Source organism: Neisseria sp. P0014.S002 (assembly GCF_051958295.1).
In the GTDB taxonomy this organism is placed as follows: domain Bacteria; phylum Pseudomonadota; class Gammaproteobacteria; order Burkholderiales; family Neisseriaceae; genus Neisseria; species Neisseria flavescens_B.
This window is the reverse complement of record NZ_JBQCVO010000002.1, coordinates 345,369-403,039: the sequence shown is the minus strand read 5'-3', so window position 1 is coordinate 403,039 and position 57,671 is coordinate 345,369. Positions and strand designations below refer to the sequence as shown.

Genomic DNA, 57,671 nt, shown 5'->3' with positions numbered 1-57,671 from the left:
CCCCTATGCCGGCATCACTTACGACATCACGCCTAAACAAAGCGTTTACGCCGCCTACACGTCCATCTTCAAACAAACGATGAACCGCGACTACAACGACAACCTGCTGCCTCCGATTATGGGACGCAACTACGAACTCGGCTGGAAAGGCGAATGGAACGAAGGTCGTCTGAATACTTCCGTCGCCCTCTACCGCACCGATAAAGACAACAACAACCAACGCGTCAATGCCAAACCGCACGCCTACTGGGAACCGCTCAACCAAAGCAGCCGCGGCTTGGACGCCGAAATCTCCGGCAGCCTGACCGACCGTTGGCAGGTTTACGCAGGCTACACCTTCAACCGCAGCACCAACCGCAACAGCGTCGGCAACAATGTTGAATCGCGCCGAAAAGGCTACAACTTCAGCAGCCATACGCCGAAACATATGTTCCGCCTCTACACCAGCTATATCCTGCCGATTGATGACGGCAAATGGACGGTCGGGTTGGGGGGAAAGAGCAGCAGCAAAACCGCCAATTCCTACGGTTCCATCAAGCAAGGCGGCTACACCATTTGGAACACCAACGTCCAATACCGCCCGAGCAAAAACCTGCAACTGGGGCTGGCAGTCAACAACCTGACCGACAAACGCTACTACGAAAACCAATACAGCCGTGCCGCCAACAGCGGCAACTTCTACGGCGAACCGCGCAATGCCGTGTTCAGCCTGAAGTGGAAAATGTAAATAGTGGCAAACTGGGAGTGGATTGCCCTCCACTCTTCAAAAGCATATAAAAACCAATCATTGCTTATAAACAAGGCCGTCTGAAAACAAAATTCTGTTTTCAGACGGCCTATCACGCACATTTACAAGCATTCATCATGAATACGCTCAAAAAATTCTTTTACCTTGCCCGCCCTTTTTGGTCGGGGGCACACGGCCGCCTCCAATGGCTGATGCTCGCCGTTTTGATAGGGTTTACCCTATTCTCCATCACCATCAGCGTTTGGATAGCCGCGTGGGACAAACGTTTCTACGACGCACTGGCCGCGTTTGACGGCGCATCTATGCCTTCGCTCATCGTTGAATACCTCGGCTACATGGCGATGATTATCGGCTGCATCGTCTGCGGCAACTGGCTGCAAAAACGCCTCATCTTCCGCTGGCGCACCCACCTGACCGAACAATTCCAGCAAAACTGGCTCGAAGGCCACAAACACTACCGCCTGCGCCTGATCGGCGAACCCGACAACCCCGACCAGCGCATCGCCGAAGACATCTACCTCCTCGCCGACAAAAGCATCGGACTGTTCCTCTCCTTCATCAATAATATTGCCAAATTTAGCGCGTTCGTCGCCGTATTGTGGACGCTGTCCGGCGTACAGACTTTCAACATCGGCGGATACAGCATTACCGTTTACGGCTACCTTGTTTGGGTTGCACTGATTTATTCTATCTTCAGCACCATTATCGCCCATCTTGTCGGCCGCAAACTTAAAAACCTCAACATCGACCGCCAGCATCGCGAAGCCGACTACCGTGCAGCTCTTTTACGCGTACGCGACCATGCCGAACAAATCGCCTTCTACAACGGCGGCGAAGCCGAAACAGGCCGTCTGAAACAACGCTACCTCCGCATCCGCGACAACTGGCGTCGTCTCACCAACTGCGAATTCCGCCAAGAAACCTTTTGGGCGACCTATGTGCGCATCAGCATCTTCATCCCCATCCTTGCCACCCTGCCCATGTACCTCGCCAAAACCATGACTTTCGGCGACATGATGCAGACCCGCACATCGTTTGCCCGCGTCCAAGACAGCTTCGGCTGGTTTACTGACGCATACCGCCGCCTGATTGAATGGGCGGCAGTCATCGAACGGCTTTCCGGTTTTCAAACGGCCTTGGAACACGTAGAACAGGAAGGCAGAAGCCCAGTCTCCGGACCCGCCCCGACTTTAAACAACCGCCGCCACAGCGGAATCCTTGCTCTGCAAAACCTCACCGTTCACACCCAAACCGGCAGCCCCCTGCTCAGCCACATCAACCTCGAAGCTCACGCTCCCGAATGGGTATTACTCGAAGGCAGAAGCGGCATCGGCAAATCTAACCTGCTGCGCACCCTCGCAGGCTTGTGGCCGTATTACCAAGGCAACTTCGCCCTCGAAGGTAGCCGCCTGTTCTTCCCGCAACGCCCTTACCTACCTGCGGACACATTACGCCAAACTGTCAGCTACCCTTATACTGCCTGCCAAGACGACCATTTGATTCAAACCGTTTTGGAACAAGTCGGCTTAAGCAGCCCCACGGGGCGGTTGCACACATTGATGAACGATTTGGACACTTCACACGAATGGCACGGCATCCTTTCCGGCGGAGAACAACAACGCCTCAGCCTCGCCCGCGCACTGCTGCACAAACCACAAATCCTATTCCTAGATGAAGCTACCAACCAGCTCGATGACGAATCCGCCCTGATGTTGATGCAGACCCTCAAGCAACATTTGCCCGATACTTTGGTCATCGGTATTAGCCACCAATCCAAGATTCAAACCCTGTTTGATAGCTCTCTGAATTTGAATGAAAAATTATTTAAATGTTAAAATGTGCAAAACGCTTGCTTTCGATCCGAACAAGAGATATAGTACTAAGTAACTAGTTCTTATTGATGAGAGCTACTCCTTGGATACTTGCCTCCGGTTCTCCAACCCGGGGGCATTTTTTTTACGTTTTTATTTTGTGTTTGTATGAGTAGGATAAAGATAAAATATAAAAGGTTTTAAAAACACGAGACCTATAATCTTTATAAAAGATTGACTATAAATAAAAAATACCAATCTCAAATCGATAGTTAAATAAAACCGCAAACCGCGTTTTCCCAAACTTTCAGGCCGTCTGAAATCCTCTCTCCAACATCGTTAATCCCATATTTCAGACGGCCTGTTTAACCCTCTATTGCAAAGCTTGGCACAAGCACCGCTGACCGGCGGCAATTAATTACTATATAATCAAACGCATTGTTACCCTACAAAGGAGCCACACCATGACCACAAAAATTAAAATTGGTATCGTCGGTGCAACCGGTTACACAGGCGTTGAATTGTTGCGTCTGCTCAGCAGCCACCCCAACGCAGAGGTTACTGCCGTCACCAGCCGAAGCGAAGCCGGTATTGCAGTAGCGGACTACTTCTCCAGCCTGCGCGGAATTTACGACCTTGCATTCCAAACGCCCGAAGATGCCGAGCTTGACCGTTGCGACCTCGTGTTCTTCGCCACACCCAACGGCGTAGCCATGAAAGAAGCACCGGTCCTTATCGAAAAAGGCGTACGTGTGATTGACCTGTCTGCCGACTTTCGCATCCGCGACATCCCCACATGGGAACAATGGTACAAAATGACCCATGCCGCGCCGCAACTCGTTTCTCAAGCAGTGTACGGCTTGTGCGAACTTTACAAAGACGACATCGCCAAAGCCATGCTGGTGGCCAATCCGGGCTGCTACCCTACCTGCGTTTCCCTGCCCTTATTGCCGCTGCTTCAGGCTGGCCGTCTGAAGGCCAACGCGCCTCTGATTGCCGACTGTAAATCCGGTGTTTCCGGTGCAGGCCGCAAGGCCAGCACCCACGCCCTGTTGTGCGAAGCTGGCGACAACTTCAAAGCCTACGGCGTCGGCGGCCACCGCCATTTGCCTGAAATCCGACAAACCCTGTTCGGACTGCAAGACCATGTTTCAGACGGCCTGATTTTCGTGCCACACCTTGTTCCGATGATACGCGGCATGCACGCCACCCTTTATCTGCACCTGCAAGAACATACCGATCCTGAAGCCTTGCTGCGCGAATACTACCGCGACAGTCCTTTTGTCGATATTTTGCCTTCAGGTTTGACACCTGAAACCCGCAGCGTGCGCGGTACCAACCTTTGCCGTATCAGCGTTCAAAAAGCGCCCGATCAAGACGATGTGTGGATTGTTCTTTCCGTCATCGACAACTTGGTTAAAGGCGCAGCCGGTCAAGCCGTGCAGAATATGAATATTATGTTCGGCCTGCCCGAAACCACCGGCCTGACTAATGCACCATTGATGCCTTAAGCCATCCTTATTAAAAATACAAGGCCGTCTGAAACTTTGATCATTCAGACGGCCTTTATCGATTCATTCACAAACATTACTCATACACCACACCGGCAAGCATTTCTTCTTCATTCAAGTTGCCGTACTGTTGCTCCCAATCGTGGGTAGCCTCTACCATATCGCATTCTTTGGCAAAAGCCAGCAGCCTGCCGTCCATCTGATCCAGACTCAAGCTGCCCAAGCGTTCGCATTCCGAAGCCGTCAGATTACCGTCCGCCTCATGCGCCTCCGAAGATCCGAAAGGCAGAGCAAAAAAACCCAGTACCAACGCCAGCAGCACCCAAAAAGTATTTTTACGCGAACGAGTCATTTCACACCTCTCATCATAATCATATAGCAGGTTTAAATCAGAAAAACTAAACCAAATAAAATTAAACTAAGAAAAATCGAACAGAAAATTAGAAATATCGATTTATCTAAGACAAAACGAATAATACTAAGAAAAAATAGAATATGCAATACTTTTTCTTAGATGAAGTAATTTTTTTCTTACAATTTTATAAAAACTAAGGTAAAATACACTCAAATCGTCCAAACCATATAAAAAACATACCTCCATAAAGGCATAAACATGGATACCTTTAAAGACCGCCTGGCTTTCCTATGGAAAGATGAAGCCCGCCAAGCCAAAATTGCCGCCGACATCGATATGACCATCGCCGGATTCAGCCGTATCTGGAACGAAGGCGGCCTGCCGAAATCGGAAACGCTAAAAAAAATCAAACAACTTAAAGGCTGTAGCATAGACTGGCTTTTGACAGGCGAAGGTTCTCCCTTCCCCGATTCCGAAGCCCCAAAGGCCACAGCAACCGACACACTAGGCAACCCTGTCGATATAGACGAATTTGTCTTCGTACCGCGTTACGACATCCAGGCCGCGGCCGGACACGGCCAGCTCGTCGGCAATGAGCAACCCATATTCGCCATGGCGTTCCGACGCTATTGGATTGAAAATTATGTAACGCGAGACATCAAAAACCTTTCCGTTATCTCAGTCAAAGGCGACTCGATGGAAGGTGTGCTGAATGATGGCGACACCATCCTCATCAACCACGGCCAAACCACGCCGCGCGACGGCCTCTATGTTTTGCGCCTCAACGAAAACCTTTTGGTCAAACGCCTGCAACTGATACCCGGCGGCATCGTCAACGTCATTTCGGCCAACGAGGCCTACCCTACTTTTGAAATCGACTTGAAAAACCCGACCGACGACGTTGCCATCATCGGCCGTGTCGAATGGTTTGGCAGAAGCATCTAAATCTGACATACTGGTGCTTGAAATTTCTGCCATGCCCTCCATGTAAGCTGGCAGACCCTGTCTGCACAAACTTGCCTTGACTAACGGTTTGCGCGACAATAGTAAAAATATTCATATAAAAGGAATCACATCATGTCAGACGAAAGCCCTATTATCTTTACTGACAGCTGCTGCACCAAAGTTGCCGACCTGATCGCCGAAGAGAACAATCCCGATTTGAAATTGCGCGTATTCGTCAACGGTGGCGGTTGCTCTGGCTTCCAATATGGTTTTACCTTTGATGAAATCAAAAACGACGACGATTTTGAAATCCAGAAAAACGGCCTGACGTTCTTGGTTGACCCGATGAGCTACCAATATCTGGTTGGTGCGGAAATCGACTACACCGAAAGCCTACAAGGTTCTCAATTCGTCATCCGCAATCCGAATGCAGAGACAACTTGCGGTTGCGGCTCATCCTTCTCCGTATAAACAATCTGTTTTTGCCATAAAAAACAGGCCGTCTGTATCTTCAGACGGCCTTTTGTGTGAATTTATTTTAAACAACATCAGATTTACCTTATAATAATAATATCGGGCGTGAATATTTACTCTACAATAGACATAACATTGGACATGCATATTGCCATATAAATAAAAATTTATTGTCCAGCCGATTAACGACACAAAGGCAAACCGTACTTGGTCTGCCTGAGACTGCAACCTCTGTTCCGGCTCGTATCACAAGCCAAAACAGCTCAAACACAATAACAAAACCTTAGGCTAAACCCATTTGGTTGACGCAGTCGAAATACTCATGGGATATCAATGAGCAAACAAGAAAAATTTTTCGACGTATACGTTTCCTATCCGCCGAACACGGATAGGAAACGCATCCATGCCTGCCTGTATGAAAACCTGCCCGAAAACGAAGTCGAGAGCCTGATTCAAGCCTTGGCCGAGCGTCCGCAAGCCATTGTGGCCGAGAAATGTACCCAAGACGAGCGCGAAAATGCGCAGCATTACTTCAGCTATTTGGGTTTGGACGTAATCGTCCGTCAGGCTATGGAGTTGGAAGCAATCGAAGAAGAACCCGTGTTGGCAGTCAACACTCCCGACCCTATCCAGTGCCCCGTCTGCATGACGATTATTGACGAATTAGACGCACAGGAATGTAAAACCTGCCACTTTGATTTGACAGAGAAAAATGAGTTGGCCATCCAGCGCAAGCGCATTGAATGGCAGGAAAAAATCTCTTTCGAGCATAAAAAACAAACCGAAATTGCCCACAAGCTCAAATACGAACGTGAGCAGGAAGAGAAAAAGCTGCGCAAAAAAATCCGTGCCGAATTGGAATCCCAATTACGCGAAGAGTTAGGCCAAAATCCTGAGCTGGCCGCACTTGCAGCGAGGAAGAAAACACAGTTTCTGCTTACAATGGCTATCGTATTCGCCGTTTTAAGCCTGCTTGCACTCGGCTATATCGCTGCAAAATTCTTCTAAACTGATTCAAAAACTTAAGGCCGTCTGAAAACAGATTTTCAGACGGCCTTTTATTTCCTTATTGATTGAATCATTCCAATCAAGCCTCTTGCACATCCACATCCACCGACCATCTGATTTTGCCGTCGCGGTTTTGCTGCAACACCTGCACCCACAAACTCACGGCACGGTGCAAATCTTGTCGGGATGTCGATTCGAGAAAGATTTGCGCGCGTTCGCGTTCGGCGAGGCGCACCATCAGCATAGGGGCGGCGCCGAACTGGGAAACGCTTTCGGGCAAAAGCGGGGTGAGGTTTTCTTTGGCGGCGTTGAGAAATTCCATCGCATCGGCAACGCGCGGCGCGTCAGCGCGGACGGCCGTCTGAAAACCGAAGGGTGGCATGGAAAACATTTGCCGCTCGTTCAATTCGTTTTCGGCAAACACGGCGTAGTCCTGCGCTTTGACGGCGGCAAAGACGGGATGTTCGGGCAGTTGGGTCTGTATCAACACCTTGCCGGGTTTGTCGGCGCGCCCCGCCCTGCCGGACACTTGCATCAGCTCGGCGAACAGCCTTTCCGGCGCGCGAAAGTCCGCGCTGTACAGGCTGCCGTCGGCGTTCAATACGATAACAAGGTTGAGCCGCGCGAAATCATGACCTTTGGCGAGCATCTGCGTGCCGACCAAAATGTCGATTTCGTTGTCGGCGATGCGGCGGTACAAATCCGCCCAGTCGTTTTTGTGCGCGGTGCTGTCCCTGTCGACGCGGACGACGGCGGCCTTGGGCAGGAAGGCGCGCAGGGTTTCTTCGACGCGTTGCGTGCCGTGGCCGACGGCGGTCAGGTCTTGGTTGCCGCAGTCGGGGCATTTGAACGGGATGGGTTCGCGGTGGTCGCAGTGGTGGCAGCGCAGTTGGCGGGCGCGTTGGTGCAATACCATTTTGGCGGAGCAGTTCTGGCAGCCGAAGGTATGGCCGCAGTCGCCGCAAAACAGCGCGGGCGCGAAGCCGCGCCGGTTGAGGTACACCAGCGACATGCCGCCCGCTTCAAAGTTCTGTTTCAAAAGCTGCAAGGCTTGCGGCGAGAAGCCGTTGTCGAGTTTCAGACGGCCTACGTTGAGGATATCCACTTGCGGCAGTTGCGCGGCGGCATGGGCACGCTCGGTCAGTTGCAAGAGGCGGTACGCGCCGCTTTGCGCCTTGTGCCAACTCTCCAAGCTGGGCGTGGCGCTGCCCAACACGATAGGACAGCCGCTCTGCTTCGCACGCCACACCGCCAAATCTCGGGCGTGGTAGCGCAATTCGTTGTCTTGTTTGAACGAGCCGTCGTGTTCCTCATCGACCACAATCAGCCCGACATCAGGCAAAGGCGTGAACACCGCCAGCCGCGTGCCGATCACCAGCTTCGCCTGCCCCAACATCGCGCGCAAATAATCCTGCGTGCGCTTGCCTGCCGCCATCTGGCTGTGCAACACGGCGGTCGGCACGTCGGCAAAACGGTTTTCCACCCGCTTTAAAAGCTGCGGCGTAAGGTTGATTTCGGGCAACAGAAACAATACCTGCCGCCCCTGCGCCAACACTTTCGCCATCGCATCAAAATAAACTTCAGTCTTGCCACTGCCGGTGATGCCGTACAGCAAAAACGGCTGAAATTTACCAAAGGCCGTCTGAATTTCATCGGAAGCCTTCTGCTGGTTGGCGTTGAGCTGAAATTCAGACGACCTTAATACAGGCTTCGCCGCTTCCGCAGTTTCAATCCAACCCTGTTCCGCCCAATCTTCGATTAATTTCGTCGCCTGTGCATTCACCTGCTTCAACGCCGCCATTGTCATTCCGCCCGACAGCAGTGCGTCCCACAAAGCCGCTTTTTTATTGAACCGAGCCGGCGGCGGCGTTTGCGCCCTGCCCGCTTCGTTCAGCGCGTAAAACAACGGCGGCTGCGGCATTTCCACTGCGCGCGTTTCCTTCAAACCTTGTGGCAATGCGGCAAATACCGCCTGTCCGGTCGGATAGTGGTAATAACGCGACGTAAACGCCAACAAATCACGCCAGCTTTGAGGCAACGGCTTTTCTTCCACAAAGGCCGTCTGAATGCTCAAAATCCGCGCCGTATCCATATCGGGTGCAATATCCGCTTCCCACACAATCCCGACAACGGTTTTATTGCGGAAAGGCACAAGCACCCGAGTTCCCGGAGGAAGCTGATCGGAATAGGAATACGTCAAAAGGCCGTCTGAAAGCGGCACGTTTACGGCAATACGGTGGTAGAACATACAAACAATCAAATTATTTTTTCGTATTTTAACAGCCGAAAGCTATTTTCAGACGATAATTTGAGCCTGAGTACAATGCAGACATGACGGAGGTTTGATACAATGCCTTACTTTCAACACACGCAAGTCTCTCGCATGAAAACCAAGTTAATCAAAATCTTAACACCGTTTGCCGTCCTTCCTTTGTTGGCATGCGGTCAACCTGCCGTATCCAACGCCAACGCGGCGCCTGCTCCGGCTGCCAAAGCGGAAGCGCCTGCCGACAAATCCGTTGCCGCTTCTTTAAAAGCGCGTCTGGAAAAAGTCTATGCCGCCCAAGATTTGAAAGTCTTGAGCGTTAGTGAAACACCGATTAAAGGCATTTATGAAGTTGTCGTCAGCGGCAAACAAATCATCTATACCGATGCCAAAGGCGACTATATGCTCGTTGGCGACCTTATCAACGTCAACACGCGCCAAAGCATGACTGAAGAACGCGCCGCCGATTTGAACAAAATCGACTTCGCTTCCCTGCCTTTGGACAAAGCCATCAAAGAAGTGCGCGGCAACGGCAAACTGAAAGTTGCTGTTTTCTCCGATCCGGACTGCCCATACTGCAAACGCTTGGAGCATGAATTTGAAAAAATGACCGACATCACGATTTATACCTTCATGATGCCGATTCCAAGCCTGCACCCTGATGCCGCGCGCAAAGCCGAGCTGTTGTGGTGCCAACCTAATCCGACCCAGGCATGGATCGACTGGATGCGCAAAGGCAAGCTCCCAAGCGGTAAAGCAAACTGCGAAAACCCTGTTGCTGAAACCACTTCATTGGGCGAACAATTCGGCTTCAACGGCACGCCGACCGTGGTCTTCCCTAACGGCCGCAGCCAAAGCGGTTACAGCCCTATGCCCCACCTCAAAGAAATCATCGAGAAAAACCAGTAATACAGGGTTTAATCTCCATAAAGGACGCTTTACGCGTCCTTTTTTCATGCGGCCCGCCATCAACTGCCTTCAGACGGCCTCGGATACAGACAAATATAAAAAAGGACGTGTCCAACACGTCCTTTTTTCCCTTTACCTTACAGGTAGAATTTTTCAATTACTTTCAGATTTTCATCCAATTTATACACCAGTGGCTGACCGGTTGGGATTTCCAAGCCCATGATGTCTTCGTCGGAAATGCCTTCGATGTGTTTGGCCAACGCACGCAGAGAGTTGCCGTGTGCCGCAACCAATACACGTTTGCCGCTCAAGATGGCCGGAGCGATTTGGTCTTCCCAGAAAGGCAGGACGCGCTCGAGGGTAACTTTGAGGTTTTCGCCATCAGGTACGACATCGCTAGGCAGGTTGGCATAGCGGCGGTCGTTGTGGGCGGAGTGAGGGTCTTTAGGATCGAGCAGCGGAGGCAGGGTATCGTAGCTGCGGCGCCAAATGTGGACTTGCTCGTCGCCGTATTTTTCTGCGGTTTGTTTTTTATCCATACCTTGCAGCTGGCCGTAGTGGCGCTCGTTCAGGCGCCATGATTTGATTTGTGGAACAAACAGTTGGTCGGATTCTTCCAAAACGATGTTACAGGTTTTGATGGCACGGGTCAGAACGGAGGTAAAGGCGATGTCGAACTCATAGCCCTTCTCTTTCAGCTTTTTACCTGCTGCTGCGGCTTCTGCCAAACCTTGCTCGCTCAGCTTGACATCGCGCCAGCCGGTGAAAAGGTTTTTCGCGTTCCATTCGCTTTGTCCGTGACGGATGAATACTAATTCCATGATAGTTTGCTCCAATAAAGTTTGGGAAAGGGTATTTATATCACACTTTGCCGCCGCGCTGATAACACCGGCGGTTTCTTTTGATATGTTGCAAGTTTGCCTCTAGTCTTCAGACGGCCTTGTCGGAAGGTAAACGTCAAAACGCGTGCTTTTGCCTGTGTATTGATAAGCAGGCTTGCGCCCGTCGAGAAACTCGCCCAAGCGCGGGCGTTTGACGACAATGCGCTTTTTGGCGGTATTCAATGCAGCATCCAGAAGCCCGGCTTCATCTTGTGCCGCGCCGACCAAGTCGTGAAAGTAAGCCATTTCTTTTTTCACGGCGGCGGTTTTGCGGCGTTCCGGATACATCGGGTCGAGATACACTACATCGGGTCTGCCTTTTCGCGCGGCCAATTCCTGCATTAAATCAACGGCATTACCGAAGTGCAAAGTAATGCGTTGGGCAATCTCCCGTGTCTCTTCACTTTGCCTTGCCCTGTTGAGGCCGTCTGAAAGTAGACAGGCAACGGCGGGATTTTGTTCAAAAGTGTGTACATTCAAACCCAACGAGGCAAGCACAAAACTGTCACGCCCCAGTCCGCCGGTAGCGTCCCAGACAGTCGATTGCGCAGTGTGGTTAACGGCTTTGGCAATCAACTCGCCTCCGCCTTTAGTGCGCCGATAATGGGCGGCACCGCCATCAAAATCAACGCGAACACGGCCTTTTTCACCGACGCGGCACAAACTGATGCCGCTTTCGTCAGCGATAAGGAAACTGCCTTCTTCAGGCTGCCGATCGATAACGGTCAACCCGAACGGCGCGGCAAGGCTGCGAAGTTCGGCAGATGCGGTTTCGTCAAAATAAATCTTGTACATAAGGCTTATGTTTCAGACGGCCTTGAAAACTCAGGCCGTCTGAACGTTTTAATTGATGTCCAAGCGTTCCATGCGGTAGCGCATAGAGCGGAAACTGATGCCCAAAAGCTTGGCGGCTTGGGTACGGTTGTAACGGGTTTGCTGCAAGGCCTGCTCGATGATGCTGCGTTCCACTTGGTCGAGGTAATCCTGTATCTGCATGGTACGCGGATCAAACGGCGGAATGGGGCTGTGATTGAGCGTAGTTTCGCGCGCGTCAGGTTCGGCAATATCGTCAAAGGAGAAGCCGCTGCGTTCTGCCTTAATCTGTGGGGCATTTTGAATCTGCAAGTCGTCCACTTGTATCACTTGGCCGACCGTCAGTGCAACAGCACGCTCGAGGATGTTTTCCAACTCGCGGAAGTTGCCGGGATAGCTGTAATGCAACAGGGCTTCTTGGGCTTTCGGGCTGAGTTTGTAGGTTTGATTGCCGTGACGGTGTTTATACAGCAGATACAGAATCAGCGCGCCCAAGTCTTCGCGCATTTCACGTAAAGGCGGCATGTGCAGGGAGACAACGTTGAGGCGGTAATACAAGTCCTGGCGGAATGCGCCGCTTTCAACCAAGGCTTCGAGGTTTTTATGGGTTGCACAAATAATGCGTACGTCCACAAAGGTTTCCCGCGCATCGCCGATACGGCGCACGGCTTTTTCTTGGATGGCGCGCAGAAGTTTGACCTGCATGGCAAGCGGCAAATCGGCAACTTCGTCGAGAAACAATGTGCCGCCGTCGGCGTGTTGGAAAAAGCCGAGACGGTCTTGATCCGCGCCGGTAAAGCTGCCTTTTTTGTAGCCGAAGAATTCGCTTTCCATCAGGTTTTCAGGAATCGCGCCGCAGTTGACGGCAATAAACGGTTTGTCGGCGCGGTCGGACAGCTCGTGAATCGTGCGCGCCGCCTGCTCTTTACCGGTACCGGATTCGCCGGAAATATAAACGGGAACCAGGCTGCGTGCCAATCTGCGAATCAGGTGGCGCACTTCGACCATTTGCGGCGAAGTACCCAACAGGCGCGGCATATCGTCGTCGCCTTTCAGGATAGGCTCTTCTTGCAAAGCAGGATTGATGTTGCCGGTTGAAAACCGCTCTTTTAAGGAATTGAGCCCTTCCGGAACGGTCAAAGGCCGGTTAAATTCGCTCTGTACGCTCTTAGGAGGCGTAACAACAGGCTTGACCGGCTGGGGTTCGGGTTTATACAGGGCGGCAGAAACAGGCGCAGGCTGAGATTTGACTTTTTCAGACGGCGTGGGTTCGTTGGTATTGTCTGAAACCGATACGGCCGATTTCACCAACGAACGCAGTTGCGACAGCGTAATCGGTTTTTGCAGATAATCAAACGCCCCTGCTTTCAAGGCTTCAACGGCTTGGTCGGCATTGCCGAAAGCCGTAATCACGGCGACGGGCGTATCGAGCATCAACTCGTCGATGTATTGGACAACCTCGAGACCTGAACCGTCGGGCATACGCATATCGGTCAACACCAGCGAATAATCGTTGTTGTCCAGCTTGTCTTTGGCTTCTTCAACACCCGCCGCCGTATCGACGCGCAAACCCATTTTCATCAGGGTCATTTCCATCAGGTCGCGGATGTCTGCCTCGTCATCAACAACCAAAACCGGCTCTTGCAATTTATTCATCCTGTGCTTGCTCCTTCGGTAAAATCAGTTCGAACCCGTTCATTTCAGGGTGATAATGCAGCTGTCCCATATTGGCGTGTGCCAACTCGCGTGCGACGTAAAGCCCCAAACCAGTGCCTTGTTTTTCGGTGGTGTAAAACGGCTCGAACAGATGGTTTCGCACATCTGGCGGCACGCCTTTGCCGTTGTCCGCCACGACGATGGAAATATGCATCCTGCCGCTTGGGCGGATCAGGACGGTAATGGCGTTTTCGTCCTGACGGCTGTGTCGCCAAGCATTGTTGCACAAGTTCCACATCACTTGCTGCAAGTGCATGGGGTCGACCAATACGGTCAGGTTGTTGCCGTCCATATTCATGCGCAGACAGCCGATGGCATCGGGATTATTCAAGGTAAACTCCTGCTTGAACTCCAACCAGAATTTCATCAGATTGACTGGCTGGCGGCTGATGTTGTCGCGTTTGTTAATCAGGGATACGTCTTCCAACATCTTGTCGATACGTTGGATATTGCTGTCGATGATGTTGTACAGCTTGGCTTTGAGCGGATCTGCCTCGTCGCCTTCCTGCAACAAATCGCTGGCATGGCGGATGGCGGACATCGGGTTGCGGATTTCGTGGGCGAGGTTGGCAGTCAATTGACCGAGCGAAGTCAGCTTGGTGGACATGGCTTCCGCAGCCACTTCACGCAATGAGCGGACATACAGCATCAGCAGCTCGGTTTGCTCCTGAATCAATGGAACGGCTCGGACGTGCATGGCGTGTTGGAAAATATGGATATCGGTTTCAAAAGGTTTGTCGGGTTGGCGCTGCCAGCGGGCCACCAGTTCGCCGAACACGATTTCCTGCTGATCGATAATCAGGCTGGGAAAATAGATTTTTGCCTGTTTGTTAAACAGCCACACGCGCTGGGTCGCATCAATCACCACCACCGCTTCCTGTACGCGGTTTAAAACCAAATGGTTCAGGCCGCTGATACGGCGGTAGGCCAATTGATGGCGGCTGGCGGACTCTGTGGCCTGTTCGAGATAACGGGCGGCAAACGAGGTCAGCATCGCCACCAGATAGCTGGCGCCGATCAGCATTAAAGAATTTGCCACTGATTTTGCGTCCCAATTAAACGAATCGAAACGCATACTGCCGTCTAAAAACAGGTTCAAAATAAACAGCATTGCCGTATAGCCTGCGTACAGCATGGGATAATGGCCATAACTGAGCAGGCACGACGTGGCGACAAACGGCAAAACCAAAATCCCGAAACCTGAAGCCGTACCGCCGGAGATATACACCAAAACCATGATCATGGTAATGTCGACCACGGCGCTGGCGTTGGGCAAATCCAAGGATTGCCACTGCCAGCCCGGGCGGAGCACGGAGAGCATAATCAGGAAGAAATACAGCGTTATCCAGATATAAAACTCAACCGCCGGCAACGAAACGCCAATCAGATTGCCGCCCGTATAGCTGCCGAAAGCGTGCAAAACCAAAAGCGGCAAGACGATGGCTATTCGGGCGATGTTGATGACGCCGGGAATCCGCTCCCTCAGATTACCCAGTTCTTGAAGATTGGCTCTGTTCATAAGTGAACCTTTTTTATTTTCATGCAATGTCGTAGTAAATTTAATTTATTTGAATATATTGGTTTTTGCCTTAAGACAAACTTTTCAGACGGCCTGATATTTCCAATACCTTGCCTTTTTTACCGCGCTTGCCGTCAATATCGGCAATCCGCAGTTTTTCCTGATGCTCGGCGCCGCGGCGGCCGACCGATACAACGGTAAACTCAGGAGAGGTCGTTACCATAACGTGTTCCAAAAATGCGCCGTCGGTCAGCGACATCAACTGCAAACCGCGCCCTTTGGGCATGACTTTGAGTTCGCCGATGGAAAACGCCAAGAGACGGTGGTCGCTGCTGGCCAGTACGATTTTGCAGTCGGGATTGATGAGCGAAGAAGCATAGACGGCAACCGGAGGCAAGACGGTTTCACTGCTGTCCACGGTCATCACTACTTTGCCCGCTTTCACGCGTCCGACCATATCGGCCAACTTGGTAATAAAGCCGTAGCCGCCGCTGCCTGAAAGCAAGTAATGCTGTTCGGGCTGACCGGTGAGCATGGCGACGGGTTTGGCGCCATTTTGCAACTCGATTAAGGATGAAACCGGCACGCCGTCGCCGCGTCCGCCGGGAATTTCGGCGGCATCGAGCGTGTAGGTTCTGCCCAATGAATCTAGGATAACAACGGGTAAGACGGTGCGGCCTTCAAGGGTTTGTTTGAGGCGGTCGCCTTCTTTGAACGCGGTTTGGCTTAAATCGAGGTTATGTCCGGCACGGCTGCGTATCCAGCCTTTTTCCGACAAAATCAGCGTAATGGGTTCGTCGGCGGTGGTTTGCGTCAACACGGCGCGTCCGGCTTCTTCCACCAGCGTGCGGCGCGCGTCGCCGAACTGCTTCATGTCCGCCTGCATCTCTTTGATAATCAGCTTGCGTTTTTCGTTTTCGTCGCCCAAAAGGATATTCAGACGGCCTTGTTCCTCGCGCAATTCGTTCAATTCTTTTTCGAGTTTGAAACCTTCCAAACGCGCCAACTGGCGCAGGCGGATTTCCAAAATGTCTTCGGCTTGGATTTCGGTCAGCCCGAACGCCGCCATCAAATCGGCTTTCGGGTCGTCTGATTCGCGGATGACTTTAATCACTTCGTCAATGTGCAGAAAGACTTTCAGACGGCCTTCAAGGATGTGCAGCCGTTTTTCCACTTGGTTCAAACGGAATTTCAGACGGCGTGTTACGGTCACGACGCGGAAATCCAGCCATTCCTGCAAAATCGTTTTCAGGTTTTTCTGCGCGGGACGGTTGTCCAGCCCCATCATCACCAAGTTCATGGACACATTGCCTTCCAGCGAAGTCTGCGCCATCAGCGTGTTGATGAAGGTATCCGTATCGATGCGGCTGGATTTCGGCTCGAACACAAGGCGCACGGGATGTTCGCCGTCGGATTCGTCGCGCACGCGGTCGATTAAATCCAGCATCAGCTTTTTGGTGTTGAGCTGGTCTTGGTTGAGCTGCTTTTTGCCCGCTTTCGGTTTCGGGTTGGTCTGTTCTTCGATTTCGGCAAGGATTTTGGCGGAATTGGCGTTCGGCGGCAGCTCGGTCACAATCACGCGCCATTGTCCTCGTGCCAGCTTCTCAATTTCGTAACGCGCACGCACGCGCACGCTGCCTTTGCCGGTTTCGTAAATCCGGCGCAATTCGTCCGCCGGCGTGATGATTTGACCGCCGCCGGCAAAATCGGGCGCGGGAATATATTGCATCAGGTCGGCGGTTTCCAGCGTCGGCTTTTTCAACAGCGCAATCGCCGCCTGTGTGACTTCGTTCAAATTGTGTGATGGAATTTCGGTCGCCATGCCCACCGCAATGCCTGATGCGCCGTTGAGCAAGACCATAGGCAGACGGGCTGGCAGGTGTAGAGGTTCGTCAAACGCACCGTCGTAGTTCGGCACAAAATCCACCGTACCCTGATTGATTTCGGACAACAGCAATTCCGCAATCGGCGTCAGCCGCGCTTCGGTGTAACGCATCGCCGCCGCCCCGTCGCCGTCGCGCGAACCGAAGTTGCCGATGCCGTCGATTAAGGGGTAGCGCAAGGTAAAATCCTGCGCCATCCGCACCATCGCTTCATAGGCGGAACTGTCGCCGTGCGGGTGGTATTTACCCAAAATCTCGCCGACCACGCGCGCCGATTTCACCGGCTTCGCCCCCGCCGTCAAACCCATATCGCGCATGGCAAACAAAATACGTCGTTGTACAGGTTTCTGGCCGTCTGAAACTTCAGGCAGCGCGCGGCCTTTGACCACGCTCATGGCGTATTCGAGATAGGCGCGTTCGGCGTACTGACCTAACAGCAGGTAGTCTTCGCCGATAGGAGATGGACTGGGAGCGGAAATGTGTTCTGTCATCAGGATGGTAAAACGAAATTAATTAAAGAAGGATATTGTAAAGCAAAATCGGCAGTCATAGCCAATTTGAGTGATGAACGGTAGCTCGGCGGCAATAAGGCTTACCGAATCAAGTCGGCAAATATGATTTGTTTCGACCAAAAAGGCCGTCTGAAACCCTTTCATGTTTCAGACGGCCTTTTCATTTTGGTTTTAAATCAAAACTTCGTTATTCTGCAGTAGCCGGTTTGGCCGCAGTTTTAATGGTTAAGGTCAACGCGGCGGCGATGGCCAGGGAAACACCGGCAAAAGTCATCGCGTTGGCAGGGTTTGAACCCAAGAAGGTTTTGTACACCCAGCCGAAAGATACGGTTTCAATCAGCATTGGAATCACAATCATCATGTTCACAATACCCATGTACACGCCGTAACGTTCTTTAGGGATAGAGCCGACCACAATCATAAACGGCACGCCCATCATACTTGCCCAACCGACACCGAAACCAATCATTGGGGCAAACATCAGGTATTTATTGCCGATATGAGGAATGGTGAGCAAGGCCAGCGCGGCAAGGGTTACGGCAAAGGCGTGAACATATTTGGCGGCGTATTTGCGCGCCATCCACATCAGGCCGAAGGCGGAGATAAAGGTTACCACGTTGTAGAAACCGTTTACCAGGCCGGTCCATGCAACCGCTTGGCTATACGCTTCGGTATTCTCAACGGTCGAGTCCCAAACGGATTGGACGATACTGTGGGAAATATATTGCCAGTAGATGAAGAGCGCGTACCATTGAAAGAGATACACCAAAGCCAGTTGCCACAGGGCAGTCGGCATTTCGCGCACAGCAACGACAATATCTTTAACAGCATGGGCCGGACCGCTCGGCTGGGCTTTAATGGCCGCCATTTCTTCAGGGCTGGGCTCGCGTTCGGCTGTTGATAAAACGGTAACCAAAACCGAACCGATGGAGCAGACCGCACCAATATAAAACGAACCGAATACCCAATACGGAATGCCCGCTTCGGAAGTTTGTTGCAACCAGCCGATTTGTTGAAAGATATAGAGGGAAACGTTGGCCAGGGTAATACCCAAACCGGTAAACACGGACTGCATCAAGAAACCGGTGGATTGCTGGTGTTCAGGAACGGTATCGGCAATAAAGGCACGGAAAGGTTCCATTGCCGTGTTGTTGCTGATGTCCAAGAGCCACAGCAGCAATACGGCCACCCACAAGGCGGTAACGTGCGGATAAATAAAGAGACAGAGGCTGCAACCGATGGCGCCGATCAAGAAATACGGACGGCGGCGGCCTAATCCCGGCACCCAAGTGCGGTCACTCATCGCACCAATCATCGGCTGCACCAGCAAACCAGTAATCGGGCCTGCCATATTCAAAATCGGCAATTGGCTCGGGTCGGCATGAAGAAAGCTGAAAATCGGGTTAATCGCAGTTTGCTGCAACCCGAAGCTGTATTGAATGCCGAAGAAACCGAAGTTCATTAGCATAATCTGGCGAAGTGTCATCGCCACTTGTGGGGAGATTTTCATAGGAAGGCTACTCCTGGATAATAAACTATGGAAACAACAAACTCCAATTTCAGCAGTATGACGCTTTTGCTTTTATTGTATTGAGCCGCCTTTTTTAATGAGGCAACCCTGTTTTCAGACGGCCTTTATTTTGACCGTTTATATAATCTTGTTTTGATGTGTGTTTGTGTTGTTTAAAGCTTATTTTTAGGCCGTCTGAAACTATTTATTCATTACAGACTGACGCCAGATGGTTTCCCCAACGACCTTGACGGGCTGAGCCGTACCGGCCGGATGTTCGATGTATTGGAACAGCAAATCCGCCGCCATTTCGCCCATACGCAGATAAGGCAGCTCGGTGCTGGTCAACGGCGGAAACAGCGTTTCCGCAATCGCACTGTGATTATCGTAGCCGGCAACGGAGACTTGCTCGGGAACCCGTACGCCGCGCGTCCTCAAAATCCCGTACACGCGCACGGCCATTTCATCGTTGCCGCAACAAATTACCGTCGGCGGAATCGGCAAAGACAGCAATTTCAAAATAGCCGAAATCAAAGACCCGCTGTCATTACTGAAGTCAGGATACCCTGTCTGCACCAAACCAGGATCAAAGACAATATCCGCATCCGCCAAAGCCCGGCGGTATCCGGCCAATCTCAATCTCGTCGCTTCCACGCCCGGCTGCAAAGTCACATAAGCAATCCGTTTGTGTCCGCTTTGGATAATCCGGCGCACCAAGCCATACTGCCCTGCTTCGTCGTCCGGCAAAACCGACGGCGTACCTGCCAAATCAAAACAGTTGACCAACACCATCGGGCAACGGTTGGGCACTTCCGGCAACAATACTTCCTGATGAAAACCGGCCACATACAAAATCCCCTCGGCACGGTGTTCCATAAAGGTACGGATCAGCGGCTCCATCTGACCGGGCTGACCCGGCTTATTGTCGATGTCGGCAATCATCAAAATCTTGCCTTGTGCGCGAATCCGCTGCTGAATGCCCTTAATCAAGAACATATCCGGAATGCCGTGTCCGCCCGTATTCTCGCCCGTCCGCGAAATGGCGCCGGTAATCAGGCCGACCAAGCCGGAACGGTTGGATCGCATAATCCGCGCCGCAGAAGACGGGATATAGCCCAAAGCGGCAATCGCTGTTTCTACTTTGGAACGGGTTTTATCGCTGACCGGCGCATCGCCGTTAATCACTCGGCTGACCGTCTTGGGAGACACTCCGGCATAAGCAGCAACATCATAAATTGTAGCCATCTTACGAACCCGCCCCGACAGGATTTCAATAATGTTACATAGGATAACACAGCAGACATCGGTGTCATACCCCTTTTTTTACAGAAACTTGATGATAATCAATCATTTCTTTTTCATTTTGCATACATTTCTTAAACAAAACCACCCCCGCCACCTCCCAAAACCTGTTCAAATTTGTTAAACTACAAGCCACTACAAAAAAGCAGGAAATACCTATCTATCCTGCTTATTTTACCGTTACATACTAAGGAAACGAGATGACCGCATACTCAGACGCATGGCAGGCCTTGGAAGCCCATCATGCCGATACGCAACACGTTACCCTGCGCGAACGTTTCGCTGCAGATGCCGAACGTTTCAACAATATGCACGAAATTCTGCACGGTTTGTTATTTGATTACAGCAAAAACCGTCTGGATGAAAATACCCTTGATTTATTGTGCCGACTGGCCGAAGCAGCCGATTTGCCACAATATATGCAGGCCATGATCAACGGCGAAAAAATCAACACCAGCGAACACCGCGCCGTCCTCCACACCGCCCTGCGCCTGCCGGCCAATGCCCAACCCATTTACGTTGACGGCGAAAACATCGTGTCCAAAGTTCATCACGAACTCAACCGCACCCTCGAATTCGCACGCCAACTTTTAGACGGCACGCACGCAGGCATTACCGGTAAAGCGATTACCGACTTGGTTCACATCGGTATCGGCGGCTCCGATTTAGGGCCGCGCATGGCCACACAGGCGCTGCAGCCTTATTGGCAAAACATACGCGTCCACTTTGTCAGCAACTCCGATGATGCCGACCTGGCCCAAACCCTTCTCGGCCTCAACCCCGAAACCACCGTATTCAGCATTGCCAGCAAATCGTTCCGCACACCGGAAACCCTGCTCAATGCCTACGCTGCGCGTACTTGGTATCGAGATGCAGGTTTGCCTGATTCCGGCATCTACCGCCACTTCTGCGCCATTTCCGCCGATGTGGCCGCAGCCCAAAACTTCGGCATCTCCCCCGACAAAGTCTTCGCCATGTCCGACTGGGTTGGCGGCCGCTATTCCGTCTGGTCGCCCATCGGCCTGCCGCTGATGGTTGCCGTTGGCGAAAAAGCGTTCCGCAAAATGCTTGCCGGTGCACACGCGATGGATACCCACTTCTTCGAAACGCCATTCCGCCGCAACATTCCCGTCCTGATGGCGCTCATCAATGTTTGGTACAACAACTTCCAACATTCAGACGGACAAACCGTTGTCCCATACAGCCACAACATGCGCCTCTTTACCCCGTGGCTCAACCAGCTCGATATGGAAAGCCTCGGCAAACAGCGTACTTCAGACGGCCAACCCGTTTCCTGCACCACCGGCGGCATCGTCTTCGGCGATGAAGGCGTCAACTGCCAACATGCCTACTTCCAGCTTCTACACCAAGGCACGCGTCTGATTCCCGTCGACTTCATCGTCCCCATGACCACAGTCTACGGCAACCACCGCCAACACCGCTTTACCGTTGCCAATGCCTTCGCCCAAGCCGAAGCGCTGATGAAAGGTAAGACCTTAAACGAAGTACAAATCGAATTGGCCGCCCTGCCCCAAGACGAACGCAACCGCCTTGCACCGCAAAAAGAATTCCCCGGCAACCGTCCGAGCAACAGCCTGCTCATCGACAGCCTGACGCCTTTCAACCTCGGCATGCTGATGGCTGCTTACGAACATCGTACTTTCGTTCAAGGCGTGATTTGGCGTATCAACCCCTTCGACCAATGGGGCGTGGAATACGGTAAAGAGCTGGCCAAAACCATCGAACCCGAACTCGAACGCGGCACGCCTGCACACGACAGCTCCACCAACGGTCTGATCGCCTTCTACCGCAGTTGCAACGCAAGATCGAAGGCCGTCTGAAAATAAAATGCCCGTAAGACAAGCATATCTGCCTGTCTTACGGGCATTTCAAAACCTAATCGGCGGTAAGAATGAACCGTTAAAGCACCGCACTTTTAGACAAAAGTAGCTAGATTTTGATATAAAAAAAGGCTAAATCGATAATGACTTAGCCTTTTTCATCAGACTTGATTAGTTGTTTGTTGTTAATGCGCCTAAATCTTTATCAACTAAGAACAAACCTTTACCATCTTCACCAAGAAGATTTAATTTATCCAAAATTCCACTGAATAATTTTTCTTCTTCATGTTGTTCAGCCACATACCATTGTAAGAAGTTAAAGGCAGAGTAGTCTTTCTCTTCAAAAGTTCTACCAACTAATTCATTGATTTTAGAGGTAATTAACTTTTCATGTTCATAAGTTAATTCAAGTACTTGTTTCAATGATGAAAATTGATGAGGTGGTTCATCAATTTGTGTGATGATAGCCAATGCGCCGGTCTCATTTAAATAAGTGAAGAGTTTACGCATATGCTGCATTTCCTCAGCCGCATGCTCTGATAAAAATTTTGCAGCTCCTTCGAAACCTTGTTGTTCGCACCAGGCGCTCATTTGTAAATATAAGTTAGAAGAATAAAACTCTAAATTCATTTGATCATTTAATAGTTTAATCACGCTATTTGATAACATTTTATTTCTCCTATTCTTATAAAGTTTTTAATTCACGATCAATGTAGTAGAGCGCTGTACCACTTTCACCAAGAAGTTTGAATTTATCAACAATACTGTTAAATAATTTTTCTTCTTCATGCTGTTCAGCTACATACCATTGTAAGAAGTTAAAAGTAGAGTAATCCTTTTCTGCAAAAGTACTCTCAACTAACTCATTAATTTTAGATGTCACTAGTTTTTCGTGTTCAAGTGTTGTTTCAAAAACTTCTTTTAATGAAGCGTAATCGTGTTTAGGGGCGTCAATTTTACCTAACAAAGGCATTCCACTGGTTTCGCTCACATAAGTAAACAACTTTTGCATATGTTCCAATTCTTCATCGGCATGACGAAGTAAAAATGCTGCAGCGCCTTCATAACCATGTTTATGGCACCATGCACTCATTTGCAAATAGACATTTGATGAATACAACTCGAGATTAATTTGTTCGTTTAATTTTGCTGTAATTGACTTACTTAGCATAACTAACTCCTTTTCTCAATGCGGTTAATAGATGTATCACAATAAAAAATTTGTATTTGCGGATGAATTTTACTCATTTTATTGAGAATAGTCAATTTTATTTTATCAATTTTTATGTAACCCATTAATTTAAAAGGATTTTAAAAATAAATCATTCTCATTTGGTTCAATTTAATGAAATGAGTTATCAATATCTCCTTTGCCTAAATTCTCTAGAGAAATGATGAGGTGTTGGAAGGAGAATCGTAGATTTCCAAAGTTTTTTGCTCTCACTTATCAACTCCAAAATACTGGATAAATAGAAAACATGAAAATTCAATGTTTTTTATAGAATTACGCATCAAAGCGATATAGTTTCAAAGTAGGTTATCCTTAATATTTGAATGTGACAATTACCATTTATTATTTAACATAATATACATATTGTTGAAAAATCTACTGGTTAACTTCAATCAGGGAAAGCATGAAGAAGTTAGGAAGTTGGTTGGAAAGTTGATTAGGGTAGATTTTATTCAAATGAAAGACTAGGCTATGAAATCAAAATTTGTGTATAAGTTACTGGTAATTTCAAAGTACCTGTATATTTTAATTTGTATATCAATACCAATCGTTTTTATTTATGAAAGCTACCAAGGAGATAATGTTGATTTTATGATTTATATTCATGCTTTTATTATTTTTTCCATATTGGGCGTATTGACTCAATATTCTACATCTAATTTTTTTGAAAAGGAAAAATAACATGATTGAACTATCCATTGAGGATCTGGAACTAATTTATGGAGGAGGCTTAGGAGAGAGAATCCTTCAAGGAGGAGCAAATGGTGCATAAATAGGAGGATCAATTGGTGCAGGTATTGGTCTGGGTGTCGGTATAGCTTTTGGCAGTATTCCTGCCGGACCAGCTATTATGGTCGGTGGCACAATTGGTGCTGCTGTTGGTGCTGCAACTGGTATGGGTGTTGCAGCATATGAGTATTACCAAGAAACTCAGCCTAAAGGGACAGTAACGGTCGGTCCGATTTCTGCTTTTGCTGTGGACAAATCAGGAAACGGCTACACTGACGGCACAAATTAACACTGATATTTCTCATCGTTCAAACGATCTCTAGGGGTCATCTGAAACTTTCTTAACTTCAATTTTATGAATACACCCAAGCAACCCTTCTTCCGTCCTGAAGTCTCCGTTGCCCGCCAAACCAGTTGTTCCAACAAAAGGCCGTCTGAAACTTAATTTGCTAAAGTTTCAGACGGCCTCTCATTATTCGATAAAGATAACAGAAGTTCATTCGCCATATCCCCCATCTTTGCTACAATATCCCTTTTCTTTTTTATTGATTTCACTATGACAACCGCACCCCAATCCGGCACTTGGCGCAAGATTTTCTCGCGCAGTATGCTGATTTGTATCTTTACAGGCTTCACTTCGGGGCTGCCGCTTTATTTTCTGATCAACCTGATTCCGGCATGGTTGCGCAGCGAACACGTCGATTTGAAAACCATCGGCCTGATGGCACTCATCGGCCTGCCTTTTACTTGGAAATTTATCTGGTCTCCCGTCATCGATTTGGTCAGATTACCTTTTTTAGGACGGCGACGCGGTTGGATGCTGGTTACGCAAATTGGTTTGCTGCTGACCTTGCTCATTTACGCCTTCCTAAATCCTGCTCAGCATTTATATGTAATTATGGGCTTATCGTTAGTGGTCGCCTTTTTTTCTGCCAGCCAAGATATTGTATTGGATGCATTTCGCCGCGAAATTTTGTCAGATGAAGAATTAGGCTTAGGCAACTCTATCCACGTCAACGCCTACCGTATCGCAGCTTTGGTACCCGGCTCGCTCAGCTTGATTTTGGCCGACTTGATGCCTTGGCACAATGTATTCATCATCACGGCGCTGTTTATGTTACCCGGCCTGCTGATGACCCTGTTTTTAGCCAAAGAGCCTGACATTCCACCATCTGTGTCGCGTACATTTGCCCAAACGGTTTCCGACCCTTTCAGTGAGTTCTTCTCCCGCAAAGGCATCAAACAAGCCATATTGGTATTGCTGTTTATCTTCCTCTACAAACTGGGCGACAGTATGGCGACTTCCCTGGCAACGCCGTTTTATTTGGACATGGGCTTCAGCAAAACCGACATCGGCCTGATTGCCAAAAATGCCGGTTTATGGCCTGCCGTCATTGCCGGTATCGCCGGTGGTATTTGGATGTTGAAACTCGGTATCAACAGGGCTTTGTGGGTTTTCGGCGTGGCGCAATGGGTAACGATTCTAGGCTTTGCCTGGCTGGCGGGTTTCGGTAAATTTGAAACCATTACCCTGACGGAACAAATGATGCTTGCGGCCGTGATTGGTGCGGAAGCGGCAGGCGTAGGCTTGGGTACGGCGGCATTTGTCGCCTATATGGCCCGTGAAACCAATCCTGCTTTCACGGCCACACAATTGGCCCTCTTTACCAGCCTGTCAGCTGTTCCCCGTACATTTATCAATGCTTCGGCAGGCTATCTGATTGAAGCGATGGGTTACTTCAATTTCTACTGGCTGTGTTTTGCCCTGGGCATACCCGGCATGTTGCTGCTGTTTAAAGTGGCACCATGGAATGGCGAAAAAGTGAGTAACTAGATTGCCAGTCTAAAACATCTAGCAAAACAAAAGGCCGTCTGAATGTTCAGACGGCCTTTATCATACAAAAACTTTATTCTGCTTCAGGTTTGACAGTGCTGCGGACATCGCCGCTTTTTCCTTTATGTTTCAAAACAGCGCGGTCGAGTTTATCCATCAAAACATCAATCGCGGCGTACATATCCTGTTCAATCGCTTCAACGTGCAAATCTTTGCCTGCCAGATGGACATCGGCTTCGGCTTTTTGGCTGACTTTTTCCACCGAGAGCGTGATGGTCACGGAAATGATGTTGTCGGCGTGGCGGCTGATTCGTGCCAACTTGTCGGAAACGTAGTTTTTGATGGCTTCGGTAACATCAAAATTCAGACCGGTGATTTTCAGATTCATGATACAGCTCCTTCGGTTGGTTAGTCCGTCAAAACGGATCGGAATATATCTACTCGGTAAATTTTCGTTTGTGTGCCGGTGGTATGTCTAATGATTCTCTATATTTAGCCACTGTACGTCTGGCGATTTCAATGCCGCGTTGTTTTAATAATTTGACGAGGGTCTCGTCCGAATAGGGTCTGCTGCTGTCTTCGCTTTCAATCAGCTGGCTCAATACGGCTTTGATTGCGCCTTGGCTGAACCCTTCGCCGTCATCATCGGCATTCACTGCCTGTGTGAAGAAATAGCGTAACGCAAACAAACCGCGCGGGCAAGACAAATATTTCTGATTGGCGGCACGCGAGATGGTACTTTCCGCCAAACCCAATTCGGCGGCGGCATCTTTCATCAGCATGGGCGACAGTCCGATTTCTCCGAAGATGAAAAAATCTTCCTGATTTTTGACGATATACTCGGCAAGGCGGAGGACCGTGCTTTTCCGTAGCTCCAAAGAATCAATGCGCTGCTTGGCTTCGTTGATTTTTTCCTTCCACTCCGGTGCGCCCTCTTCCGCTGATTTCATCAGGTCGCAATACTCCTGATTCAGCTGCAGCTTCGGCCAAGCCGCCTCATTGCTGATGACTTCCCAGCCATCCTTGCCCTCTTTGACCCAAACATCAGGCTGAATATAAGGCGTAGGCGTGGCAGAGGCAAAACCGTAGGCCGGATAGGGATTGAGCTCGGCAATCATATCGAGCGCGGCTTCTATGGTTTCGCTGTCGGTATCGGGATAGAGTTTGCGGAAACGCAGAACGTTTTGTTTGCGGTTTTTGCCTAAGTCTTGAAGCGAACTTTGCACCAAATGCGCGGCCATTTGTCGGGCAGGAGAAGCCGGCAAACGCATCAGCTGCAGCATGAGCGACTCGGTCAAATCCGCTGCCGCCACGCCGGGCGGATCAAAGGTTTGCAATATATCCAGCGCATTTTGCAGGGCTTCTTCGTCCAGCATCCATTCTAACGGCGTGTGGTCGATGATTTCTTCGAGGCTGTCGGTGAGGTAGCCTTGCTCGTCCAAAAAATCAATTAAGACGTGAACATAGGCCGCTTCCACTTGCGAGAGCGGATGCTCGCACACTTGGGCATGCAGATAGTGTTTGAAATCCTCTTCTTCGGCGATGTTGCTCCAAATATCTTCGGCATCGTCGCCGCTCAACTGCTGACCTGCGCGCGGCATGGTGACGGCACGATTGAGCCCGCTATCGGCAAACTCATCGGTTTCCGGACGCTCAAGCAGAGGATTGTCTAACAACCAGTCTTCCACTTCGCGCTCAAGCTCAAGACCCGACATCTGCAAGATACGCAGAGACTGCTGCAGCCGCTGGTTGAGCTGCTGGGTCTGTTTGAGTTTAAGGACGAGTGAAGACATAGTGTTTTTTTCGAAGTGTATGGATAGTTTTTCAGACGGCCTTTGTACGGAGGGCCGTCTGAAAAACTAGGTTATCGGTATTATATTTGTATTCTTAGTAATTATTTCAATATTTAGAGCTACCCTCAATTAAAATGAGAGCCTCGTATGAAACCGGTTTTACGATTGCCGTCAAATATGCATTCAATATTTGAAATTTTCACCCAAGTAAACCGAACGGACTTGTTCATTGTTGACCAAATCATCCGGCTTGCCCGAAGCCAATACCGTGCCGTCGCTGATGATGTAGGCACGGTCGCAGATGCTGAGGGTTTCGCGCACGTTGTGGTCGGTAATCAATACGCCGATACCGCGTGATTTGAGAAACTCGATGATTTTCTGAATATCGATGACGGCAATCGGGTCAACGCCGGCAAAAGGTTCGTCCAACAAAATGAAACGCGGCTGCATGGCCAACACACGCGCGATTTCGACACGGCGGCGTTCGCCACCGGACAAAGACGGCGCAGGGTTGTTGCGCAGGCGTTCGATGTTTAAATCGGCCAACAGTTTTTCAAGTTCGGCATCGATGCGGCTTTTGTCCTTCATGCTGATTTCCAAAATGGCGCGGATATTTTGTTCCACGGTCATTTTGCGGAAAATCGAGGCTTCCTGCGGCAGATAGCCGACGCCGAGGCGGGCGCGTTCGTGAATGGGCAGGTGACGCAACTCTTGTCCGTCCAACATCACGCTGCCTGCATCGGCGGCAATCAGGCCGACAATCATGTAAAAGCTGGTGGTCTTACCCGCGCCGTTAGGGCCGAGCAGGCCGATGACTTCGCCGCTTTCGATTTCTAGGGAAAAGCTTTTGACGACTTGGCGTTTTTTGAAACTTTTTTGCAGGTTTTGAACCACAAGACGGCTGTTGTTTGCGCTCATATTCTGTTGACTTTCGATATTGACCTCAGGCCGTCTGAACCTTTTTCAGACGGCCTTTTTGTGTGTTTTCTTATTTGTTTTTTTGCGTGCTGGACGGCTGGATGACAACGCTGACACGGCCGGATTTGGCGGCGGATTTCACACCGGATTTAGCGCTGCCGTTGATGGTGTAAACCTCGGTTTTGGTGTTGTAAGTGATGACTGCACCTTCGGCCACATCGCCGCCGCGCTGTACTTTGGCATTGCCGGTCAGGGTAACCAGACTGGCTGCGGAAGAATACGTCACGGTATTGGCTTGGCCGTTGACCACGCCTTTGCCGCCGTCCAACTCTTGGCTGAATTTGACGGGCGAGCCGGTGGCTTTCATCAACTGCTCGCTTTTGTCGTTACGCGAAACAGTCACGCTGCCGGCACGGATATTGAGCGTGCCTTGTTTGATGATGACGTTGCCGGAAAAGGTGGTACTTTGGTTATTTTGGTCAAGCGAGCCTTGGTCGGCTTCGATTTGAATCGGCTGCTTGCTGTCGCTTTGCAGGGCAAAGGCCGGGCTGGCGGCAAAAACGGCAACAAGGGCTAAGGTTTTACAAATTTTTTGTATCATAAATTGTGGCTTTCACTTTGGAAGGGAAATTCAGCAAACCGGTTTTGTGGTCATAAGTCATGCCGTTTGCCTGACCGCCGGACTGTCCGTATTGGAAAGTAACGGGGCTGTCGGTATGGGCGTATTGCGCTTCGGTATCGACATTCAAACGTTCGGTTTTGATGATGCCGGCCAAACGCTTGGCATCTGCCGCTTTGTTTAAGACAACATTCTGTTCAAAAACGACTTTCTTGTTTTGAATATTGTACGCGGCCTTGTCGCTGCCGACTTCGTACAACAGGCTGCCGTCGCGGTAAAACGAAAGATGCGGTTTGTCCAAATGCACGTCCGCGCTATTCGGATATTGGACGGCATCGACCGCGCTCAGGTTTTCTTTCAGACGGCCTTCTTGGTCAAAACGTTTGCCGTTGATGCCTTTCATCGAATATTGCGGCTCATTCGGATTGAGAACGACTTCTTCGACTTGCACTTCGCTGATGCGGCCGAGCCACGCCGCCAATGCGCCGAGTGAAACGGCCAACACCAGCGGAAAGGCGATTCCGTAACGCCATCTGATTTTCATCGTACATACTCTTTCAAAGCAGGTTCAAGCGTACCTTGCGCCTGCATAATCAAATCGCACACTTCACGCACCGCGCCTGCGCCGCCGGAACATCGGGTTACATAATGGGCGTATTGCAAAGTAAACCAATGCGCTTCAGGGACGGCGACCGCCAATCCGCAACGCACCATCACGGGCAAATCGACAACATCGTCGCCGACAAAGGCGCACTCATGCTCCTCTACACCGGCCTGTTCGCGTAATTGGGCGTAGGCGGCACGTTTGTCGTGAATGCCTTTGAAGTAATAGTTGATGCCGAGCTGCTTCACGCGGATACCGACGGAAGGCGCATCGCGGCCGGTAATAATCGCCGTTTGCACGCCGCTGGCCTGAAGCATTTTCAAACCGTGTCCGTCCAAAGTGTGGAACGATTTGATTTCTTCACCGTTGTCGCGGATAAAAATGCGACCGTCGGTCAAAACGCCGTCCACATCCAGTATCAGCAGTTTGATACCTAAAGCGCGTCGTTGCAGGTCGGAAGAGAGGTTTTGCATAAGGTTTCCTTATTTCAGACGGCCTATTCTAGCATAAGGCCGTCTGAAAACGTTTTTGCCATCGTTTCAGACAATTCGTGCCATCAATAAATCATGCATGTTCAGCGCGCCAATCAGCATGCCGTTTTCTTCGACCACCAGCAAACCGTTCACATGGCCGCTTTGCATGGCTTTCAAAGCTTCAGTGGCAAGGCGGTCGGCAGAGATGGTTTTTGGAGAAGCGTGCATGATGTCGTCCACTTTCAAACCGGCAAAGCTGTCGCGTTCTTGAAACAGACGGCGCAAGTCACCATCGGTAAACACGCCTTTCAGACGGCCTTCGGCATCGGTTACCGCCAACATACCCAAGCCTTTTTCACTCATGCGGACAATGGCTTCTTTCAACGGCGTACCCAACAAAACGGCAGGCAGGGCTTCGTCTTTGTGCATGATATCCGCCACACGCAGCAACAGGCGTTTGCCCAAGCTGCCGGCCGGATGGCTCAACGCGAAATCGTCGGGCGTAAACGCACGCGCCTGCAGCAATACTACCGCTAGCGCATCGCCCAACGCCATTACGGCAGTCGTACTGGAAGTCGGCGCAAGGCCGAGCGGACAAGCTTCTTTGGAAACAGCCGCGGTAATATGGATATCGGCATGGCGCGCCATGGTCGAAGTCGGATGGGCAGTGATACAAATAAGCGTGATGTTTTTGCGTTTCAACGCCGGAATAATCGCCGCAATTTCATCGCTTTCGCCTGAATTGGAAATAGCAACCACGACATCGTGGTCCACAATCATGCCCAAATCGCCGTGTGCCGCTTCGGCAGGATGGACGAAAAACGCAGGCGTGCCGGTGGAAGCCATGGTTGCCGCCATTTTGCGGCCGATGTGTCCGGACTTGCCCATGCCGGTAATGACGACCCTACCCTTGCAGTGCAACAACGCTTCCGCCGCACGGACAAAATCATGGTCCAAAGCCGCCGCAATTTCACGCAAACCTTCGGCTTCCGTATCCAATACATCGCGCGCCCAGTCGAGATAAAGTGTGTTTTCCGCCATCAAAGCTACCTTTCATGCTTGAATTTAGGTTTGTTTTGCCCAAATTAATCGGCTGTAAACTGTTCAAATTCATCGAATCGGCGTAGCATTACCGCCACTTCACAAACAAACCTATTATGTAAAAGGAATCAGAGATGACTATTTTATCGGACGTTAAAGCATTAGGACAACAAATCTGGTTGGACAATCTCTCCCGTTCGCTGGTACAAAGCGGCGAGTTGGCAGAAATGCTGAAGCAAGGTGTGTGTGGCGTAACTTCCAATCCTGCCATTTTCCAAAAAGCCTTTGCCGGAGATGCCCTGTACGCCGATGAAGTAGCCGCGCTCAAACAGCAAGACCTGACCCCGAAACAACGCTACGAAACCATGGCGGTTGCCGATGTGCAAGCCGCCTGCGACGTGTGCCTTGCCGAACACGAATCCACCGGCGGCAAAACAGGCTTCGTCAGCCTCGAAGTTTCGCCTGAACTATCCAAAGACGCACAAGGCACGGTTGAAGAAGCGCGCCGCCTGCACGCCGCCATCGGCCGTAAAAATGTCATGATTAAAGTACCGGCAACCGACGAAGGCATCGAAGCGCTTGAAACCCTTGTTTCAGACGGCATCAGCGTTAACCTAACCCTGCTCTTCTCCCGCGCCCAAACCCTCAAAGCCTATGCGGCCTACGCGCGCGGCATTGCCAAACGTTTGGAAGCAGGACATGACGTTTCCCATATCCAAGTTGTCGCCAGCTTCTTTATTTCCCGTGTCGATGCCGCATTGGACGCTACCCTACCCGACCACCTCAAAGGCAAAGTCTCCATTGCGCTGGCCAAAGCCGCCTATCAAGATTGGGCGCAATACTTCGGCAGCAGCGAATTTGCCGCACTTGCCGACAAAGGTGCCAACCGCGTACAACTTCTGTGGGCATCTACCGGCGTGAAAAACCCTGCCTATCCTGACACTTTATACGTTGACAGCCTGATTGGCGCCCATACCGTCAACACCGTTCCCGATGCCACACTCAAAGCCTTTATCGACCACGGCACCGCCAAAGCCACGTTGACTGAAGGTGTGGACGAAGCCCAAGCGCAGCTCGCCGAAACCGCGAAACTTGGCATCGATGTCGAAACCTTGGCAACTCGTTTGCAGGAAGACGGTTTGAAACAATTTGAAGACGCTTTCGCCAAACTACTGGCGCCCTTGGCTTAAGCGGATTGAACGGACGGCCGAGAAACTTAAATCATTTTGAAAAGTCTCAGGCCGTCTGAAAACCAAATTCGGGCGTGTACGGCACGCCCTTTTCTATCACGATTTGAACACCGTGCAGGCATACCATCCCTGCCCTACAAAACCACCCTGCCATGTATATAGGACGTTTCGCCCCCAGCCCTACCGGCCTGCTTCATATCGGCTCCCTACTGACCGCCGTCGCCTCCTATGCCGACGCGCGCGCTCATCAAGGCAAATGGCTGGTCCGCATTGAAGACCTTGACCCCCCGCGCGAAATGCCCGGCGCCGCTGCCGACATTTTGCGCACGCTTGAGGCTTTCGGCTTTGAGTGGGACGGCGAAGTCGCCTATCAAAGCCGCCGTTACAACCTATATCAAGACACCCTCGACCGCCTCAAAGCAGCCGGGCTGGTGTATCCCTGCTATTGCAGCCGCAAAGACTGGCAGGCGGCGGCAACACATGGCGCAGACGGATTTGTGTATAACGGCCGTTGCCGCAATCCTCAGCAAAGACCCGTCACGCAAAACAAAACTCCGGCATGGCGCATTCAAGTTCCCGATCGTGTAATCGGTTTTTCAGACGGCATTGTCGGACATTACGCACAAAATCTGGCACACGACATCGGCGATTTTGTCCTGCTTCGTGCCGACGGCTATTGGGCATACCAGCTTGCCGTGGTTGCCGACGATGCCGATCAAGGCATAACGCATATTGTCCGCGGTCAGGACTTGCTAGTTTCCACGCCGCGCCAAATCTATCTGCAACAATGCCTCGGCATTCCCACACCGGCCTACGCCCACCTTCCTCTATTGACCAACAGCCAAGGGCAAAAGTGGTCGAAACAAACCCTTGCCCCGGCTTTGGATTTGAATCAAAAAGAACAACTCCTCCGCCAAGTCCTAACCTACCTCAACCTACCCGATGCACCTGCTGTGAACCATCCTCAAGAATTGCTCGATTGGGCGGTGGCACACTGGCAAATGGACAAAATCCCAAAATCGTCCATTATCACAGACTGAATTAGCATGATTACAACAAAATTACTCTAGGTATTACAATATTTCATAAAATTATGTAAGTAATCTTCCGATTCATCCCAAACCATGCCCAAGAAGCGAAGAAATCATGTATATTTCAAAAATTTCCTAAAATTGTCACAAACTGATAATTTCAAGGTTGTAACAACATACGGCTGACGCGTTATTGAGGATGACAAAACGCGGCAGATCTCCCACGATACAACAAAAAGAATACCGCTATGCCAAGTGCCATTATTGTAGAAGACGAAGTATTAGCAGCAGAACGCTTACGTGTATTATTGGAAGAGTGCAATGTCGTACTGCTGAACGTCTTTCACCATGCCATGCCAGCATTGGAGTGGCTGAGCGTCCACGAAGTCGACATCGTCTTTGCCGACATCGGCATGCCGGAAATCGACGGTCTCGAATTTGTCGAACGCATTAAGCGTACCGCCAAGCGCCAGCCGGAAATTGTATTCACCACAGCCTACGAAGAACACGCCCTGCGCGCGTTCGAGCTGGCTGCCGCAGACTATCTGCTCAAACCGATCAAAATGACCCGCCTGCAAACCGCGCTTGACCGCATCATCGAGAAAAACCGCGAAAAAGCAGACAGCTTCACTCATTTCAAAGTGTACAACCGCGAGCGTATGGTTGAAATCCCATGGCAACAGGCGCGTTACCTGATGGCGGAACACAAAACCGTCTATCTGTTTACCGGCGACGGCCACAGCTACGAATTACCGAAGACCTTGGTTTACTGGGAAGAATTACTGGGCGACAAAGTCATCCGCATCCACCGCAATGCCCTCGTCTTCCGCCATACCCTCGACAGCCTGATTCGACTGGACGGCGAAGAAAACGACGAATCCGCATCCACATGGGGCGCAAAAATTCTCGATATTCCGACCCCGCTGCCCGTCAGCCGCCGACAACTGTCCACCCTGAGAAAAATCATTAAGAACAGCATCTAACAATGCGCTCCTTGATTAGCTCTTTTTAAATCAAAGGCCGTCTGAAAAATATCTTTTCAGACGGCCTTTTAACTTCTCAGCTAAATAGTAGAAAATTAAAAAAGAATAGTCCAAATCTGTCGTTTAGCTCTATCCAAGCTTTCAATTTGATCAAACCTTGTTTTGCCCTCAAACAAGCTTTTCTATCCACCAATCCAACATCTTTGAATTACTACTACTCAGCAGAAAAGGCCGTCTGAAAAATTCAGACGGCCTCGATACTTAAGCCTTACAGATTAAAAGAACAATTCACGCCAGCTGATGCGTTTGAGTCCGCATGTACGGCCTTGAACTTCCAGACTGTCCAATTGATTGGACAAGAGACTGCGATCGCCTTTGGTTGCAAAACATTTATTGTTTGGCACGCTCGGCGTAGCATTCAGCTCCTTATCCGTACCTGTGCCGCCGCTATCGCCATCGGCAGTGACCGGAGAATCGTCGGCTTTGCTGGAATTCATATAAGTAAAGTTGATAACGCCATCAAAAGTCATACCGTTGGCGTAATAAATCTGACCATTATTTTCACGTTTGATAAACTTACGGTCCTTGCTGGAGATACGCGCATCACGCAAGCCCAAACGGCCGCCATTTTCAGCATTTACGCCCAAAATAATCGTTTTCGCTGTCGTTTGTGTGGATGTACTGTCCGGCAAACAAACATCGGTACTGGAAGAATCAGTATGAATTGTTTTGGTTTCATACTTGCGGATGGTCACAACGGCTGTACGCAAAATCATCGTCGGCTTGACAGTCACACGTTCATTCGGACCCAAAGTCAGGCTCCATCCTTTTTTGCCTTCGCCAACCTTATTATTGCTGACATAAATGTGTTCACCGTCACTTTCTCTGGTTTGCTGTTCCAACTCACTGCTGTTTGCCAAAACTGCTTTTTTGGATTCATCAGTAGACACATCGTCGTAAATACCGTAAACGGCATTGATTTGACCGTTGGTATTATTCAATTCATTCTGATAAATCTCGCTACCCGTACCAAAAATAACGACATACTTATCTTTACTGCGGCGTGATACCGCAGGCGCAGACGTAATCGGCTGATTACCCGAACCTTGGAAAATCATTTGCGCAGACCATTTGGACGGTGTTTCACCACTCAAGTCAAAGCGGAACATATTGCCGTAACGGTCGCCAGCATAAGCAATATCGACAATACCGTCAAAATCGGTGTCTACCAAAGTAGGGGTAGAGAGGCCGCCTTTGCCATTCGGTGCAGGAATTTTGGCCAAGAGATTACCGGCACTAGAAACACTTTTACCGGTATCTTGCGTACCCGCTTCTTTACCTGTCATATCATAGATATACAAAGCCGTTTCATTGTCGGCACTGTTCACATCTTCAGTACGATAGCCGCTGGCCAAGAAACCCGCATAACGCACATCAGATTTGAGATTGACCGGAGTGGTATCGCGCTTGATGGAAACACGGCCGATTTGCGTCGAACCAATGGTATAACCCAGCTTATTACCAGAGCCTTTTTCTGTTTCAAACAGAGGCACAGTCGTATTCCAACCACTACGATCACTATTAGCCACTGCACCAATATTCAACGCATACGCACCGCGTCCGCCCTGACCCATCGCACCAAACATAAAGGTTTGCTTATCAGGTGTTTGACGAAGAACAAAACCACCATTGACCATATAGCGGTGTGGCGTGCCGGAGCCGTAACCATCGCGTGCAATATCTTTCAGAACTTTGCCCAAAGTTGTCGTTTGACCTTGATCGTCCTCGCGCTCCATACCTGCCGGAATATAGCTGAGTTTCAAGTCATAAGGGTTGCTAGACGTACCATTACGGAAAATATGTACCATACCATCATTGGCAGCCGCGACCAAAAACTCTTGACGGCCTTTATCCTTATTCCCAATAGCAGCAACCGAACCATCTAAGATATCGCCCAAATTACGTTCATCTTTATTTGGATCATTAGGGTCAGTCGGACGGATACGATAAGACTGGCTATAATCTTTTGCTCCTGCATCCGCTTTAATGGCTTCATCACTCCCTGCTCGGCCAGTCCATTTCAGCAATGCATTTTTCCATTCCAACTTATCTTTTGCACTGCCGTCTGAAATGCCAAAATCGGCATTTGAAGCCTCATTGTCTGCAACTCTATCGATGAAATAGGTCTTACGGCCATCATTAACCAAAGTGCGGCGGTTATTAAATGATGGCTGGTCAAACTCTGTCGTATTGATAGGCGTACCATTGCGGTTTAATTTATAAAACCGCAACTGACTGCTCCAAGAGCCGGTATTTAAATGAACCGTTGCCGCCATATCGGGAATACCTGTACTGGTCGTTGCCGGCGCAGTTGAGGATACTCCTTCAAATTTCGTATTTTTACTGTCATTTTCAATATTGCTGACAATCGTTTTAAAGGCCTCAAGCAACTTTTCAGGTTTTGAGGCATTAAAATACCATTCCGGGCGACTGGCACCCTTTTCCAGATACTTCTTCCCGACTGGAGAGATTCCCTCACCAAAGCCCACGGTAAAAGTCTGAACCAATTGCTTGCTGTAATCTACGCCTTTGGGATCGCTTGGATCGCCATCCCAGCTCTTACCTGCATCATCTTTGCCATCTTTTTCTGTTTTGATGTCTTTTTCTGCCAAAGTCTGGCTGAAGAAACGCATACCGCGTTTTTCATCCTTATAGTTCCTATCCCAATAAGGAACAAAGGGGTCGCCAAGGCCTTGGACTTCTCGTTTACCATCTTTTTCACCTAAAAGCACCCAATTCCCTGAATCATCTTTTGCATAATCAGGATATTGACATTGAAACTTTTTCTCCCCTTCAGGAGTATTCAATCTCGGATCATAATTTAGCAGATCAAAATATCCTTCAAGGTCGTTTCCTGAAAAATATTTGCCTTTCCTATGTTTATCTTCATCTTCATAAGCTTTTACTTCAGACTGCCCGAAATATTGGTATGCAAGTGTATTTGCACTACGTTCAATACGATGGTAATAGTTTGAATAGTAATAATCCCGATCATAGTTGAAGTTAGTATTACGAGAGAAGCGAGGATCCTCACCAGAAGCCTGATTACTACAACTCATATTGGCATCACCGTCCGACATCACAATCACATAGGACTTCTGACAACGGTATTTGATATTGGGCATCACAAAGTTTTTGACTACTTCATAATAACGGCGCGTGATTGGCGTAGCATGGCCGGGATTAATACCATCTACCCTCCTTTGAACGTCCTGCCAATTATTAGTAAAGCCCTCCTCATCCTGAGTATCGGTATGACCATTGTTATGCAGGGTTTGCAAACCCCATTGGAATCGTTGTTTTTCTCCATACTCTTTCAATACCGATTTTAGAGCCTCCTTAGTAATCGTTATTCTTTTATCAGCCTGTACAGATGTCTCCTTACCTTGCACATTCCGTTGCATACTGCCCGAGTCATCAATCAAAAACATAATATTGTGTTTGACTTTAGGCTGGCCGCTGACGTCGGTTTTGTTTTGCAGGTAAAAAGGGGTTTGGGCAAATTGTTGCGTATTTGCCTGAACAGAAAGACTGATGAGTGCTAAAGCGGAAGCGACGCTTGCATGAATGAGGCGATGGCGGCCTGATGGAGCGTTTTGCATAATGTGTTCTTTTTTCATCGGATAATCTCAGCTAAAAATGACATTGTTTTTATTTTTTATAAGGCTACGATTTTAGCATAAATAGCCTGTTTCATGTTTGATTCGGCTGAATTTCCCTACACCTGCATTTCAAACACAACAAAAATGAAACAATCTGCCTGCTCAGTTTTCAGACGGCCTGACTGAATATTTAGTTCAACTTTATTCATCAAGCATTCCAAAAGCAAGGGGCTGTACCGTAAAGATAAAACGTTTTTAAATTATCGATTATTTGCTCTACGCTTGAAATTCCTATTACTTTGACTTAAAATACACTGCTTCTACGGCATAGACCGCTATGTCTGAAAAAGCACGTTACACAGCAAAATCAAAGCTGCGGAGCGTGTTTTTTTTTAGCCGAGATTTCCGAAGGCTGTCTTTTTTGTAAACAATTTTTATTTTTCAGACGGCCTGACCCATTTTTTTTCGAACCGACCATCATCAGGCAAACAGGATTCCATCATGACCACTCCGGCTCTTCTCGTTCTCGCTGACGGCAGCGTATTTCACGGCACATCAATCGGTTACGAAGGTTCGACTTCCGGCGAAGTCGTGTTCAACACTTCCATGACCGGCTATCAGGAAATCCTGACCGACCCTTCCTACTGCAAACAAATCGTTACCCTCACCTACCCCCACATCGGCAACACCGGCACCAACGCCGAAGATGAAGAAAGCCGCAGCGTTTACGCCGCCGGTTTGATTATCCGCGACCTGCCGCTCTTGCACAGCAACTTCCGCGCATCCGAAAGCCTGCACGACTATTTGGTACGCAACAAAACCGTCGCCATCGCCGATATCGATACCCGCCGCCTGACCACCCTGTTGCGTGAAAAAGGCTCGCAAGGCGGTGCAATTCTGACCGGCGTGGACGCTACGGTTGAAAAAGCGCAAGAACTGATTGCTGCATTCGGCAGCATGGTCGGCAAAGACTTGGCAAAAGAAGTTTCCTGCACAGAAACTTACGAATGGACCGAAGGCGAATGGGAATTGGGCAAAGGTTTCGTTACACCTTCCGAACGTCCTTACCACGTCGTCGCCTACGATTTCGGCGTCAAAACCAACATCCTGCGTATGCTCGCCTCACGTGGCTGCCGCCTGACTGTCGTTCCCGCACAAACCAGCGCGGAAGACGTCTTGGCACTCAATCCTGACGGCGTATTCCTGTCCAACGGCCCCGGCGACCCCGAGCCTTGCGACTACGCCATCAAAGCCGTACAAAAACTGATGGAAAGCGGCAAACCGATTTTCGGCATTTGCTTGGGACACCAGTTGATCAGCCTCGCTATCGGCGCAAAAACCTTGAAAATGCGCTTCAGCCATCACGGTGCCAACCACCCTGTACAAGATTTAGACAGCGGCAAAGTCGTCATCACCAGCCAAAACCACGGTTTCGCCGTCGATGCCGACACCCTGCCCGCCAACGCAAGGATTACCCACAAATCCTTGTTCGACAACACCTTGCAAGGCATCGAACTGACAGACAAACCTGTATTCTGCTTCCAAGGCCACCCCGAAGCCAGCCCGGGCCCGCAAGACGTCGGCTATCTATTCGACAAATTCATTGACAATATCAAAGCAGCAAAACAATAAAGCTGATTTTTTCAGACGGCCACACTCAACTCGACAACAGGCCGTCTGAAAACCAAACTTCAAAAATATAAATTCAGCCCCCTCTCAACATCTGTACAGCCTGAAAACCCAATCGTCTAATCAGAAAGGAAAACCAATGACTGAAAAACAAATGCACATTCTTTCCGTCACCGCCACCCTGGCCGGCGTCGGTATGTACGTTTCTTATATCCCGCAAATCCAAAACAACCTTGCCGGCAACCCCGGCTCGCCGTTGCAACCCCTCGTCGCCGCCATCAACTGCACATTATGGTTTGCCTACGGCTTTTTGAAAGAAAAACGCGACTACCCCATCATACTGGCAAACGCCCCAGGCATTATTTTGGGTTTGATTACATTTATCACTAGTTTTTAAGGAAGTTTTCAGACGGCCTGTGCAAATCAACATCTGTACAGCCTGAAAACCCAATCGTCTAATCAGAAAGGAAAACCAATGACTGAAAAACAAATGCACATTCTTTCCGTCACCGCCACCCTGGCCGGCGTCGGTATGTACGTTTCTTATATCCCGCAAATCCAAAACAACCTTGCCGGCAACCCCGGCTCGCCGTTGCAACCCCTCGTCGCCGCCATCAACTGCACATTATGGTTTGCCTACGGCTTTTTGAAAGAAAAACGCGACTACCCCATCATACTGGCAAACGCCCCAGGCATTATTTTGGGTTTGATTACATTTATCACTAGTTTTTAAGGAAGTTTTCAGACGGCCTGTGCAAAATAAAAACGCAAACGGTCGTCTGAAAAAAGTGGCCAAAATATCAATAGCAGGAATTTTTCAGGTAGTTTTTTATCGCAAGGCAGATGGAACAAACCCCGCGAGCGTTTTTTCAGACGGCCTTTAATATGTACCGCAAGGCACGCACGCGATGGGTTAAAGTGCAGGGAAAATGGAGAACGCGTGCGTATCGCACGCACCCTGCATACAAGCTAATAGCTTGCTATCTAAATACATTTGAGGAAAAAAGAATATGGACAAGTTTTCATCTGAAGTTTGCAAAGCCCTTGCATATTACGTTTACCGCTTAATTGACCCAAGAAATGGTGAAACTTTTTATGTAGGCAAAGGCAAAGACAACCGGGTTTTTGAACATTTGAAACAATGTTTGAAAATAGCGGAAGATGGCGAAGATGAACTGAATTTAAAATATAGTAGGATTCGCGCTATCCAAAAAGCCAAATTGGAAGTTATCCATGTCATTCATCGACATGGCATGAATGAGAAAACCGCTTTTGAAGTAGAAGCTGCTTTAATAGATGCCTATCCGGGGCTATCAAATGAACAAAGCGGACATGGCAATAGTGAATTTGGTTCGATGCATGTATCTGAAATACAAGATAAATACGATGCACCTGTTGCACAATTTGACAGCGATCATAATCTATTGATTATTAATATTAATCGTTCTTTAGATAAAGAAAAATCGGCTTATGATGCTGTTCGCCTAGCCTGGCGGCCTGATGTTGAGCGGGCAAAACGTGCGCATTACATCTTGGCGGTTGAAAAAGGCTTAATTGTGGATGTTTTACAAGCGCATGAATGGCTGCCAGCTACTAAGGAAAATTTTCCTGAGCTTAATGAAACCATAGTAGGACGTTTTGGTTTTCACGGCGAATCACTTTCTAAAAATGATGAAGTCCGCCAAAAATACCAACGTAAAAGGCTGCCTGAAGAATATCGTAAACGGGGTGCCAGCAATCCCGTTAAATATAGTTTTAAATAACCTGAAATCTCTAAGGTAAAACACCATGCCCAAACGTACCGACCTAAAATCCATCCTTATCATCGGCGCCGGCCCTATCGTTATCGGTCAAGCCTGCGAATTTGACTATTCGGGCGCACAGGCCTGCAAGGCTTTGCGTGAAGAAGGCTATAAAGTCATTCTGGTGAATTCCAACCCCGCCACGATTATGACCGACCCTGAAATGGCGGATGTTACCTACATCGAGCCGATTATGTGGCAGACGGTGGAGAAGATTATCGCCAAAGAGCGGCCCGACGCGATTCTGCCCACGATGGGCGGCCAGACTGCGCTGAACTGTGCGCTGGATTTGGCGCGCAACGGCGTGTTGGCGAAATACAATGTCGAGTTAATCGGCGCAACGGAAGACGCGATCGACAAGGCGGAAGACCGCGGCCGCTTTAAGGAGGCGATGGAGAAAATCGGCCTCTCCTGCCCGAAATCCTTTGTCTGCCACACGATGAACGAAGCCTTGGCGGCGCAGGAACAGGTCGGCTTCCCGACGCTGATTCGTCCTTCTTTCACCATGGGCGGTTCGGGCGGCGGTATTGCCTACAATAAAGACGAATTTTTGGCAATTTGCGAACGCGGTTTTGATGCGTCGCCTACGCATGAATTGCTGATTGAGCAGTCCGTTCTCGGCTGGAAAGAGTACGAAATGGAAGTTGTACGCGATAAAAACGACAACTGCATCATTATCTGCTCGATTGAAAACTTTGACCCGATGGGCGTGCATACCGGCGACTCTATTACTGTTGCGCCTGCACAAACATTGACTGACAAAGAATACCAAATCATGCGTAATGCTTCGTTGGCAGTATTGCGCGAAATTGGTGTGGACACGGGCGGCTCGAACGTGCAGTTTGCGGTGAACCCTGAAAACGGCGAGATGATTGTGATCGAGATGAACCCGCGCGTGAGCCGTTCTTCTGCGTTGGCCTCTAAAGCAACCGGCTTCCCGATTGCCAAAGTAGCAGCCAAACTGGCGGTCGGCTTTACGCTGGACGAGTTGCGCAACGACATTACCGGCGGCCGCACGCCTGCATCGTTCGAGCCTTCCATCGACTATGTGGTAACCAAAATCCCGCGTTTCGCATTTGAAAAATTCCCTGCCGCAGACGACCGCTTGACCACGCAGATGAAATCTGTGGGCGAGGTAATGGCGATGGGCCGTACCATTCAAGAAAGCTTCCAAAAAGCCTTGCGCGGTTTGGAAACCGGCTTGTGCGGCTTCAATCCGCGCAGCGAAGACAAAGCGGAAATCCGCCGCGAACTGGCCAACCCGGGCCCTGAGCGTATGCTGTTTGTAGCCGATGCGTTCCGTGCAGGCTTCACGCTGGAAAAAATCCACGAAATCTGCGCCATCGATCCTTGGTTCTTGGCACAAATCGAAGACTTGGTGAAAGAAGAAAAATCAGTTTCAGACGGCCAATTACAAGACTTGGATTATGCCGCTTTACGCCGTCTGAAACGCAAAGGCTTCTCTGACAAGCGTTTGGCACAATTATTGAACGTAAGCGAAAAAGAAGTCCGCGAACACCGCTACGCGCTGAACCTGCATCCGGTTTACAAACGCGTCGACACCTGCGCCGCCGAGTTTGCCACCGAAACCGCCTATCTCTACTCTACTTACGAAGAGGAATGCGAAGCGCGTCCTTCCGACCGTAAAAAAGTGATGATTCTCGGCGGCGGCCCGAACCGCATCGGTCAGGGCATCGAGTTTGACTACTGCTGCGTTCACGCCGCGCTCGCCCTGCGCGAATCGGGCTTTGAAACGATTATGGTCAACTGCAACCCCGAAACCGTGTCCACCGACTTCGACACCAGCGACCGCCTCTATTTCGAGCCGCTGACGCTGGAAGACGTGTTGGAAATCGTCCGCACCGAAAACCCGTGGGGCGTGATTGTGCATTACGGTGGTCAAACCCCGCTCAAACTCGCCAACGCATTGGTTGAAAACGGCGTAAACATTATCGGCACATCCGCCGACAGTATCGACGCCGCCGAAGACCGCGAACGTTTCCAAAAAGTGTTGAACGACTTAGGCCTGCGTCAACCGCCCAACCGCATCGCCCACAACGAAGAAGAAGCCCTCGTTAAAGCCGAAGAAATCGGTTATCCGTTGGTTGTCCGTCCTTCTTACGTACTCGGCGGCCGCGCCATGCAGATTGTTCACTCTGCCGAAGAGTTGCAAAAATACATGCGCGAAGCCGTACAAGTTTCCGAAGACAGCCCTGTATTGCTCGACTTCTTCTTGAACAACGCCATCGAAGTGGACGTAGACTGCGTTTCAGACGGCCAAGACGTCGTGATCGGCGGCATCATGCAACACGTCGAACAAGCAGGTATCCACTCCGGCGACTCCGGCTGTTCATTGCCTCCATACTCATTGGATGAAGAAATTCAAGATGAAATCCGTCGTCAAACCAAAGCCATGGCATACGCACTGGGCGTAGTCGGCTTGATGAACGTACAGTTTGCCGTACAAGACGGCGTAGTCTTCGTACTGGAAGTGAACCCACGCGCCAGCCGTACCGTACCGTTCGTATCCAAAGCTACCGGCGTACCGCTCGCCAAAGTCGGCGCACGCGTGATGGCAGGCATTTCGCTGAAAGAGCAAGGCGTAGAAAAAGAAGTCATCCCAGACTTCTATGCCGTTAAAGAAGCCGTGTTCCCATTCATTAAATTCCCGGGTGTGGACACCATTCTCGGCCCTGAAATGCGCTCTACCGGCGAAGTCATGGGCGTAGGCGCAAGCTTCGGCGAAGCCTACTTCAAAGCCCAACTCGGCGCTGGCGAACGCTTGAGCACAACTGGCAAAGTGTTCCTCGCCGTACGCGACGAAGACAAACCTCTCATCGTCAAAACCGCACAAAACTTCCAAGCACTCGGCTACGGTGTCTGCGCCACACGCGGTACCGCCGAATACTTGAAAGAACACGGCATCATCGTGCAAGCGGTCAACAAAGTGCAGGAAGGCCGCCCACACATCGTGGACGCCATTAAAAACGGCGAAATCGCACTGGTGGTCAACACCGTCGGCAGCACAGTACAATCTGTTACCGACAGCCACAGCATTCGCCGCACTTCCCTCACCCAACGCGTACCGCAATACACCACCATCGCCGGCGGCGAAGCCATGAGCGAAGGCGCAAAAAGCCGCGAACACTTGGGCGTGTACAGCGTACAGGAATTGCATGGCCGTCTGAAAAACAAAGCCTAATCAATCCTATCGGATTTAAATAGCTAAAAGGCCGTCTGAAACCTGATTGCTCAGTTTCAGACGGCCTTTTCATATTTCAAATTCCAACCGTCTGTCCATCAAAACAACCTTTTCTGCCATCTCCAAACAAGCAATAACAACATGAAATATAATTTCGTTATTGATTGGATTCATACGACAAAATTGTTGTTTTTTCATCATAATCCAAAAATATCGAGTTTAACGCCTATTCTCCTTGCTTTATAATGGTCGTCTGAAATAAAAATACAATTAAAGCAGAAACATGTCTTTGCAACTTAAGCAGATTTGCATAATTGAATATATGCTTTAATCATAATAATGATAAAATAATACGGCTTTCCTCTAAATTAAAGGGAAAACTGCACAAGAAACGGAAAATAAAATGAGTGTCGGATTATTGCGTGTTTTGGTTCAAAGCCAGACCATCTCAAATCAACAAGCGGAACATTACAACAGCCTTTTACAATCGGGCAAAGAAATCTTGCCCAACCTGTTTTCAGACGGCATCATCTCCCCTAAAGCATTGGGAGAATTGGTTGCGCGCGTATTCAGCTATCCCCTTTTGGATTTGCGCTACTACCCGCGCAATAATGTAGTCAGCGACATTCTGACGGAAGAGCAAATGGTGCAAAACCGTTGCATTCCAATTTTCAAACGCGGACGCAAGGTTTATTTCGCCGTATCCGATCCGACCCAAATCCAAAACTTTCAAAAAATTGCTTTTGCTTCAGGTTTAAGTGTCGACTTGGTAGTGGTTCCAGACGACCAGCTCAGCTCATTGCTGGAATGGCTGGGTCAACGTTCGACCACCATTCTGAAAGAAATCAACGACGAACATGAAGCAACGCAGCAATCTCAATCGCTTTATATCGATAATGAAGAAGCTGAAGACGGCCCTATCCCCCGTTTCATCCACAAAACCTTATCCGATGCCCTGAACGCGGGTGCATCGGACATCCACTTTGAATTCTACGAGCAAATGGCGCGCGTCCGTTTCCGTGTGGACGGACAATTACGCGAAGTCGTACAGCCGCCTGTCGCCGTGCGCGGCCAGTTGGCATCGCGCATCAAAGTGATGGCGCGTTTGGATATTTCTGAAAAACGTATTCCGCAAGACGGCAGAATTCAAATTGCCTTCCACAAACACGGCCGTCCGATTGACTTCCGTGTCAGCACTTTGCCGACATTATTCGGCGAAAAAGTGGTGATGCGTATCCTAAATTCCGATGGTACATCGCTCAATATCGACCAACTCGGCTTAGAGCCTTTCCAAAAAGAAATGCTGCTTGAGGCCATCAACCGCCCTTACGGCATGGTGTTGGTTACCGGTCCGACAGGTTCGGGTAAAACCGTTTCGCTCTATACCTGCCTGAGCATTTTGAACACGGAAGATGTCAACATTTCAACGGCAGAGGATCCGGCCGAGATTAACCTACCAGGCGTCAACCAAGTCAACGTCAATGAAAAACAAGGCCTGACGTTTGCCACCGCACTCCGATCCTTCTTGCGTCAAGATCCTGATATTATTATGGTCGGTGAGATTCGTGACTTGGAAACCGCCGACATTGCCATTAAAGCCGCACAAACCGGCCACATGGTTTTCTCGACCCTGCATACCAATAATGCACCGGCCACGCTGTCCCGCCTTTTGAACATGGGTGTTGCGCCTTTCAATATCGCCAGCTCGGTCAGCCTAATTATGGCGCAAAGGCTGTTGCGCAGACTGTGTCCAAATTGCAAACGCGAAGTTGAGCGCCCGCCGGTTCCGGCATTGAAAAAAGCCGGCTTTACCGATGCGGACTTGGCTCAAGATTGGAAGCTCTACCGCCCGGTTGGTTGCGACAGCTGCCGCGGCAAAGGCTTTAAAGGCCGCGTCGGTATTTATGAAGTCATGCCGGTCAGCGACGAAATGCAAAAAGTCATTATGAACAACGGTACAGAAGTTGATATCATGAACATGGCCTATCAGGAAGGCATGATAGACTTGCGTCGCGCCGGCCTCATGAAAGTCATGCAAGGCCTGACCTCGTTGGAAGAAGTGACTGCTCATACCAATGACTAAACTGTCATATTTTCGAAAATTAAAATAAAGCGGCACGGGGAAACAGTCCGCTTTATTTCTTACTAACAAGGGATAACTCATGGCTCAAGCAGAGCAAAAAAGAAGTCTGTTCGGCTCAAGAAGCAAAGGCAAGCGTTTTACATTTGAAGGAAAAAATACCGAGACCGAACGTCTTGTCCGTGGTGAAGTAGTTGCCAAAGACGAAGAAGAAGCACGCAAAAAACTCCAACGCAGAGGCATTCGCCCTTTGCGCATCAGCAAAGTCAAAACCGCACGCAAACGCCGTATCACCCAAGAAGACATTACAGTGTTCACCCGCCAACTGGCAACGATGATGAAGGCAGGCTTACCGCTGATGCAGGCTTTTGAAATCGTTGCGCGCGGCCACTCCAATCCGAGCATGACCGAAATGCTGATGCAGGTTCGCTCCGATGTCGAACAAGGCAGCGCATTGGGTAAATCATTCTCCAAATATCCAAAATATTTCGACCGTTTCTATTGCAATCTGGTCAGCGCAGGCGAGTCCGGTGGCGTATTGGAAAGCCTATTGGACAAACTGGCTGTCTATAAAGAAAAAACGCAAGCCATTAAGAAAAAGGTTAAAACCGCACTGACCTACCCGATTGCCATTATCGTGGTGGCGATTGCGCTTATCTTCATCATGATGATGTTTGTACTGCCTGCCTTTAAAGAAGTTTATGCCAATATGGGTGCAGAGCTGCCAAGGCTTACCCAACTTGTCATGAGCTTGTCCGATTTATTCGTCGACTATGGCTGGATTATGATCGTCCTTTTGATTGTTTCCGCCTTCGGCCTGTACAAACTCCATGAAAAATCGCCTACCTTCCAAAAACGAATCGATGCTTTGATTTTGAGACTCCCCGTTTTTGGCTCTATCGTCCGTAAAGCAACCATTGCCCGTTGGGCGCGTACGACTTCTACCCTCTTCGCAGCCGGCGTTCCTTTGGTTGAAGTATTAGATTCAGTTGCAGGCGCATCCGGTAATATTCTCTATGAAGAAGCCACTCAAGACATCCGCGCCAAGGTAACCCAAGGTCTGTCGCTGACATCCAGTATGCAAAGTACTGATATGTTCCCCAATATGGTGATCCAAATGGCGGCCATCGGCGAAGAGTCAGGCTCTTTGGACGATATGCTGAACAAAGCCGCTGAATTCTACGAAGATGAAGTGGACAACTCCGTCTCCCGATTGTCTCACTTGATGGAGCCTATCATCATGGTGGTATTGGGTTCGCTCATCGGTATCTTGCTGATTGCCATGTATCTGCCGCTGTTTAACTTGGGTAATGTCGTAGGTTGATATGCTTGATAGTATTTACTCTGCCATCGATGCCCTCTCCGTTCTTGCGCCATTCGCTATTCCTTTAGCCGTTATTTTGGGATTGCTGATTGGCAGCTTTCTGAATGTTGTCATTTATCGTACTCCGATAATGATGGAACACGAATGGACACAATTTTCCAAAGAGCATTTGGGCATCGAGCTGACAGATGAAGAAAAACAGCCATTTAATCTGCGTAAACCGGATTCACGCTGCCCAAAATGTAAAAGCCCTGTCAAACTTTGGCAAAACATCCCCATCCTCAGCTATGTTTTACTGGGCGGGAAATGCCACTCTTGCAAAACCGCGATCGGCATACGCTATCCGCTGATTGAGCTGCTGACAGGGGTCTTATTCGGTATTGTCGCATGGCAATACGGCTGGTCATGGGCAACTATTGGCGGATTAATTTTGACTGCCATATTGATTGCGCTGACCTTTATCGATGCCGATACGCAATATTTACCCGACAGCCTGACTCAGCCCCTAATTTGGATCGGCCTGCTGTTTAATCTTAATGACACATTCGTACCCCTGCATTCAGCCGTTTGGGGCGCAATCGCAGGCTATATGAGCCTTTATACTTTATGCGCCGTCTATAAACTTCTGACTGGTAAAATCGGCATGGGTAATGGCGACTTCAAACTTTTGGCCGCGCTCGGGGCATGGCTGGGCGTAGGGATATTGCCTGTTTTGATCTTCATGGCTGCCTTAGTCGGCCTGGTGGGCGCACTTATCGCCCGTGTCGGTAAAGGTCAATATTTTGCTTTTGGTCCCAGCCTTGCTGTGGCAGGATGGATTATTTTGGTTGCCAATGCACCTATTACCCAACTGGTACAATGGTGGCTCGTACAATCAGGATTCCGATAATGACATTATGGATAGGCTTGACCGGCGGTATCGGTAGCGGCAAATCATCTATTGCCCAAATGTTTGCCGAACTTGGCGTACCCATTATCGATGCCGATGCCATCAGCCGCTCACTGACCGCTGAAAACGGCGAAGCCCTTCCTGCCATCCGCCAACTTTTCGGGGATGAGGTTTTTGATCATGAAGGCCGTCTGAATCGTATGGCTTTACGGGAAGAAGTTTTCAGACGGCCTCAATCCAAAAAACAACTGGAAAACCTGCTTCTGCCATTAATCTTAAACAAAATCCAGCTGCAGAAACAACAACTTGCCTCCTCTACTTACGGCATTGTCGATGTACCGCTTTTGATTGAGAATCCAGCATTTAAAGCGGAAGCCGACCGCATTTTGGTTGTAGATGTTCCAGAGTCCGTCCAAATCGAACGCGTACATCAACGCAATGGTTTTTCAGAAGAACAAACACGTCAAATCATGGCCACCCAAGCTTCTCGATGTGACAGACTGCTGCATGCCGACGATGTATTGGATAATACCCATAGCATGGAAGAAGCAAAAATCAAGGTTGCCCGCTTGCATCAATACTATCAATCCATTGCACAAACTCTGAAAGAAACTGCATGACCGCTCCTGTTGTAAAATGCCCAACCTGCCACAAAGAAGTCGTTTGGAACACCGACAGCCCCTACCGCCCTTTCTGCAGCAAACGGTGCAAACTCATTGATTTAGGCGAATGGGCACAAGAAAAATACACCGTTTCTTCGGAAGACGACCCCTTTTCAGACCTGTTGGACGGCAAATAAACTGCGCAGCCTTCTTCAGCCTATCCAAAACAGGCTCAAAACAGTAAAATACCCTCTTTATTCCAACCTATTCCATCCACCATGCTCACCTTCCAACAAATTATTTTCAAATTACAAAACTACTGGGCAGACAAAGGCTGCACCGTTATCCAACCTTTCGATATGGAAGTCGGTGCCGGTACTTCGCATCCAGCCACTTGCCTGCGCGCATTAGGCCCAGAGCCTTGGTTTGCCGCTTACGTCCAACCCAGCCGCCGCCCCAAAGACGGCCGCTATGGCGACAACCCCAACCGCCTGCAACACTACTATCAATTCCAAGTTGCGCTCAAACCTGCACCAGCCAATATTCAAGACCTCTACCTCGATTCCCTGCGCGAATTGGGTATCGACCCTAAAGTACACGACATCCGTTTTGTCGAAGACGACTGGGAAAACCCTACTCTCGGCGCTTGGGGCTTGGGTTGGGAAGTTTGGCTCAACGGCATGGAAGTAACCCAATTCACCTACTTCCAACAAGTCGGCGGTATCGACTGCTCCCCTGTACTCGGTGAAATTACCTACGGTATCGAGCGTCTCGCCATGTATCTGCAAGGCGTGGAAAACGTGTACGACCTCGTTTGGGCAAAAACCCTTGATGGCAACATCGTCACTTACGGCGACGTTTATCATCAAAACGAAGTCGAACAATCCACCTACAACTTCGAATACAGCGATGCCGATTGGCTCTTGCGCCAATTCAACGACTATGAAGAACAAGCCAAACGCCTGCTTGCAGTTGAAGACACCAGTCTTGCCCTGCCTGCTTACGAGCTTGTACTCAAGGCCGGCCATACGTTCAACCTATTGGATGCACGCGGTGCCATTTCCGTTACCGAACGTGCAACCTACATCGGCCGTATTCGTGCACTGAGCCGCATCGTTGCACAAAAATTCGTTGAAAGCCGCGAAAAACTGGGCTTCCCATTGCTTAAAAACCAATAAGCCCATATATACTTACCACGCCGCCCTTTGATACATTCAAGTGGCGGCGTTTCTATTTTCAGACGGCCCCATCGCAAACACTTCCAGCCTGCTTTCAGGTAAAATAAGCCCTTTATTACATAAGCCGTCTGAAAACATGAGTTCATCCTCTTCTGCAAAAATGCCCTTTTTCTTACTTTCTCTCGTTGCCATCATTCTTGACCAACTGAGCAAATGGGAAATCTTGAAACACTTTACCGAAGGCGAACGCCTCAACATCATTCCAGACTTTTTTGACCTGACCCTTGCCTATAATCCAGGCGCGGCATTCAGCTTTTTGGCCGACCAAGGCGGCTGGCAAAAATTCTTCTTTTTAGGTCTGGCCGTCGTTATCAGCCTGTATTTGGCCCGTGCTATCTGGCGTGATGAGTTTGGCCGCTGGGGCAAACTGGGGGCCGCTATGATTATCGGCGGCGCGATTGGCAATGTGGTTGACCGCCTGATTCACGGCCACGTTGTCGATTTTCTGCTTTTCTATTGGCAAAACTGGTTTTACCCCGCATTTAACATTGCCGACAGCTTTATCTGCGTTGGTGCAATTTGCTTGGTATTAGATGGTTTGCTGCACAAAAAAACATCTTCAAACGACACAAAGGCCGTCTGAAAACGGAACACACATGACTCAAAAAACCATTATCCTTGCCAATCCCCGCGGCTTCTGTGCCGGTGTTGACCGTGCCATCAGCATTGTTGAACGTGCACTCGAAGAATTCGGCGCGCCTATTTACGTCCGCCATGAGGTCGTTCACAACAAATTCGTCGTGGACAATCTGCGGGCAAAAGGTGCCGTATTTGTCGATAACTTGGCAGATGTCCCAAAGGGTGCCACACTAATTTACTCTGCTCACGGCGTATCCAAAGCCGTACAGGAAGAAGCGGCACAACGTGGTTTCCGCGTTTTTGATGCTACCTGCCCTCTGGTAACCAAGGTCCATAAAGAAGTAGCCCGCCTCGATGAGCAAGATTACGAAATCATTATGATCGGCCACAAAGGCCACGTCGAAGTAGAAGGCACGATGGGACAATTACCTCCGGGTAAAATGTTTCTGGTTGAGACAGTGGAAGATGTAGCCGGACTGAACGTCAAGAATCCTGACAAACTTGCCTACGTCAGCCAAACCACTTTATCGGTGGATGAAACCAAAGACATTATTGCAGCTTTAAACCAACGCTTCCCCAATATCCGCAATCCGCACAAAGAAGACATCTGCTACGCCACAACCAACCGCCAAACCGCTGTTAAAGAATTGGCCGAAGAATGCGATCTCGTGATTGTTGTCGGCTCGCCCAACTCTTCCAACAGCAACCGCTTGCGTGAAGTAGCCGCATTGCGCGGAGTTGATGCCTATATGGTCGATAATGCTTCCTATCTGAAAAAAGAATGGTTTGAAAATAAAACCAAGGTCGGTGTAACTGCCGGTGCATCTGCGCCCGAAGTCTTGGTTCGAGAAGTCTTACAAACCATTCAAGATTGGGGACATGAGACCATACGCGAAGGAGAAGGCGCAGAAGAAAGCATTGTATTTGTCTTGCCCAAAGAATTGCGTCGTGAGGGCGAAAACAAGCAAATTCTCAATAAAGGGTAAGTTTGTTATTTGCTTTATTTGAACTTAAGGCCGTCTGAAAATTTTCAGACGGCCTTAAGTATATTTTACTAATAAAAAAGACCTGCCTTAAAGGCAGGTCTTTTCATACATGATCCTGATTATTTATCAGAAGTATGTTGCTGACGGCGCAAGATAGCCGGAATTTCAAAGTCATCCAGTACAGACTGGTTGCTAAAATCAGCCGCAGTCAGATTCATAGAACGGATATTGCGGTTGGTACGAACCAGGCTTTCAGCACTGCTTTGGCTTTGAGCTTGAGGCGCTTCTTCCGCACCGCGTACCAATTGTTGGGTACGGGCAGCAGCGCGCAGTTGGTTGTCAGTACCGTTTTCTTTCAAGCCGGTAGCAATGATGGTAATACGGATAGCGTCTTCGCTCATGCTCTCGTCTTCGGCAGCACCAAATTTGCATTCCACTTCAGGATGTGCATTTTGGTTGACGATACGCATAATCTCGTTGAACTCAGACATTTTCAGGCAGCCAGGAGCAGTGGTAATGTTTACCAATACACCGCGTGCGCCATCCAAAGTAACGTTATCCAAGAGCGGGCTGGAGATAGCTTGATCGGTAGCCAAACGGGCACGGTCGATACCTTGCGCAAAACCAGAACCCATCATGGCGATACCGCGATTGCTCATCACGGTTTTCACGTCGGCGAAGTCCAAGTTGATCATGTCGCTAGGACAAGTCACTACTTCAGAAATACCGGCAACCGCGTCACGCAGTACATTGTCTGCAGCACGGAAGGCTTCGCGCATGGTCACGTCTTCACCCAAAGCAGTCATCAATTTGTCGTTCGGGATAATAATCAGGGAATCGACGCGCTCTTTGAGTTGATCCAAACCTGCTTGAGCGATATGTACGCGTTTGCCTTCGTAAGCAAACGGACGGGTTACAACCGCAACGGTCAGGATACCCATTTCTTTAGCGATTTCAGCCACAACAGGAGCAGAGCCGGTACCTGTACCACCACCCATACCGGTAGTGATAAACAGCATGTTTGCACCGCGGATGGCATCTTCGATGGCTTCGCGATCTTCTTGAGCAGCGGCGCGGCCGATTTCAGGATTTGCACCGGCACCCAAACCGCGAGTCAGGTTTGTACCCAATTGAATGCGTTTAGCCGCATTGTTTTTAGCCAATGATTGCGCATCGGTATTGGCACTGATGAACTCAACACCATGAATAGTGTTGGCAACCATGTTGTTGATGGCATTACAGCCGCCGCCGCCCAAACCGATAACTTTAATAACAGCAGGGCTCGTTGCTGATTCTGCTACGTCGTAAACAAATTCCATTCAATAATCCTCCGCGCCCCGCTTTATAAGGACGGTTCAAAAATAACTCATTATCCGTATTATATAAGAAGTATCCAGATACTGGCAAAATTCTTCTTACCATTCGGCTGTCGGCGTTATATTTTTACTACATTTTTTAACAGAAAATATACAAGTTTTAAATTATCCACTTGGCAATTATTTAAAACCGTTTAATTCCACTTAAATATTCAGGACAAACGGCTACACAGTCCGCCCTGAAAACTTTTATCAGAAATTGTCTCTGAAGAATCTTTGAATTTTTTCCCACAGACCCATTTTTTTACCTGAATCATTCAGTGCAATCGCACCGGTTCGGCTGGTTTGCTCACCCTCTTCGGCAGCATAGGCCGTCTGAAGCAGGCCAATCGCTGTTGAATAGCGTGGATTGCGGATACGCTCGGATACGCCGCCCATTTCTTGTGGAACACCGATACGCGCCGGCAGGTTGAAGACTTCTTCCGCCAACTCAACAATACCGGTCAACATAGAAGCACCACCGGTCAAAACAATACCGGAAGTCAACACTTCTTCTGGGAAGCCGGAGCGGCGCAATTCGTTCAGCGTCAATTCCAAAATTTCTTCTACGCGCGGGCCGATGATTTCAGCCAATACACGGCGTGAAATTTGACGTGATTGACGGTCGCCAACGCTAGGGACTTCAATCATTTCATCCAAGCCGTCCATAGTCGGAATCGCGGCGCCGTAATGGATTTTGATATACTCAGCGGCACTGTGCGGCGTACGCAAGGCCTGTGCCAAGTCTTTGGTAATCAAATCGCCGGCAACGGGAATCACCGCAGTATGGCGGATTGCGCCATTAGTATAAACCGCGATGTCGGTTGTACCACCACCGATATCGATGACGCACACGCCCAAATCTTTTTCGTCTTCAGTCAAAACGGCGTGACCGCTTGCCAAAGGTTGAAGCATGATTTGATCCATTTGCAGGCCGCAGCGTTGGATACATTTTTGGATATTTTGCAAAGCAGTGTTCGCACCGGTAATGATGTGTACACGGGTATCCAAACGCACGCCGCTCATACCGATAGGCTCTTTCACACCGGGTTGGTTGTCGATGATGTACTCTTGAACCACGGTATGCAAGATGTTGTGATCAGGCGGAATATTGATGGCTTTGGCCGTTTCGATGGCACGGTCAATGTCGGCTTGCGATACTTCGCCATCTTTAATTTTGACCACGCCTTGTGAATTCAGGCTGCGGATATGGTTACCGGCAATACCGGTGACGACGTGGGAAATTTTGGTATCTGCCATCAGCTCGGCATCTTCTACCGCCTGACGAATGGCTTGCGCAGTGGCGTCAATATTGGTCACCATACCTGCACGCAAACCGCGTGAAGGGCTTTGACCCAAGCCAACAATGTGGATTTCGTTATCTTCCCGAATCTCACCGATTAAGGCGATGACCTTGGACGTACCAATGTCTAAGGCACTGATATATTTATTTTGTTGTTGTTCCATAATTGCTCGTTCGCTATGTTGTCTGACTGACGGTTTGATTATTTTTGAAACAAGATTGCTTCACGTCTAATCGGCTATTCACTGTCGGAAGGGTTTTCAGACGGCCTGTAACGGACTGAAAAACCATCCTTATAACGCATATCGACATACTCGATATGACTTTGTTTTTTACGCAGCAGCGATGGCCAAATCTGGGCAAACTGCTGCAAACGTTTGATTTCGTTTTCACGCCCCAAGCGCACGGTAATGCCGTTGTTCAATACAAGCAGCCATGCCGAACGCGGCGTGTAGATCAATTCTTTGATGGTCAGTTTCAACGGACTCAAAATACCGGAAAAGTCCGCATAATGTTTGACCATGTCTTTGCCTGTCCCCTGCTGCCCTTCAAATATAGGCAGGCCCTGTTTCAGGCTTGCGGCAAACACATTACCCTTACTGTCCACCAAGCCGCCAGCGCGCCAGTGTGCAACTGGCACGCGCTCGGTCAGGATAATTTCCACGGTTTCCGGAAAACGGCGGCGTACCATTGCCGAGTCAATCCAAGGCAATTCCTGAAAAGCGGCCTGCGCCGAATCAATATCGGCGCGGAACATATTACCCCTGATATGCTCTCGTGCAACGGTTTGCAATTCTTTGCTGGAAGCATATTTCAGCTTACCCTGAATGGCAATCTGTTTCACAGGGAAATATTTGGAATTGTAAAGCCAAGCTATGCCCGAACCTATCAGCAGAAAGGTCATCAGCAACAATAGCCGGCGGGTCAGCCGACCCAGTGCGCCTGCATCATCCCACATGAGCGGTCTTCAAAATCTCAATACATAAATCAGCAAAATCTACGCCGGTATGGGCTGCAGATTTTGGCACCAAACTGTGGCTGGTCATGCCGGGCAAGGTATTGATTTCCAACAGATACAGTTTACCGTCCGTATCTTTCAGAAAGTCCACGCGCGAACAGCCGTCCGCACCAATCGCCTGCGCGCCACGCACGGCCAGTTCGCGCATCAGGTTTTCCTCCGCCTCGCTCAAATCTTCCGACGGGCATTGATAAACCGTATCGTCGCGGTTGTATTTAGCCTCATAGTCGTAAAACTCGGTAGCCGGAATAATATGAATGCTCGGCAGGCCTTTGCCGTTCAATACCGGGCAAGAATACTCGCCGCCGCCGATAAAGCGTTCGGCAATGATTTCGCCCTGCAAGTGTTTCAATTCTTCGTAAACGCTTTTCAGACGGCCTTTTTCTTTTACTTTTACCACGCCGACGCTGCTACCTTCAGCTGCAGGTTTGACAAACATCGGCAGGCCCAATTTTTCTTCAACGGCATCAAAGTCACTGTCGTCATGCAATACGGCAAACTCAGGAACAGGCAAGCCCACAGCCTGCCAAATCAGTTTGCAGCGATATTTGTCCATACCCAACGCAGAAGCAGCCACGCCGCTGCCGGTGTAAGGAATACCCATCAGCTCCAACGCGCCTTGAATCGCGCCATCTTCGCCGAAAGTGCCGTGCAGAATATTGAAGGCCGTCTGAAAACCTTGTGTTTTCAATTCAGACAACGGGATTTCTTTGGGGTCGAACGCATGGGCATCGACGCCTTTGCTTTTCAAGGCAGCCAAAATAGCGGCACCGCTGTCCAGCGACACTTCACGCTCGCTGGAGAAGCCACCCATCAACACGGCCACTTTGCCAAAATTCTGCATAATTTCCACTTTCTTAAATACTGATACAGGCCGTCTGAATATTATTCAGACGACCTATCTGTCCTCAAAGGCCAATATGCCTGTTTATTATGATTGTTTCGACAATTCCACCAATGCAGACGGAACGCGGTTGATACTGCCGGCACCCATATTCAGAACAACATCACCGTCTTGCAAAACATTCAGCAGCATTTGCGGCAGGTCGGCAACGTTTTCGCAGTAAATAGGCTCAAGTTTGCCCAATACGCGGATGGCGCGCGCCAGCGCGCGGGAATCGGCTGCAGCAATCGGCTCTTCGCCTGCTGCATAAACTTCGGTCAACACCAGCGCATCAACGGTATTGAGGACTTTGGTGAAGTCTTCAAACAAATCGCGTGTACGGGTATAGCGGTGCGGTTGAAAAGCCAAGACCAAACGTTTTTCAGGGTATGCACCGCGCGCAGCGGAAAGGGTTGCCGCCATTTCGACAGGATGGTGGCCATAATCGTCCACCAGCAAAGCGGTTCCGCCGTTTGGTAATTTAATATCGCCATATTTTTGGAAGCGGCGGCCGACGCCTTCAAAGCCGAGCAAGCCTTTTTGAATGGCTTCAACCGATGCACCAACTTCCAGCGCAACGCCGATAGCCGCCAACGCATTGAGGACGTTGTGGCGGCCGGGCATATTTAAAACAACTTCAAACGGCTCTTGCTCATGTCCTTTCATTTG

General features: G+C 49.6%; 50 protein-coding genes (2 of these 50 cut by a window edge). 26 read left to right on the top strand and 24 right to left on the bottom strand.

Annotation, left to right across the window (positions count from 1 at the left end; translation table 11 throughout):
- The 3 genes from ACTHSX_RS04165 to argC all read left to right on the top strand — a co-directional run.
- Positions 1-727, top strand: the 3' end of a protein-coding gene (locus tag ACTHSX_RS04165; RefSeq protein WP_440376899.1) for a TonB-dependent siderophore receptor. It extends 1,481 nt beyond the left edge of the window; 727 of the gene's 2,208 nt are visible here — the last part of the coding sequence; the start codon falls outside the window, past its left edge; its stop codon occupies positions 725-727.
- A 137-nt stretch (positions 728-864) separates the two neighbouring features.
- A complete protein-coding gene (locus tag ACTHSX_RS04160) occupies positions 865-2,583 on the top strand; it encodes an ABC transporter ATP-binding protein/permease (protein ID WP_440376898.1) in 1,719 nt (572 codons plus the stop codon).
- Between the two features lie 440 nt (positions 2,584-3,023).
- Positions 3,024-4,070 (top strand): N-acetyl-gamma-glutamyl-phosphate reductase, encoded by a 1,047-nt coding sequence (gene argC, locus ACTHSX_RS04155; protein ID WP_440376897.1) that lies wholly within the window; start codon positions 3,024-3,026, stop codon positions 4,068-4,070.
- Between the two features lie 76 nt (positions 4,071-4,146).
- Here argC and ACTHSX_RS04150 read toward each other — a convergent pair whose 3' ends face one another.
- Positions 4,147-4,422 (bottom strand): hypothetical protein, encoded by a 276-nt coding sequence (locus tag ACTHSX_RS04150; protein WP_003680156.1) that lies wholly within the window; start codon positions 4,420-4,422, stop codon positions 4,147-4,149.
- A 261-nt stretch (positions 4,423-4,683) separates the two neighbouring features.
- Between ACTHSX_RS04150 and ACTHSX_RS04145 the strand changes: the two genes are divergently transcribed.
- The 3 genes from ACTHSX_RS04145 to ACTHSX_RS04135 all read left to right on the top strand — a co-directional run bounded on the left by ACTHSX_RS04145 (position 4,684) and on the right by ACTHSX_RS04135 (position 6,852).
- Positions 4,684-5,370 (top strand): S24 family peptidase, encoded by a 687-nt coding sequence (locus ACTHSX_RS04145; protein ID WP_440376896.1) that lies wholly within the window; start codon positions 4,684-4,686, stop codon positions 5,368-5,370.
- Positions 5,371-5,502: 132 nt separating this feature from the next.
- Entirely contained in the window at positions 5,503-5,841 is a 339-nt protein-coding gene (erpA, locus tag ACTHSX_RS04140; protein ID WP_003680162.1) for an iron-sulfur cluster insertion protein ErpA, read from the top strand.
- 336 nt (positions 5,842-6,177) lie between these two features.
- Positions 6,178-6,852, top strand: coding sequence for a hypothetical protein (locus ACTHSX_RS04135; protein ID WP_311460419.1), 675 nt, complete (start codon positions 6,178-6,180; stop codon positions 6,850-6,852).
- 79 nt (positions 6,853-6,931) lie between these two features.
- On the opposite strand, the gene ACTHSX_RS04130 is transcribed toward ACTHSX_RS04135, so the two are convergent.
- Positions 6,932-9,100 (bottom strand): primosomal protein N', encoded by a 2,169-nt coding sequence (locus ACTHSX_RS04130; protein ID WP_440376895.1) that lies wholly within the window; start codon positions 9,098-9,100, stop codon positions 6,932-6,934.
- A 135-nt stretch (positions 9,101-9,235) separates the two neighbouring features.
- Between ACTHSX_RS04130 and ACTHSX_RS04125 the strand changes: the two genes are divergently transcribed.
- Complete coding sequence (locus ACTHSX_RS04125; protein ID WP_004518838.1) at positions 9,236-10,027, top strand: DsbC family protein; 792 nt, start codon at positions 9,236-9,238, stop codon at positions 10,025-10,027.
- A 137-nt stretch (positions 10,028-10,164) separates the two neighbouring features.
- On the opposite strand, the gene ACTHSX_RS04120 is transcribed toward ACTHSX_RS04125, so the two are convergent.
- The 7 genes from ACTHSX_RS04120 to ACTHSX_RS04090 all read right to left on the bottom strand — a co-directional run bounded on the left by ACTHSX_RS04120 (position 10,165) and on the right by ACTHSX_RS04090 (position 20,106).
- Entirely contained in the window at positions 10,165-10,848 is a 684-nt protein-coding gene (locus ACTHSX_RS04120; protein WP_003679823.1) for a 2,3-diphosphoglycerate-dependent phosphoglycerate mutase, read from the bottom strand.
- A 102-nt stretch (positions 10,849-10,950) separates the two neighbouring features.
- Entirely contained in the window at positions 10,951-11,703 is a 753-nt protein-coding gene (locus ACTHSX_RS04115; protein ID WP_440376894.1) for a class I SAM-dependent methyltransferase, read from the bottom strand.
- 48 nt (positions 11,704-11,751) lie between these two features.
- Positions 11,752-13,377 carry a sigma-54-dependent transcriptional regulator gene (locus tag ACTHSX_RS04110; RefSeq protein ID WP_440376893.1) on the bottom strand — a complete coding sequence of 542 codons (1,626 nt, stop codon included), beginning with the start codon at positions 13,375-13,377 and terminating at the stop codon, positions 11,752-11,754.
- On the bottom strand, positions 13,370-14,956 hold the full coding sequence (locus ACTHSX_RS04105) for a two-component system sensor histidine kinase NtrB (protein ID WP_003748356.1): 1,587 nt from the start codon (positions 14,954-14,956) through the stop codon (positions 13,370-13,372). Before ACTHSX_RS04105 ends, ACTHSX_RS04110 begins: the two co-directional genes overlap by 8 nt.
- Positions 14,957-15,026: 70 nt before the next feature.
- Positions 15,027-17,330 carry a DNA topoisomerase IV subunit A gene (gene parC, locus ACTHSX_RS04100; protein WP_440376892.1) on the bottom strand — a complete coding sequence of 768 codons (2,304 nt, stop codon included), beginning with the start codon at positions 17,328-17,330 and terminating at the stop codon, positions 15,027-15,029.
- A 208-nt stretch (positions 17,331-17,538) separates the two neighbouring features.
- Positions 17,539-18,861, bottom strand: a complete 1,323-nt coding sequence (locus tag ACTHSX_RS04095) for an MFS transporter (protein ID WP_440376891.1) — start codon at positions 18,859-18,861, stop codon at positions 17,539-17,541.
- A 201-nt stretch (positions 18,862-19,062) separates the two neighbouring features.
- Positions 19,063-20,106 carry a LacI family DNA-binding transcriptional regulator gene (locus ACTHSX_RS04090; protein WP_440376890.1) on the bottom strand — a complete coding sequence of 348 codons (1,044 nt, stop codon included), beginning with the start codon at positions 20,104-20,106 and terminating at the stop codon, positions 19,063-19,065.
- 257 nt (positions 20,107-20,363) lie between these two features.
- On the opposite strand from ACTHSX_RS04090, the gene pgi reads away from it, so the two are divergent.
- Entirely contained in the window at positions 20,364-22,004 is a 1,641-nt protein-coding gene (pgi, locus tag ACTHSX_RS04085) for a glucose-6-phosphate isomerase (RefSeq protein WP_440376889.1), read from the top strand.
- Positions 22,005-22,175: 171 nt separating this feature from the next.
- Here the strand turns inward: pgi and ftnA (ACTHSX_RS04080) are convergent, their stop codons facing one another.
- Together ftnA (ACTHSX_RS04080) and ftnA (ACTHSX_RS04075) are read right to left on the bottom strand one after the other, a co-directional pair.
- Entirely contained in the window at positions 22,176-22,673 is a 498-nt protein-coding gene (gene ftnA / locus ACTHSX_RS04080; RefSeq protein WP_003686798.1) for a non-heme ferritin, read from the bottom strand.
- A 16-nt stretch (positions 22,674-22,689) separates the two neighbouring features.
- Positions 22,690-23,175, bottom strand: coding sequence for a non-heme ferritin (gene ftnA / locus ACTHSX_RS04075; protein WP_003686837.1), 486 nt, complete (start codon positions 23,173-23,175; stop codon positions 22,690-22,692).
- 910 nt (positions 23,176-24,085) lie between these two features.
- On the opposite strand from ftnA (ACTHSX_RS04075), the gene ACTHSX_RS04070 reads away from it, so the two are divergent.
- Positions 24,086-24,253, top strand: coding sequence for a hypothetical protein (locus ACTHSX_RS04070; protein WP_250591804.1), 168 nt, complete (start codon positions 24,086-24,088; stop codon positions 24,251-24,253).
- A 267-nt stretch (positions 24,254-24,520) separates the two neighbouring features.
- Positions 24,521-25,798, top strand: coding sequence for an AmpG family muropeptide MFS transporter (locus ACTHSX_RS04065; protein ID WP_440376888.1), 1,278 nt, complete (start codon positions 24,521-24,523; stop codon positions 25,796-25,798).
- 73 nt (positions 25,799-25,871) lie between these two features.
- Here ACTHSX_RS04065 and hpf read toward each other — a convergent pair whose 3' ends face one another.
- The 7 genes from hpf to ACTHSX_RS04030 all read right to left on the bottom strand — a co-directional run bounded on the left by hpf (position 25,872) and on the right by ACTHSX_RS04030 (position 31,246).
- Positions 25,872-26,186: a ribosome hibernation-promoting factor, HPF/YfiA family gene (hpf, locus tag ACTHSX_RS04060; protein ID WP_440376887.1), complete on the bottom strand. Its 315-nt coding sequence runs from the start codon at positions 26,184-26,186 to the stop codon at positions 25,872-25,874.
- Between the two features lie 49 nt (positions 26,187-26,235).
- Positions 26,236-27,591 carry an RNA polymerase factor sigma-54 gene (rpoN, locus tag ACTHSX_RS04055; RefSeq protein ID WP_440376886.1) on the bottom strand — a complete coding sequence of 452 codons (1,356 nt, stop codon included), beginning with the start codon at positions 27,589-27,591 and terminating at the stop codon, positions 26,236-26,238.
- Positions 27,592-27,774: 183 nt separating this feature from the next.
- Positions 27,775-28,509 (bottom strand): LPS export ABC transporter ATP-binding protein, encoded by a 735-nt coding sequence (gene lptB / locus ACTHSX_RS04050; protein ID WP_003679854.1) that lies wholly within the window; start codon positions 28,507-28,509, stop codon positions 27,775-27,777.
- A 70-nt stretch (positions 28,510-28,579) separates the two neighbouring features.
- Entirely contained in the window at positions 28,580-29,110 is a 531-nt protein-coding gene (gene lptA / locus ACTHSX_RS04045; RefSeq protein WP_049328829.1) for a lipopolysaccharide transport periplasmic protein LptA, read from the bottom strand.
- The gene (lptC, locus tag ACTHSX_RS04040; RefSeq protein WP_440376885.1) at positions 29,091-29,672 is read right to left on the bottom strand and encodes an LPS export ABC transporter periplasmic protein LptC; all 582 of its coding nucleotides are present in this window, start codon (positions 29,670-29,672) and stop codon (positions 29,091-29,093) included. The genes lptA and lptC overlap by 20 nt, the downstream gene beginning before the upstream one ends.
- Positions 29,669-30,205, bottom strand: coding sequence for a KdsC family phosphatase (locus tag ACTHSX_RS04035; RefSeq protein WP_440376884.1), 537 nt, complete (start codon positions 30,203-30,205; stop codon positions 29,669-29,671). Before ACTHSX_RS04035 ends, lptC begins: the two co-directional genes overlap by 4 nt.
- Positions 30,206-30,271: 66 nt before the next feature.
- The gene (locus ACTHSX_RS04030) at positions 30,272-31,246 is read right to left on the bottom strand and encodes a KpsF/GutQ family sugar-phosphate isomerase (protein ID WP_440376883.1); all 975 of its coding nucleotides are present in this window, start codon (positions 31,244-31,246) and stop codon (positions 30,272-30,274) included.
- Positions 31,247-31,380: 134 nt separating this feature from the next.
- On the opposite strand from ACTHSX_RS04030, the gene tal reads away from it, so the two are divergent.
- From tal to ACTHSX_RS04015, 3 genes are all read left to right on the top strand, one after another.
- Positions 31,381-32,436 carry a transaldolase gene (gene tal / locus ACTHSX_RS04025; RefSeq protein ID WP_440376882.1) on the top strand — a complete coding sequence of 352 codons (1,056 nt, stop codon included), beginning with the start codon at positions 31,381-31,383 and terminating at the stop codon, positions 32,434-32,436.
- A 152-nt stretch (positions 32,437-32,588) separates the two neighbouring features.
- Positions 32,589-33,476 (top strand): tRNA glutamyl-Q(34) synthetase GluQRS, encoded by an 888-nt coding sequence (gene gluQRS / locus ACTHSX_RS04020; RefSeq protein ID WP_440376881.1) that lies wholly within the window; start codon positions 32,589-32,591, stop codon positions 33,474-33,476.
- Between the two features lie 239 nt (positions 33,477-33,715).
- The gene (locus ACTHSX_RS04015) at positions 33,716-34,450 is read left to right on the top strand and encodes a LytR/AlgR family response regulator transcription factor (protein ID WP_295860978.1); all 735 of its coding nucleotides are present in this window, start codon (positions 33,716-33,718) and stop codon (positions 34,448-34,450) included.
- Between the two features lie 275 nt (positions 34,451-34,725).
- On the opposite strand, the gene pilC is transcribed toward ACTHSX_RS04015, so the two are convergent.
- On the bottom strand, positions 34,726-38,130 hold the full coding sequence (gene pilC / locus ACTHSX_RS04010) for a PilC family type IV pilus tip adhesin (protein WP_440376880.1): 3,405 nt from the start codon (positions 38,128-38,130) through the stop codon (positions 34,726-34,728).
- Positions 38,131-38,613: 483 nt separating this feature from the next.
- Between pilC and carA the strand changes: the two genes are divergently transcribed.
- The 13 genes from carA (at position 38,614) to ispH (ending at position 52,443) form a co-directional block, all read left to right on the top strand.
- Complete coding sequence (gene carA / locus ACTHSX_RS04005; RefSeq protein WP_440376879.1) at positions 38,614-39,744, top strand: glutamine-hydrolyzing carbamoyl-phosphate synthase small subunit; 1,131 nt, start codon at positions 38,614-38,616, stop codon at positions 39,742-39,744.
- 136 nt (positions 39,745-39,880) lie between these two features.
- A complete protein-coding gene (locus ACTHSX_RS04000; protein ID WP_049225703.1) occupies positions 39,881-40,138 on the top strand; it encodes a SemiSWEET family transporter in 258 nt (85 codons plus the stop codon).
- Positions 40,139-40,216: 78 nt separating this feature from the next.
- Positions 40,217-40,474, top strand: a complete 258-nt coding sequence (locus ACTHSX_RS03995) for a SemiSWEET family transporter (protein ID WP_049225703.1) — start codon at positions 40,217-40,219, stop codon at positions 40,472-40,474.
- Between the two features lie 277 nt (positions 40,475-40,751).
- Positions 40,752-41,504, top strand: a complete 753-nt coding sequence (locus ACTHSX_RS03990) for an LEM-3-like GIY-YIG domain-containing protein (protein WP_440376878.1) — start codon at positions 40,752-40,754, stop codon at positions 41,502-41,504.
- Between the two features lie 25 nt (positions 41,505-41,529).
- Positions 41,530-44,745, top strand: a complete 3,216-nt coding sequence (gene carB / locus ACTHSX_RS03985; protein ID WP_440376877.1) for a carbamoyl-phosphate synthase large subunit — start codon at positions 41,530-41,532, stop codon at positions 44,743-44,745.
- A 403-nt stretch (positions 44,746-45,148) separates the two neighbouring features.
- Positions 45,149-46,828 (top strand): type IV-A pilus assembly ATPase PilB, encoded by a 1,680-nt coding sequence (pilB, locus tag ACTHSX_RS03980; RefSeq protein ID WP_440376876.1) that lies wholly within the window; start codon positions 45,149-45,151, stop codon positions 46,826-46,828.
- 79 nt (positions 46,829-46,907) lie between these two features.
- Positions 46,908-48,149 carry a type II secretion system F family protein gene (locus tag ACTHSX_RS03975; RefSeq protein ID WP_440376875.1) on the top strand — a complete coding sequence of 414 codons (1,242 nt, stop codon included), beginning with the start codon at positions 46,908-46,910 and terminating at the stop codon, positions 48,147-48,149.
- 1 nt (position 48,150) lies between these two features.
- Positions 48,151-49,038 (top strand): prepilin peptidase, encoded by an 888-nt coding sequence (locus ACTHSX_RS03970; RefSeq protein WP_440376874.1) that lies wholly within the window; start codon positions 48,151-48,153, stop codon positions 49,036-49,038.
- On the top strand, positions 49,038-49,658 hold the full coding sequence (gene coaE / locus ACTHSX_RS03965) for a dephospho-CoA kinase (protein ID WP_440376873.1): 621 nt from the start codon (positions 49,038-49,040) through the stop codon (positions 49,656-49,658). Before ACTHSX_RS03970 ends, coaE begins: the two co-directional genes overlap by 1 nt.
- Positions 49,655-49,837 carry a DNA gyrase inhibitor YacG gene (gene yacG, locus ACTHSX_RS03960; RefSeq protein WP_003682475.1) on the top strand — a complete coding sequence of 61 codons (183 nt, stop codon included), beginning with the start codon at positions 49,655-49,657 and terminating at the stop codon, positions 49,835-49,837. Before coaE ends, yacG begins: the two co-directional genes overlap by 4 nt.
- Before the next feature lie 81 nt (positions 49,838-49,918).
- Positions 49,919-50,818: a glycine--tRNA ligase subunit alpha gene (gene glyQ / locus ACTHSX_RS03955; protein WP_003685919.1), complete on the top strand. Its 900-nt coding sequence runs from the start codon at positions 49,919-49,921 to the stop codon at positions 50,816-50,818.
- A gap of 136 nt (positions 50,819-50,954) precedes the next feature.
- On the top strand, positions 50,955-51,461 hold the full coding sequence (gene lspA / locus ACTHSX_RS03950) for a signal peptidase II (protein WP_440376872.1): 507 nt from the start codon (positions 50,955-50,957) through the stop codon (positions 51,459-51,461).
- A gap of 13 nt (positions 51,462-51,474) precedes the next feature.
- Positions 51,475-52,443, top strand: a complete 969-nt coding sequence (gene ispH, locus ACTHSX_RS03945) for a 4-hydroxy-3-methylbut-2-enyl diphosphate reductase (protein ID WP_440376871.1) — start codon at positions 51,475-51,477, stop codon at positions 52,441-52,443.
- Between the two features lie 119 nt (positions 52,444-52,562).
- On the opposite strand, the gene ftsZ is transcribed toward ispH, so the two are convergent.
- The 5 genes from ftsZ to murC all read right to left on the bottom strand — a co-directional run.
- Positions 52,563-53,762 carry a cell division protein FtsZ gene (gene ftsZ / locus ACTHSX_RS03940; RefSeq protein ID WP_063076120.1) on the bottom strand — a complete coding sequence of 400 codons (1,200 nt, stop codon included), beginning with the start codon at positions 53,760-53,762 and terminating at the stop codon, positions 52,563-52,565.
- A gap of 249 nt (positions 53,763-54,011) precedes the next feature.
- Positions 54,012-55,265 carry a cell division protein FtsA gene (gene ftsA / locus ACTHSX_RS03935; RefSeq protein WP_003682483.1) on the bottom strand — a complete coding sequence of 418 codons (1,254 nt, stop codon included), beginning with the start codon at positions 55,263-55,265 and terminating at the stop codon, positions 54,012-54,014.
- 74 nt (positions 55,266-55,339) lie between these two features.
- On the bottom strand, positions 55,340-56,059 hold the full coding sequence (locus ACTHSX_RS03930) for a cell division protein FtsQ/DivIB (RefSeq protein ID WP_440376870.1): 720 nt from the start codon (positions 56,057-56,059) through the stop codon (positions 55,340-55,342).
- A complete protein-coding gene (locus ACTHSX_RS03925) occupies positions 56,049-56,963 on the bottom strand; it encodes a D-alanine--D-alanine ligase (RefSeq protein WP_440376869.1) in 915 nt (304 codons plus the stop codon). The genes ACTHSX_RS03930 and ACTHSX_RS03925 overlap by 11 nt, the downstream gene beginning before the upstream one ends.
- Before the next feature lie 87 nt (positions 56,964-57,050).
- Positions 57,051-57,671 carry the end of a UDP-N-acetylmuramate--L-alanine ligase gene (gene murC, locus ACTHSX_RS03920; protein WP_049351714.1) on the bottom strand. The gene runs 789 nt beyond the window's last position, so only the last 621 of its 1,410 coding nucleotides appear in the window; its start codon lies off the right edge, out of view — the gene reads right to left on this strand; it ends in the stop codon at positions 57,051-57,053.

What these genes read in the sequence shown, in the direction of transcription:
- ACTHSX_RS04160 (WP_440376898.1), top strand. Translation starts at nt 865, where the DNA reads ATGAATACGCTCAAAAAATTCTTTTACCTTGCCCGCCCTTTTTGGTCG.
- argC (WP_440376897.1), top strand. Translation starts at nt 3,024, where the DNA reads ATGACCACAAAAATTAAAATTGGTATCGTCGGTGCAACCGGTTACACA.
- ACTHSX_RS04150 (WP_003680156.1), bottom strand. Translation starts at nt 4,422, where the DNA reads ATGACTCGTTCGCGTAAAAATACTTTTTGGGTGCTGCTGGCGTTGGTA.
- ACTHSX_RS04145 (WP_440376896.1), top strand. Translation starts at nt 4,684, where the DNA reads ATGGATACCTTTAAAGACCGCCTGGCTTTCCTATGGAAAGATGAAGCC.
- erpA (WP_003680162.1), top strand. Translation starts at nt 5,503, where the DNA reads ATGTCAGACGAAAGCCCTATTATCTTTACTGACAGCTGCTGCACCAAA.
- ACTHSX_RS04135 (WP_311460419.1), top strand. Translation starts at nt 6,178, where the DNA reads ATGAGCAAACAAGAAAAATTTTTCGACGTATACGTTTCCTATCCGCCG.
- ACTHSX_RS04130 (WP_440376895.1), bottom strand. Translation starts at nt 9,100, where the DNA reads ATGTTCTACCACCGTATTGCCGTAAACGTGCCGCTTTCAGACGGCCTT.
- ACTHSX_RS04125 (WP_004518838.1), top strand. Translation starts at nt 9,236, where the DNA reads ATGAAAACCAAGTTAATCAAAATCTTAACACCGTTTGCCGTCCTTCCT.
- ACTHSX_RS04120 (WP_003679823.1), bottom strand. Translation starts at nt 10,848, where the DNA reads ATGGAATTAGTATTCATCCGTCACGGACAAAGCGAATGGAACGCGAAA.
- ACTHSX_RS04115 (WP_440376894.1), bottom strand. Translation starts at nt 11,703, where the DNA reads ATGTACAAGATTTATTTTGACGAAACCGCATCTGCCGAACTTCGCAGC.
- ACTHSX_RS04110 (WP_440376893.1), bottom strand. Translation starts at nt 13,377, where the DNA reads ATGAATAAATTGCAAGAGCCGGTTTTGGTTGTTGATGACGAGGCAGAC.
- ACTHSX_RS04105 (WP_003748356.1), bottom strand. Translation starts at nt 14,956, where the DNA reads ATGAACAGAGCCAATCTTCAAGAACTGGGTAATCTGAGGGAGCGGATT.
- parC (WP_440376892.1), bottom strand. Translation starts at nt 17,330, where the DNA reads ATGACAGAACACATTTCCGCTCCCAGTCCATCTCCTATCGGCGAAGAC.
- ACTHSX_RS04095 (WP_440376891.1), bottom strand. Translation starts at nt 18,861, where the DNA reads ATGAAAATCTCCCCACAAGTGGCGATGACACTTCGCCAGATTATGCTA.
- ACTHSX_RS04090 (WP_440376890.1), bottom strand. Translation starts at nt 20,106, where the DNA reads ATGGCTACAATTTATGATGTTGCTGCTTATGCCGGAGTGTCTCCCAAG.
- pgi (WP_440376889.1), top strand. Translation starts at nt 20,364, where the DNA reads ATGACCGCATACTCAGACGCATGGCAGGCCTTGGAAGCCCATCATGCC.
- ftnA (WP_003686798.1), bottom strand. Translation starts at nt 22,673, where the DNA reads ATGTTATCAAATAGCGTGATTAAACTATTAAATGATCAAATGAATTTA.
- ftnA (WP_003686837.1), bottom strand. Translation starts at nt 23,175, where the DNA reads ATGCTAAGTAAGTCAATTACAGCAAAATTAAACGAACAAATTAATCTC.
- ACTHSX_RS04070 (WP_250591804.1), top strand. Translation starts at nt 24,086, where the DNA reads ATGGTCGGTGGCACAATTGGTGCTGCTGTTGGTGCTGCAACTGGTATG.
- ACTHSX_RS04065 (WP_440376888.1), top strand. Translation starts at nt 24,521, where the DNA reads ATGACAACCGCACCCCAATCCGGCACTTGGCGCAAGATTTTCTCGCGC.
- hpf (WP_440376887.1), bottom strand. Translation starts at nt 26,186, where the DNA reads ATGAATCTGAAAATCACCGGTCTGAATTTTGATGTTACCGAAGCCATC.
- rpoN (WP_440376886.1), bottom strand. Translation starts at nt 27,591, where the DNA reads ATGTCTTCACTCGTCCTTAAACTCAAACAGACCCAGCAGCTCAACCAG.
- lptB (WP_003679854.1), bottom strand. Translation starts at nt 28,509, where the DNA reads ATGAGCGCAAACAACAGCCGTCTTGTGGTTCAAAACCTGCAAAAAAGT.
- lptA (WP_049328829.1), bottom strand. Translation starts at nt 29,110, where the DNA reads ATGATACAAAAAATTTGTAAAACCTTAGCCCTTGTTGCCGTTTTTGCC.
- lptC (WP_440376885.1), bottom strand. Translation starts at nt 29,672, where the DNA reads ATGAAAATCAGATGGCGTTACGGAATCGCCTTTCCGCTGGTGTTGGCC.
- ACTHSX_RS04035 (WP_440376884.1), bottom strand. Translation starts at nt 30,205, where the DNA reads ATGCAAAACCTCTCTTCCGACCTGCAACGACGCGCTTTAGGTATCAAA.
- ACTHSX_RS04030 (WP_440376883.1), bottom strand. Translation starts at nt 31,246, where the DNA reads ATGGCGGAAAACACACTTTATCTCGACTGGGCGCGCGATGTATTGGAT.
- tal (WP_440376882.1), top strand. Translation starts at nt 31,381, where the DNA reads ATGACTATTTTATCGGACGTTAAAGCATTAGGACAACAAATCTGGTTG.
- gluQRS (WP_440376881.1), top strand. Translation starts at nt 32,589, where the DNA reads ATGTATATAGGACGTTTCGCCCCCAGCCCTACCGGCCTGCTTCATATC.
- ACTHSX_RS04015 (WP_295860978.1), top strand. Translation starts at nt 33,716, where the DNA reads ATGCCAAGTGCCATTATTGTAGAAGACGAAGTATTAGCAGCAGAACGC.
- pilC (WP_440376880.1), bottom strand. Translation starts at nt 38,130, where the DNA reads ATGAAAAAAGAACACATTATGCAAAACGCTCCATCAGGCCGCCATCGC.
- carA (WP_440376879.1), top strand. Translation starts at nt 38,614, where the DNA reads ATGACCACTCCGGCTCTTCTCGTTCTCGCTGACGGCAGCGTATTTCAC.
- ACTHSX_RS04000 (WP_049225703.1), top strand. Translation starts at nt 39,881, where the DNA reads ATGACTGAAAAACAAATGCACATTCTTTCCGTCACCGCCACCCTGGCC.
- ACTHSX_RS03995 (WP_049225703.1), top strand. Translation starts at nt 40,217, where the DNA reads ATGACTGAAAAACAAATGCACATTCTTTCCGTCACCGCCACCCTGGCC.
- ACTHSX_RS03990 (WP_440376878.1), top strand. Translation starts at nt 40,752, where the DNA reads ATGGACAAGTTTTCATCTGAAGTTTGCAAAGCCCTTGCATATTACGTT.
- carB (WP_440376877.1), top strand. Translation starts at nt 41,530, where the DNA reads ATGCCCAAACGTACCGACCTAAAATCCATCCTTATCATCGGCGCCGGC.
- pilB (WP_440376876.1), top strand. Translation starts at nt 45,149, where the DNA reads ATGAGTGTCGGATTATTGCGTGTTTTGGTTCAAAGCCAGACCATCTCA.
- ACTHSX_RS03975 (WP_440376875.1), top strand. Translation starts at nt 46,908, where the DNA reads ATGGCTCAAGCAGAGCAAAAAAGAAGTCTGTTCGGCTCAAGAAGCAAA.
- ACTHSX_RS03970 (WP_440376874.1), top strand. Translation starts at nt 48,151, where the DNA reads ATGCTTGATAGTATTTACTCTGCCATCGATGCCCTCTCCGTTCTTGCG.
- coaE (WP_440376873.1), top strand. Translation starts at nt 49,038, where the DNA reads ATGACATTATGGATAGGCTTGACCGGCGGTATCGGTAGCGGCAAATCA.
- yacG (WP_003682475.1), top strand. Translation starts at nt 49,655, where the DNA reads ATGACCGCTCCTGTTGTAAAATGCCCAACCTGCCACAAAGAAGTCGTT.
- glyQ (WP_003685919.1), top strand. Translation starts at nt 49,919, where the DNA reads ATGCTCACCTTCCAACAAATTATTTTCAAATTACAAAACTACTGGGCA.
- lspA (WP_440376872.1), top strand. Translation starts at nt 50,955, where the DNA reads ATGAGTTCATCCTCTTCTGCAAAAATGCCCTTTTTCTTACTTTCTCTC.
- ispH (WP_440376871.1), top strand. Translation starts at nt 51,475, where the DNA reads ATGACTCAAAAAACCATTATCCTTGCCAATCCCCGCGGCTTCTGTGCC.
- ftsZ (WP_063076120.1), bottom strand. Translation starts at nt 53,762, where the DNA reads ATGGAATTTGTTTACGACGTAGCAGAATCAGCAACGAGCCCTGCTGTT.
- ftsA (WP_003682483.1), bottom strand. Translation starts at nt 55,265, where the DNA reads ATGGAACAACAACAAAATAAATATATCAGTGCCTTAGACATTGGTACG.
- ACTHSX_RS03930 (WP_440376870.1), bottom strand. Translation starts at nt 56,059, where the DNA reads ATGTGGGATGATGCAGGCGCACTGGGTCGGCTGACCCGCCGGCTATTG.
- ACTHSX_RS03925 (WP_440376869.1), bottom strand. Translation starts at nt 56,963, where the DNA reads ATGCAGAATTTTGGCAAAGTGGCCGTGTTGATGGGTGGCTTCTCCAGC.